Annotated in this window: 51 protein-coding genes (2 of these 51 running past the window's edge); 33 read left to right on the top strand and 18 right to left on the bottom strand. The window is 65.9% G+C overall.

Annotated elements, in window-relative coordinates:
* Nucleotides 1-205, top strand: the 3' end of a protein-coding gene (locus JOF42_RS01810; RefSeq protein WP_210096287.1) for an SIR2 family protein. It extends 1,166 nt beyond the left edge of the window; the window shows 205 of its 1,371 coding nt (coding positions 1,167-1,371); the start codon falls outside the window, past its left edge; it ends in the stop codon at nucleotides 203-205.
* A 280-nt stretch (nucleotides 206-485) separates the two neighbouring features.
* Here the strand turns inward: JOF42_RS01810 and JOF42_RS01805 are convergent, their stop codons facing one another.
* On the bottom strand, nucleotides 486-764 hold the full coding sequence (locus tag JOF42_RS01805) for a DUF3892 domain-containing protein (RefSeq protein WP_210096286.1): 279 nt from the start codon (nucleotides 762-764) through the stop codon (nucleotides 486-488).
* Nucleotides 765-1,134: 370 nt separating this feature from the next.
* Here JOF42_RS01805 and JOF42_RS01800 point away from each other — a divergent pair, with 370 nt between their 5' ends.
* Together JOF42_RS01800 and JOF42_RS01795 are read left to right on the top strand one after the other, a co-directional pair.
* The gene (locus JOF42_RS01800; protein ID WP_245340694.1) at nucleotides 1,135-1,863 is read left to right on the top strand and encodes a YfbU family protein; all 729 of its coding nucleotides are present in this window, start codon (nucleotides 1,135-1,137) and stop codon (nucleotides 1,861-1,863) included.
* A 727-nt stretch (nucleotides 1,864-2,590) separates the two neighbouring features.
* On the top strand, nucleotides 2,591-3,466 hold the full coding sequence (locus JOF42_RS01795) for a DUF2971 domain-containing protein (protein WP_210096284.1): 876 nt from the start codon (nucleotides 2,591-2,593) through the stop codon (nucleotides 3,464-3,466).
* Nucleotides 3,467-3,491: 25 nt separating this feature from the next.
* On the opposite strand, the gene JOF42_RS01790 is transcribed toward JOF42_RS01795, so the two are convergent.
* From JOF42_RS01790 to JOF42_RS01760, 7 genes are all read right to left on the bottom strand, one after another.
* On the bottom strand, nucleotides 3,492-5,900 hold the full coding sequence (locus tag JOF42_RS01790) for a hypothetical protein (RefSeq protein WP_210096283.1): 2,409 nt from the start codon (nucleotides 5,898-5,900) through the stop codon (nucleotides 3,492-3,494).
* Between the two features lie 194 nt (nucleotides 5,901-6,094).
* Nucleotides 6,095-7,192 (bottom strand): MBL fold metallo-hydrolase, encoded by a 1,098-nt coding sequence (locus JOF42_RS01785; protein ID WP_210096282.1) that lies wholly within the window; start codon nucleotides 7,190-7,192, stop codon nucleotides 6,095-6,097.
* Between the two features lie 569 nt (nucleotides 7,193-7,761).
* The gene (locus JOF42_RS01780; RefSeq protein WP_210096281.1) at nucleotides 7,762-8,847 is read right to left on the bottom strand and encodes a hypothetical protein; all 1,086 of its coding nucleotides are present in this window, start codon (nucleotides 8,845-8,847) and stop codon (nucleotides 7,762-7,764) included.
* Entirely contained in the window at nucleotides 8,844-9,485 is a 642-nt protein-coding gene (locus JOF42_RS01775) for an ATP-binding cassette domain-containing protein (protein ID WP_210096280.1), read from the bottom strand. The genes JOF42_RS01780 and JOF42_RS01775 overlap by 4 nt, the downstream gene beginning before the upstream one ends.
* Nucleotides 9,476-10,606: a hypothetical protein gene (locus tag JOF42_RS01770; RefSeq protein WP_210096279.1), complete on the bottom strand. Its 1,131-nt coding sequence runs from the start codon at nucleotides 10,604-10,606 to the stop codon at nucleotides 9,476-9,478. Before JOF42_RS01770 ends, JOF42_RS01775 begins: the two co-directional genes overlap by 10 nt.
* 64 nt (nucleotides 10,607-10,670) lie before the next feature.
* Entirely contained in the window at nucleotides 10,671-11,093 is a 423-nt protein-coding gene (locus JOF42_RS01765; RefSeq protein WP_210096278.1) for a hypothetical protein, read from the bottom strand.
* A 194-nt stretch (nucleotides 11,094-11,287) separates the two neighbouring features.
* Nucleotides 11,288-11,704, bottom strand: coding sequence for a hypothetical protein (locus JOF42_RS01760; protein WP_210096277.1), 417 nt, complete (start codon nucleotides 11,702-11,704; stop codon nucleotides 11,288-11,290).
* Nucleotides 11,705-12,376: 672 nt separating this feature from the next.
* Between JOF42_RS01760 and JOF42_RS01755 the strand changes: the two genes are divergently transcribed.
* Both JOF42_RS01755 and JOF42_RS01750 read left to right on the top strand, forming a co-directional pair.
* Nucleotides 12,377-13,036, top strand: coding sequence for a hypothetical protein (locus tag JOF42_RS01755; RefSeq protein WP_210096276.1), 660 nt, complete (start codon nucleotides 12,377-12,379; stop codon nucleotides 13,034-13,036).
* 110 nt (nucleotides 13,037-13,146) lie between these two features.
* On the top strand, nucleotides 13,147-13,719 hold the full coding sequence (locus JOF42_RS01750) for a YegP family protein (protein WP_210096275.1): 573 nt from the start codon (nucleotides 13,147-13,149) through the stop codon (nucleotides 13,717-13,719).
* A 146-nt stretch (nucleotides 13,720-13,865) separates the two neighbouring features.
* On the opposite strand, the gene JOF42_RS01745 is transcribed toward JOF42_RS01750, so the two are convergent.
* Entirely contained in the window at nucleotides 13,866-15,191 is a 1,326-nt protein-coding gene (locus tag JOF42_RS01745) for a hypothetical protein (RefSeq protein ID WP_210096274.1), read from the bottom strand.
* A 132-nt stretch (nucleotides 15,192-15,323) separates the two neighbouring features.
* On the opposite strand from JOF42_RS01745, the gene JOF42_RS01740 reads away from it, so the two are divergent.
* The 6 genes from JOF42_RS01740 to JOF42_RS01715 all read left to right on the top strand — a co-directional run bounded on the left by JOF42_RS01740 (nucleotide 15,324) and on the right by JOF42_RS01715 (nucleotide 21,692).
* Complete coding sequence (locus JOF42_RS01740) at nucleotides 15,324-16,106, top strand: hypothetical protein (RefSeq protein ID WP_210096273.1); 783 nt, start codon at nucleotides 15,324-15,326, stop codon at nucleotides 16,104-16,106.
* 215 nt (nucleotides 16,107-16,321) lie between these two features.
* A complete protein-coding gene (locus JOF42_RS01735; RefSeq protein ID WP_210096272.1) occupies nucleotides 16,322-17,149 on the top strand; it encodes a hypothetical protein in 828 nt (275 codons plus the stop codon).
* 129 nt (nucleotides 17,150-17,278) lie between these two features.
* The gene (locus JOF42_RS01730) at nucleotides 17,279-18,331 is read left to right on the top strand and encodes a hypothetical protein (protein WP_210096271.1); all 1,053 of its coding nucleotides are present in this window, start codon (nucleotides 17,279-17,281) and stop codon (nucleotides 18,329-18,331) included.
* Nucleotides 18,332-18,391: 60 nt separating this feature from the next.
* Nucleotides 18,392-19,222: an NINE protein gene (locus tag JOF42_RS01725; protein WP_210099043.1), complete on the top strand. Its 831-nt coding sequence runs from the start codon at nucleotides 18,392-18,394 to the stop codon at nucleotides 19,220-19,222.
* An 816-nt stretch (nucleotides 19,223-20,038) separates the two neighbouring features.
* Nucleotides 20,039-20,200, top strand: a complete 162-nt coding sequence (locus tag JOF42_RS01720) for a hypothetical protein (protein WP_210096270.1) — start codon at nucleotides 20,039-20,041, stop codon at nucleotides 20,198-20,200.
* A 70-nt stretch (nucleotides 20,201-20,270) separates the two neighbouring features.
* Nucleotides 20,271-21,692, top strand: a complete 1,422-nt coding sequence (locus tag JOF42_RS01715; protein WP_210096269.1) for a hypothetical protein — start codon at nucleotides 20,271-20,273, stop codon at nucleotides 21,690-21,692.
* Nucleotides 21,693-21,861: 169 nt separating this feature from the next.
* Here the strand turns inward: JOF42_RS01715 and JOF42_RS01710 are convergent, their stop codons facing one another.
* Nucleotides 21,862-23,679 (bottom strand): hypothetical protein, encoded by a 1,818-nt coding sequence (locus JOF42_RS01710; protein ID WP_210096268.1) that lies wholly within the window; start codon nucleotides 23,677-23,679, stop codon nucleotides 21,862-21,864.
* A gap of 348 nt (nucleotides 23,680-24,027) precedes the next feature.
* Here JOF42_RS01710 and JOF42_RS01705 point away from each other — a divergent pair, with 348 nt between their 5' ends.
* Nucleotides 24,028-24,468, top strand: a complete 441-nt coding sequence (locus tag JOF42_RS01705; protein WP_210096267.1) for a MarR family transcriptional regulator — start codon at nucleotides 24,028-24,030, stop codon at nucleotides 24,466-24,468.
* Nucleotides 24,469-24,494: 26 nt separating this feature from the next.
* On the opposite strand, the gene JOF42_RS01700 is transcribed toward JOF42_RS01705, so the two are convergent.
* The 4 genes from JOF42_RS01700 to JOF42_RS01685 form a co-directional block, all read right to left on the bottom strand.
* Nucleotides 24,495-25,253 carry a GDSL-type esterase/lipase family protein gene (locus tag JOF42_RS01700; protein WP_210096266.1) on the bottom strand — a complete coding sequence of 253 codons (759 nt, stop codon included), beginning with the start codon at nucleotides 25,251-25,253 and terminating at the stop codon, nucleotides 24,495-24,497.
* 133 nt (nucleotides 25,254-25,386) lie between these two features.
* Nucleotides 25,387-27,678, bottom strand: coding sequence for a beta-glucosidase BglX (gene bglX / locus JOF42_RS01695; protein ID WP_210096265.1), 2,292 nt, complete (start codon nucleotides 27,676-27,678; stop codon nucleotides 25,387-25,389).
* A 16-nt stretch (nucleotides 27,679-27,694) separates the two neighbouring features.
* Entirely contained in the window at nucleotides 27,695-28,915 is a 1,221-nt protein-coding gene (locus JOF42_RS01690) for a glycoside hydrolase family 1 protein (RefSeq protein WP_210096264.1), read from the bottom strand.
* An 11-nt stretch (nucleotides 28,916-28,926) separates the two neighbouring features.
* Nucleotides 28,927-30,312, bottom strand: coding sequence for an MFS transporter (locus tag JOF42_RS01685; protein ID WP_210096263.1), 1,386 nt, complete (start codon nucleotides 30,310-30,312; stop codon nucleotides 28,927-28,929).
* Between the two features lie 119 nt (nucleotides 30,313-30,431).
* On the opposite strand from JOF42_RS01685, the gene JOF42_RS01680 reads away from it, so the two are divergent.
* From JOF42_RS01680 to JOF42_RS01670, 3 genes are all read left to right on the top strand, one after another.
* Nucleotides 30,432-31,037, top strand: coding sequence for a TetR/AcrR family transcriptional regulator (locus tag JOF42_RS01680; protein WP_210096262.1), 606 nt, complete (start codon nucleotides 30,432-30,434; stop codon nucleotides 31,035-31,037).
* A gap of 162 nt (nucleotides 31,038-31,199) precedes the next feature.
* Nucleotides 31,200-33,038 (top strand): flavin-containing monooxygenase, encoded by a 1,839-nt coding sequence (locus JOF42_RS01675; RefSeq protein ID WP_210096261.1) that lies wholly within the window; start codon nucleotides 31,200-31,202, stop codon nucleotides 33,036-33,038.
* A complete protein-coding gene (locus tag JOF42_RS01670; protein ID WP_210096260.1) occupies nucleotides 33,035-34,033 on the top strand; it encodes an SMP-30/gluconolactonase/LRE family protein in 999 nt (332 codons plus the stop codon). Before JOF42_RS01675 ends, JOF42_RS01670 begins: the two co-directional genes overlap by 4 nt.
* Here JOF42_RS01670 and JOF42_RS01665 read toward each other — a convergent pair.
* Nucleotides 33,990-35,045, bottom strand: coding sequence for a DMT family transporter (locus tag JOF42_RS01665; RefSeq protein ID WP_210096259.1), 1,056 nt, complete (start codon nucleotides 35,043-35,045; stop codon nucleotides 33,990-33,992). The two genes, JOF42_RS01670 and JOF42_RS01665, sit on opposite strands and share 44 nt — an antisense overlap.
* Before the next feature lie 71 nt (nucleotides 35,046-35,116).
* Here JOF42_RS01665 and JOF42_RS01660 point away from each other — a divergent pair, with 71 nt between their 5' ends.
* A complete protein-coding gene (locus JOF42_RS01660; protein WP_210096258.1) occupies nucleotides 35,117-36,019 on the top strand; it encodes a LysR family transcriptional regulator in 903 nt (300 codons plus the stop codon).
* A gap of 110 nt (nucleotides 36,020-36,129) precedes the next feature.
* Here JOF42_RS01660 and JOF42_RS01655 read toward each other — a convergent pair whose 3' ends face one another.
* Both JOF42_RS01655 and JOF42_RS01650 read right to left on the bottom strand, forming a co-directional pair.
* Nucleotides 36,130-36,669, bottom strand: a complete 540-nt coding sequence (locus JOF42_RS01655) for a 2'-5' RNA ligase family protein (RefSeq protein ID WP_210096257.1) — start codon at nucleotides 36,667-36,669, stop codon at nucleotides 36,130-36,132.
* A 4-nt stretch (nucleotides 36,670-36,673) separates the two neighbouring features.
* Nucleotides 36,674-37,894, bottom strand: a complete 1,221-nt coding sequence (locus tag JOF42_RS01650; RefSeq protein WP_210096256.1) for an ROK family protein — start codon at nucleotides 37,892-37,894, stop codon at nucleotides 36,674-36,676.
* Nucleotides 37,895-37,995: 101 nt separating this feature from the next.
* Between JOF42_RS01650 and JOF42_RS01645 the strand changes: the two genes are divergently transcribed.
* The 12 genes from JOF42_RS01645 (at nucleotide 37,996) to JOF42_RS01590 (ending at nucleotide 50,627) form a co-directional block, all read left to right on the top strand.
* A complete protein-coding gene (locus JOF42_RS01645) occupies nucleotides 37,996-39,339 on the top strand; it encodes an ABC transporter substrate-binding protein (protein ID WP_210096255.1) in 1,344 nt (447 codons plus the stop codon).
* Nucleotides 39,336-40,319 carry a carbohydrate ABC transporter permease gene (locus JOF42_RS01640; RefSeq protein WP_245340693.1) on the top strand — a complete coding sequence of 328 codons (984 nt, stop codon included), beginning with the start codon at nucleotides 39,336-39,338 and terminating at the stop codon, nucleotides 40,317-40,319. The genes JOF42_RS01645 and JOF42_RS01640 overlap by 4 nt, the downstream gene beginning before the upstream one ends.
* Nucleotides 40,319-41,197 carry a carbohydrate ABC transporter permease gene (locus JOF42_RS01635; RefSeq protein WP_210096254.1) on the top strand — a complete coding sequence of 293 codons (879 nt, stop codon included), beginning with the start codon at nucleotides 40,319-40,321 and terminating at the stop codon, nucleotides 41,195-41,197. The genes JOF42_RS01640 and JOF42_RS01635 overlap by 1 nt, the downstream gene beginning before the upstream one ends.
* A 78-nt stretch (nucleotides 41,198-41,275) precedes the next feature.
* Nucleotides 41,276-42,955: a glycoside hydrolase family 13 protein gene (locus JOF42_RS01630; RefSeq protein ID WP_210096253.1), complete on the top strand. Its 1,680-nt coding sequence runs from the start codon at nucleotides 41,276-41,278 to the stop codon at nucleotides 42,953-42,955.
* Nucleotides 42,956-43,017: 62 nt separating this feature from the next.
* Nucleotides 43,018-44,004, top strand: coding sequence for a metal ABC transporter solute-binding protein, Zn/Mn family (locus tag JOF42_RS01625; protein WP_210096252.1), 987 nt, complete (start codon nucleotides 43,018-43,020; stop codon nucleotides 44,002-44,004).
* Complete coding sequence (locus JOF42_RS01620; RefSeq protein WP_307803505.1) at nucleotides 44,001-44,855, top strand: metal ABC transporter ATP-binding protein; 855 nt, start codon at nucleotides 44,001-44,003, stop codon at nucleotides 44,853-44,855. Before JOF42_RS01625 ends, JOF42_RS01620 begins: the two co-directional genes overlap by 4 nt.
* Before the next feature lie 5 nt (nucleotides 44,856-44,860).
* Nucleotides 44,861-45,730 carry a metal ABC transporter permease gene (locus JOF42_RS01615; protein WP_210099040.1) on the top strand — a complete coding sequence of 290 codons (870 nt, stop codon included), beginning with the start codon at nucleotides 44,861-44,863 and terminating at the stop codon, nucleotides 45,728-45,730.
* 121 nt (nucleotides 45,731-45,851) lie between these two features.
* Nucleotides 45,852-46,268 (top strand): Fur family transcriptional regulator, encoded by a 417-nt coding sequence (locus JOF42_RS01610; RefSeq protein ID WP_210096251.1) that lies wholly within the window; start codon nucleotides 45,852-45,854, stop codon nucleotides 46,266-46,268.
* A 20-nt stretch (nucleotides 46,269-46,288) separates the two neighbouring features.
* Nucleotides 46,289-47,299, top strand: a complete 1,011-nt coding sequence (locus JOF42_RS01605; protein ID WP_210099039.1) for a permease — start codon at nucleotides 46,289-46,291, stop codon at nucleotides 47,297-47,299.
* Nucleotides 47,292-48,104: a TIGR03943 family putative permease subunit gene (locus JOF42_RS01600; protein WP_210096250.1), complete on the top strand. Its 813-nt coding sequence runs from the start codon at nucleotides 47,292-47,294 to the stop codon at nucleotides 48,102-48,104. The genes JOF42_RS01605 and JOF42_RS01600 overlap by 8 nt, the downstream gene beginning before the upstream one ends.
* Nucleotides 48,094-49,893 carry an Ig-like domain-containing domain gene (locus tag JOF42_RS01595; protein ID WP_245340692.1) on the top strand — a complete coding sequence of 600 codons (1,800 nt, stop codon included), beginning with the start codon at nucleotides 48,094-48,096 and terminating at the stop codon, nucleotides 49,891-49,893. Before JOF42_RS01600 ends, JOF42_RS01595 begins: the two co-directional genes overlap by 11 nt.
* Before the next feature lie 5 nt (nucleotides 49,894-49,898).
* Entirely contained in the window at nucleotides 49,899-50,627 is a 729-nt protein-coding gene (locus JOF42_RS01590; RefSeq protein WP_210096249.1) for a DNA-3-methyladenine glycosylase, read from the top strand.
* On the opposite strand, the gene JOF42_RS01585 is transcribed toward JOF42_RS01590, so the two are convergent.
* Nucleotides 50,567-51,577 carry a LacI family DNA-binding transcriptional regulator gene (locus JOF42_RS01585; protein WP_210096248.1) on the bottom strand — a complete coding sequence of 337 codons (1,011 nt, stop codon included), beginning with the start codon at nucleotides 51,575-51,577 and terminating at the stop codon, nucleotides 50,567-50,569. The genes JOF42_RS01590 and JOF42_RS01585 overlap by 61 nt on opposite strands.
* Nucleotides 51,578-51,717: 140 nt before the next feature.
* Between JOF42_RS01585 and JOF42_RS01580 the strand changes: the two genes are divergently transcribed.
* From JOF42_RS01580 to JOF42_RS01560, 5 genes are all read left to right on the top strand, one after another.
* Nucleotides 51,718-53,727, top strand: a complete 2,010-nt coding sequence (locus JOF42_RS01580) for a beta-galactosidase (protein ID WP_210096247.1) — start codon at nucleotides 51,718-51,720, stop codon at nucleotides 53,725-53,727.
* Nucleotides 53,724-54,653: a carbohydrate ABC transporter permease gene (locus JOF42_RS01575; RefSeq protein ID WP_210096246.1), complete on the top strand. Its 930-nt coding sequence runs from the start codon at nucleotides 53,724-53,726 to the stop codon at nucleotides 54,651-54,653. Before JOF42_RS01580 ends, JOF42_RS01575 begins: the two co-directional genes overlap by 4 nt.
* A 5-nt stretch (nucleotides 54,654-54,658) precedes the next feature.
* On the top strand, nucleotides 54,659-55,555 hold the full coding sequence (locus JOF42_RS01570; RefSeq protein ID WP_210099037.1) for a carbohydrate ABC transporter permease: 897 nt from the start codon (nucleotides 54,659-54,661) through the stop codon (nucleotides 55,553-55,555).
* Nucleotides 55,556-55,641: 86 nt separating this feature from the next.
* Nucleotides 55,642-56,976 (top strand): ABC transporter substrate-binding protein, encoded by a 1,335-nt coding sequence (locus tag JOF42_RS01565; RefSeq protein WP_210096245.1) that lies wholly within the window; start codon nucleotides 55,642-55,644, stop codon nucleotides 56,974-56,976.
* Nucleotides 56,977-57,038: 62 nt separating this feature from the next.
* A protein-coding gene (locus tag JOF42_RS01560; RefSeq protein ID WP_210096244.1) for an alpha-galactosidase crosses the window boundary here: on the top strand, nucleotides 57,039-57,671 show its beginning. Its footprint extends 1,488 nt past the window's final position; 633 of the gene's 2,121 nt are visible here — the first part of the coding sequence; its start codon is at nucleotides 57,039-57,041; the stop codon falls past the right edge of the window.

The following is a 57,671-nucleotide window of genomic DNA, read 5'->3' as shown; positions in this document are numbered from 1 at the left end:
CCACCCCGCCGCGGTCTCACTGGACGCGAACACGCGCCGCACAAAGTCCGTTGGGGAACTTCTCGAGATGGGGCGGCCCTCACGAATCGTGGCGCAGTATGGCGACCAGTCGTGGGTTGTCGGAGGTCGCTTCGAGGATCCGACGGCTGACGACGAAGAATGGGTCGTCCTTGCACCCAGCGGACGCACCGAAAGACAACGCTGAGTTCTGCTTCGTCGATTCATTTTGGCCATTGACGCAAGCAGTGTGCGGGAGCGCGGGAGGTCGATTACCGAGTCTTCCGGGACCTGGTCGCTGGCCCCTTAAGCCTGTGCGTGAGCTGTCGGTGCGTGAGAGACAACAGCAGTCCCTGGGTCCGACGTTAGGGACCTTGGGGGCCGGTATCCACGGGGCGGTTGTTGTTCGGCGGGTGTACGACTGCGCGCGGCGCCGGGCGACCGTTGCCCGACGTCGCGCGCGGTCTCGCACTCCCGCCCGAGACCAGTTAGAAGGTCGGGAGGCTCTCGAGGTTGTTGGTGTAGTACCCGTCAGCCACAGTGCGGATGTACGCGTTGCCTCGTTCGGGATCGACGACGCGTGTGATCACCTGGTTCGCACCTTGTCCTACGTATGCGGTGCCCCCACCGCGGACGAAGGAAACCATGTTGGGCTTGTCGCTCCAGCCGACCTTCCCGCTATCCCGAGACACCCACTGGTAGGCGATGATCGCATCCGGGCCGCGACCGTTACCCTCGAAGCGCACGTGCGTGATTTCGACAACCATGATTCCCCTTACTCTTAGTGCACCCCAGTGGCGCGTTCTCAATATTGACCGGAGAGCCGCTTGCTCGTGTCGGGATACCTCCCCTGTTGTGATGTCTGTAAGGAAGTGCCTCCTCGGGCAAATAGGCGCCCGGCGGATAGCCCGAGACCTCGCTGATGCGAGCAGTGCGCACCTCGACATCACCGGATGAGACCGGCGACGCGTGCCGAACCGACGAGGCGCGTCGGACCGGAGCCCCGGCCGCTCGCACCTGATGTTCCCCATGTGATACCATGTATACAGTATTACGTTCCCGTATACATGGCAGTGGAGGTGTCGAGTGGGCGTCCTGACAGTACGGATCGAAGATCACATCCAAGAAGGCCTGCGCATGATCGCGCAGAAGGAGGGCATGTCGCTGAGCGAACTCGTCCGAGATCTTCTCCGCGAAGCGGTGATCGATGTGTCATCAGATACTCGACGGGAGACGAGGGACAGTCGAGTCCACGGAGATCAACCAGCTCCGGACAGCCTCAACCTGCGAGACAGACAGGTGCTGGCGCTCCTGCATCGGATTCTTGGTCGGGTCCTCCCTGTCGACAGCAACGGACCTGAAGGTTCGCCTGAAGATCAGCTGCTCGCCGCCGAAGTGCTGGAGGCCGGATTCACCGGCGAGTACTGGCGCGAGGTGGCAGGCTTCTCCCAGGAGCTCTCCGAACGCGACACGCGTCGAGTGATGGATATCCTCCAGCTGTTCCGTGTCATCACTTACAGCGTCAAGCGCCTCGAAGAACAAGGCGTCGACCTTGATGACATAGTCCGTCGGCGCCTCACGTTCCGCGGGTTCGACCACAACGACCCCCTCGAGAACCAGATGGCGCGATACGTCCGGTTCCAGATGCGTGACGGTGACCGGTGGACCGAGCTTCAGGAGCAGGTGACCGCCAACGACGACGGGAACTCGCACCTCCAGATGCTGGACACCTACCTGCGCATGCTTGCCCGGTACCGCCGACTCGTCGATGAGCGGACGCCGGGCGAGCATGTCGAAGACTACTTGTTGACCGCAGACGAGCTGCAGATGATCGCGGGGGAGGTGGTCCACCCGAACAACCGATGACGGCGACATGATCGACGGCGAGCTCCACGGGAGGCGCCGCCGCTTTGGCCGATAGTAAACAGTGGATGAGGCTCCTGCCTCACCGGTGGCCCCTCGCTGGGGGCCGCATACACGAACGGCCCACGAAGTGGGCCGTTCACCACCCGAGGGTGGAAGCGTCAGAGACTGACACCGTAGCAAGTAACAGTCTAAACGATCTCGAACCGCAATGGTTCGCCCGTTTCTCGCATGACGATTCTCCCTTGGGTGGCTTTAGCCCCTCAGGGGAGGTGACATGTCCGGTAAGAAGAACAAGAGGGATCGCGATACCAATGCGCGAGCCTGGGTAGTAGTCGCAATACGCATCGCCACCCTGGCGGTGCGTGTGGTCGAGTTCCTCACCGCACTCCACGGCGGGTAAATGAGCCTGGCGGGCACCCTCTCGGAGCACGCGAGACCCGAGAGTGGTGCCAAGCACCACTAAGCAACATCACGAACAGCGGGCCGGAGGGTGCTGGCTGATGTACTCGAACGTCGGCTGGCGCGGAATCCGCGCGAAGCCCCAGACTCAACGACGCGCAGAGGGCACCGGGCTCATCGCAGGCATGAGCTCGCTCTCTGCCGTCCACGATGAAGAGATCGACGTAGGAAACAGAAGCCTTGTGCGCGCACCGACTCAACGCTGCGGCAGTCGTGGTAGCGGGGGAACCTCGACAAAGCGTGCGGGGGCGTGCCGTACCGTTCAACCATGCAGTACGCGATTCTGGCACCCACCCCGCGACGATACGACGGGCCGGCCTACCACTACACCGGCGCGCGAGGGCTGCACGGCATGGTCACGAAACACTGTGTCTGGGCGACCGCGTACACGATGCTCAATGATGAGCTCGAGATCCGCCATGGCGTCAGCGAAGTCCTGAGAGCATTCGCGACCTGGAAGCCAGGGCCGAACGTGTCTCAGCAGGCGGCCCTGACTCTCAGTGCCTACCTGGAGCAGTTGGAGGAGACCTTCGAAACGCTGCCGATCTATATCGTCAGCGCCTCGAAGAAGCCCACATTGCTCAACCAGTATCAGGGTTACGCCGGCGGTGAAGGGTATGCCGTGGGGTTCGATAAGGCTCCTGTGTTGCGTCCGTTCAACACCGCGCCGGATAACAACCTGTGGGCGGCGGGCGGCTGGCTGGAGGTATTCTACGAACCAGCGGCAAAGGAAGAGTACGCGCACCACATCTTCGATCAGATGGTGCAACACGAATCGGTGCTTGCCTTGATCGCACCGTTCACGGGCACCTCGTGGATCTTGCAAGACTCGTTGGCTGCGCTGGTATCGGTCCTCAAGCACGAGGCGTTCGCCGCCGAGCAGGAGGTTCGCCACGTCGTGACGTACGCGGGTCGACCACACTTCCGAGCTGAAGATCGCGGGATAGTCCCATACCTAACTCTCGGCAATCACAGTGGTGGTCTTGATTCGAAAGTCCCAGACGGCCTGTTGCAGCTCACCGACATATATGTAGGCCCGCCATCTGCCACCGCAGCTAGACGGATCAGAACCCTGGAGCAACTGCTCGAGCAGGACTATTCGGGTGTCGGTGTGAAGGACTCGGAACTTCCGTACCTGCCTTGAGATGGGGTTGCGAGATGCGCGGTGGTTATAGTGCCGCGCGTAGCTCGTTGGCCAGATCTGTCATCGCTGAGACGTGGACCGGAAAGGGTCTCACTTTGGCGCCCTCCTGCTGCACGTGATTAAGGTCTGCAGGACTCCATGCCTCGCGCGTCGTCGCAAGGACGACGGCGTCGGCATGGAGCGCCCGCGCAACGCGCAACAGCTTCTCCGTTTGGTCACCCCGAGCATGTTTGCCGGCGAACGCGCCGGCCGCTTTCGCTTCGACGAGCACGACCCTCTCGTCCGAGCGAGCGATGACATCCACCTCTGCCACCGGTTTTCCCGAGTCCAGATCGAAGAACTCCAGCTCCGGTGCATCGGCATACGTGCGGCTGTCGCGTCGTAGTTGTGCGGCAGCGAGAACGGGGATGTCCCCTCGACCTCGCATCAGCTCTCGGAACGGGGCGTAGAGGTCGAAATGCCACAGTGGTTCACTGCCTGCGCGCCACCTCGAGGAGGTGAGTGTGTTTGATGCTGCGCACTGGGGGCACTCGTACTGTTGACCGGCGCGGTCAAGGTCCACGAACGAGGGACGTTCGCAGTCTGTACAGCCCAGAACAAGTCCGCGCCGTAGGAGACGCGCGGCAGACAACTGGTCCACGAGTTGCCGAGTTTCCGGTTCAGAACCCATCAGCGAGCTCATCTTCTCGAACGAGAGATAGGGGTCCAGGCCGATCACCACGTTGCCAGGTTCTCGCTTTTTGGGTACCGACGTGTGGGGGACGAATGCCCGCAACATGGGAAGGCGCGACGGCACGACCAGGTCGAGGAGCGCATCGCGCGAACCCAGGCGGCGGCTGACGAGTTCAGAGTGGCGACCGGGAGCTGACACGCGCACGCCGAGTCCTGCGGCGTTGGCCATCCCTTCGACCCACGCACGCATCGACAGCGAACGCAAGCGCGGCCGCCCCAACCGAGCAGGCAGAAACGAGTTCCCCGCCACGAACCCTAAGGAGGAAGGGTTGAAGGTGATGCCGTCCTTGCTAGTTCGGAGGGTGACCTCCGGATAGGGCCAGTCCGGCGCCCTGGTGATGAGGACGGCTGACGACGGGAGATCACGCGCAGGTGGTGCCATGGCACGAGCGAATGACACGTCGACGTACCAATACGGGACCTTTCCGGAGTCGAGGGGGTACATGAGTGTGCTTGGCGTGGGAGCGTCCAGTTCCGTCATTGCCTCCATCGTGCCGTCCGCGAGTGCGGCCATAGGCACGATCACGGACGTGCCGACGTACTCTTCGACGATCAGTTCGCTGTTGCCTCTGTCCAGGCGCGGTGTGCGCGTCTGCACGGTCCGCTCCTCTTCGACTTTCTCGCTCAGACGGCCGTACCGCTCGAACTCGTACCTGGGTTGTTGCAGGCTGATGGCGACCGCGGACACCGCTTCATCGTCGAGGGAGGAACTGCAGACGGTGAGAAAGCTGGCGTGCTGCCTCAATTGAGCGACCACCCACCATAGCGAGGAGCGAAGCTCGCTGAGGATCTCCGCGTCGTCGAGCATCGCAGGGGTCACCCAGTGCCCGCGGCCGAGAAGTCTGTCGTAGGCGACGGCAAGAGCAAAGTCAGTTCCTGTGTCGCCGACGACAATGGCCACCTTGTCGCGGGTGTACCCGCGTGTCACCCGGATGAGACCTGGGTCCGAGTCGAATAGTGTCGACACTTCGGTTACGGGAACTGACGACGATTCTGGGGAGTGGATCAGGGATGCTGGCGCCGCTCCATCTCGACGGACACTCCACTCGACGACGTCGGAACCGGGTTCGGCCCGCCGTTCGTCGTCGTGGTCCGCGACGACGCCGACTCGCGCGGCGGCGAAAAGCCCCAGGTCTGTTCGCCAGGAAGCTGAGGCCGCTAACACCGGAAGTGCAGGCTCAGGACTAACCGGAAGGCCTCGGTTGAATCGGTCGTCTCGTCGGACTGCACGAAGCGCATCGTGTGTCTCACGGGGTCGGAGCGGTTGATCCGGGAGCATGCGCGCGTCACGCATAGGTGAGCACCAGGAAGCCACGACGTCGCGGGCGCGGGCGCTTTCCGGCATCGAGATCTCATCGGAGATCATGCGTATGAAACTGGGTCTGTCCTCGGGGCTGACCTCCGGCGACACGGATATGGTTCCCGGGTACCACTCCTCTAACTCCGGGACTGGGAGCTCGAGAGTGACCACGTGGTCAGGGTCGTAAGCGCGAACGATCTCCGTGAAGCGGGCGGATGGTTCGCCCGTCTCGGGAGCGTACGGAACAAGGATGAATCCGCCGCCGCCCCAGTGGTCGGAAGAGATCTCCAAGGCGCGCATTACCCAGTCTCGCCAGTGATGGTCGTCGGGGAAGACGATCACGACACGAGGCGGTCGAAGAGCGAGTGCTGCGGGGAGGAAGGTCACCTCTGAGGTCGTCACCTCTGTATCTAAGCGCACCGCTTGCCATCGAGATGATGGCGGGCCGGGCTCCGGCTGCTGAGCCGTCGCAGGGTGCGGCGCGTCTGTGGCTCGTTCCCCAGTAAAGGTGGGGACGCTGTCAATGCTCGGCTTGTCGGCAGAGCAGCTCGCATGAGTGAGCGGGGCATGGACGGGGTGCCGGTGACGTTCACACCTCAGCGGACGGGGTAGTAGAAGTGACCGTGCTCGTGAATGTTGATGTGCTTGTCGAGCGTGATCATGTCCTTGAATGCGATGACGTCGACATTCGCCTGCGCTTTCGAGAGTCGCTGCGGGCCGTTCTGGCTGATGAGGCGTTCGCGGGCGCTCGGGAAGGCGTGTTGGAGCGATGGGCGAGGGATCTGCGTGCCGTGATGCGGCGCGAACACCACCTTGTATGTCGACTGCAAGTCTGAGTCCTTGCGCTGAAGCCGAAGGAGCGCGTTCAACCCTGTAAGTTCACAGTCCCCGAAGTTGATGACGAAATCAGTCGAGTGCACCACACTCAGCATGTTTGCGTACGCGGAGAGCTTCCGCGTGATCGTCTTGAGCTCGTCCTCATCCAATCCGAGTGTGCGCACCACTGACGCCGCCGACACGTCAGAGCCGCTGCTGGTCCCGTCGGGGAGCCCGGATCGACGTTCGGCGGTTAACCAGTCCTCGTACACGGAGTCGATTGCCGACGCGAAAGCAGGGCTCTTCTCGGCGAGACCGTCAATCCGGTCCGCGAGCTCATGCATGTTGTCTCGCGTGACCTTTACGAACACAGATGTGTTTGCGGGTGGCCAGTGCACATCCCAGTCTTCGCCAGCTGCCGTGAACGAATCGCCACGCTTCACCGGGCTCGCGTGGACGGTGGCTCCCGCTGTGCGCCACGCGTTGATGATGTCTGTGATGGGAGTGACTGACGCGCCGACAAGCGCCGCTTGCAACAGGAGATGCGCTGCCTGCTGCTTCCCGCCCTGTCGCTTCGGTAAGAGATGCGGGTACCGCATGGTGACGGGCCGGGCGGGAGCGGCCTTCCACTGTGTCGGGAACTTGAGGATTCCTGCCCAGTGGTCGGCGTCGAAGTGTGTGATGAGCACTGCCTCGACTTTTCTGGATGACTCGCCAAGAGCGTCGCTGAGAATTCGCGCCGATTCCACTCCTTTGCCTCGAGTGGTCGCTCCACAGTCGACAATGAAGTGCGACTGCTCCCACGGGAGGGTGAAGACGGCGCATGCACCGTCACCGACGTTCAGTACCCGCATATACGTGCGCGGACGCTTACTCATGTTGCTCCTACGGTGCGAGTCCGCTCGTGAAGAGCCTTATCCCTCGATGAGTCGGCGTCGCTGGGACGCGATGCTGGTGAGGGGGTGGACGGCATGCCATCGAGCGTAGCGAGATTCATATGCCCCCGGCCAAAGCCCGTGCTCGGACCAACCGAGGGGCGGATTGGCTTGCCAAACGGCCCGCGCCCGGCACGAGTTGGAAGGCGGCCCCTTGGCAGTGCTTGTTAGGCTGGAAAGTGGAGGGAAGATGAGCAAGCGAACTACGGTGCGTATGGTGTGGGTGGCGCTGGCCCTTGTTGCGCTTGTCGGCCTCGCAGCGATAAGTACTGCTCTATCCACGTTCCTCACATGCGGGTCAGTTGCTGAGTTCGATGTCATGGCAGCACTGTTCACGTCCACGGGGGCTGCTATCTGCGGCCCATCCCACACGGCGACCTGGGTGATCTTCATTCTCTCGGTGGTTCTCGTCACGGGGATCGTGCTGACGGTGTTGCGTCGGCGAATGAATCACCAATCACGCTGACACCTTACCAGTACCCGGGGAAGCGTGTCTGGTGTGCGGCGGACGGTCAGCGTCCGTGAAGAGCATCAGCCCTCGTTGCAGGTCTCATCAATAGCCAGCCCAGAAGCGGTGCGGGAATGAGGAGTGCCAGCATCCTCAGGGCGTCTGTTGTCGCCAGGATGACGTCGAGGCTTTCGTGCGCTTCCATCACGACCATTGCGGCGACCATGCCCACGCTCACGGGGACCATGACGGCTACCGTCATCTCGACTGTGTGCATGAGCAAGCTGCCTCGTCGGTTCAGCCCCAGCATGCGGTAGAGAGAGTACTCAGCCCGGCGTGAGAACCACGCCGCAACCATTCCGGTGACGAGGACGAGCGCTGCGATGGCGGGTACGTACTGGGTGGTGCGCACTGTCAGACGTTCATCTGGGCTGGCGCTGGATGTGACAGGCAGATAGAACGGAGACACGGTGGTGCCATCCGTGGCACCAAACCATCCGCGAAGCATGCCCTCCACGACCGTGCGTGCGCCGGGGAGCGCCTCGACGAGACACTCGCGCACCCTTCCCGTAGGCGCCGTGGCAATGAGCACACTGGTGTCCAACTGGGGCTCACGGGTAGAGGGGGCACCGGATCTGTCCACCACCGCTGTCAGCGGCGTCATGTCCCCTCGCACTTCGTAGCCGAACGTGGAGCCTGAGGTCAGGCCGTAGGTTTCCGCGGTCGCACTCCCCACGACCACTGAGGATGTCGCCAGCTGCGAGGAGAGACTTGGCCACAGCACCTGACCGAGCGTGGGAGTCCCGACAATGAGGGTTACAACATCGCTTGGCCGAGCGGCAGGGAACACGGTGGTTCGAACTGCAAGTCCGCCTGCGGCAAGGATGCCGGGGACACTGTTCAACGCCTCGCAACGTCCCGCGGGAAGTAGAGCTCCATCCTCGCCTGTCACCCGCAGCACGTTCGCCCCAGCGCGCACCTCTGATTCCGCATCCGTTCGGATGCTCGATACTTCCCACAGCGTCACGGCGGGAACAGCGAACCCTACAAAGACTCCAGACAGTGCAATGACGCCGGTGAAGAACGCGTTGGACCACAGATTCCGCACGGCTTCTGTAGCGACCGTCCAGGCGCGAAAGGTCCTTGTCATGAGGTGCCGGCTGGTTGCGGGGTGCCGGTCAGCAGTGCGCCGTCGGCGAGATTCGAAACTCGGTCACACAGGCGTGCGACCGCCATGTCGTGGGTGGAAACGATGACCATGACGCCGACATTGGCGGCGACGCGGAGAGCGGTGATTACTTCGCTCCGAGTGGCTGGATCGAGTGATGCGGTGGGTTCGTCGGCGAGGATCACGTCCGCGGAGGAAGCGACAGCGCGCGCCACGGCGAGGCGCTGTCGCTCCCCGCCGGAGAGCCGGAACACTTTCGTTGTCGCCGTGTGCCGCACGCCAAGGTGCTGCATCGCGGCCAAGGCGCGTGAGTCCGCTTCCTGCAGAGTCAGTCCTTCACTGAGCGGCCCCAACCTGACGTTCTCCAGCGCGGTGCGCCGGGGAAGGAGCGGGGTCGATTGCACGATCCAGACGATCCGCGGATTGTGCGGGCTATCGAAGGTGATGCTGCCAGCGTCCGGTTCCGCGACGCCGGCAATCATCGACAGCAGGGTGGACTTGCCGGCTCCTGACGGACCCATCAGCGCCATCATCTCGCCGGAGGAGACGCGTAGTGACAGGTTCTCGAAAAGCTGGCGCGCGCCGAAAGCGTGCGTGATCTCCGACACGGTCAGATGCACGAGTACTCCTGAGCCGGGGGCGCGAGGAGGACGGCGCTGGCATCCGTGAGCTCCCCTGTGATGACGGTCACTCCACTGCCCTGCCCTGTGACCGCTACGGAAGTTACGGCGGGCTTTCCTGCCTCTTTCGTGACGACGCATGTTGTGCCGGCTTTCCCAGACAGGATTGCCCCAGTGGGGACGACCCATTCGCCGGCCGCTGGGGGTTGCTGAAGCACGCCAGCAACGGTGGAGCTTGCTGGCTCGACCGTCGCTTCCAGCGTCGCGAACGCCGCAGAGTCCAGGCTGTCTCGTTCTGAGGAGAGCGCCAGCTCTTGTCCAGCGACCAAGAGCGTCTCATTCTCTTCTGCGACGACCGCGATTCCGCGAGGGGAGGAGCCGTCAGCCTCGGCATCACCCGCAGGATCCGGTTGCTCGGTCGCGCCGTCCACTATCCGTGCGGTGACGATCCGTTCTTCGCCGACGATGATTGCTTCACCGGCGGCAGGAGCGGGGGCGCCCGGGCGCAGCGATAGTTCCTTGACGGTGATTGTCGTTGCTGGGAGGTAGAGGACCCAGTCCGGTTCGAACCGGGTGACGTCGGCGGCGCCGGGAACGCCCAGTGCCTTCGCCAGGGCCCTGACGCCCTGCCGCGTGGAGGCGTTGAATCGATCCCCATCTCCGTGTTCGAGCTTGCGCGACGCTAGGACGGCATTCAATGCTGTGACATCTGCTCCCTGGTCCCCGGGGCCGAGAGATCTCGCGAAAGGCCGGTCAGTGTGGATGGCAAGGCGTTGGATTCCGCCCACGATGCCAACGACCTGACCGGAGTCAAGTGTCTGCCCGATGGACAGGCCGACGGTTTCAACCAGACCTGACCAGGCCGGCGCATAGACTTCTTCGCCCGAGGACCAATCGATCTGCACAGTCACGCTCCTTCTCGTAGGAGCATCGTTCGGTTCAACGGGCGCCCACACTTGTGCCGGCGCGGCGATGGTCGTCTCCCGTTGTTGTGTGGAGAGCTGCAGATACAGTGCGGCCGGGACCGCGACCCACGCAAGAACGCCGCAGATGACAAGTGTGGTGAGCAGTGGTCGGCGTCGACGCGTGTGCGGGGTGATCTTGTTCGGTTCCGGAGTCATTACATCGTTTCTTGCGTAACTGGGGTGGTGGCGTGCGCCCATGCGCACGCCACCACCCCTCTTGTCAGAATGCGACGGTGACCGAGGGAAGCCCGGGATAGACGTCTTCCACAGCGAGCATGATGCACTCCGTGACCTTGTCCGGATCCGCATCGGGCAGCGAGACGAACTCGAATGCGTTCGACTCTTCACCCGTCGGTTTCAGCCCGTCCTCCTCGAGGCAAGGCACGGTCGCATCGCGAACGCCAACGTCCATGACCGGGGTCTTCGTGAACATGTACCCCTGCGACACTGATGTCCAATGCTCGGCGGCGCACTCGTCTGAGAGCTTGGCTCCGACGTTCATGTCGAGACTTCCGACATCCATGGTGAACTCGTACCGGTCGTTCGACACGGGGCTGATCACCGGTTCGGAGACAGTGATACCCGCGTCATTCAAGCATGCGGACAAGTCGTTGAACGCCGCTTGGTATTCGTCGAACGTCACCTTCCCGTCCTCGAGGCGTTCTGCTTGACCGTCATGCCCAGCGTCTGCTTCCTGCTTGCTCAACTCGATGAGCTGGTCCGCGCTCCACGACGTCTGTTCGGGGGGCAGATCGCCGGGGAGCGGGGCCGCACACGCCGTGAGCATGAGCGCGAAGGATGCAGCGCTGGTCGCGAGAACCGGTCGCTTACGCGGGGTCACGTGTTGCGGAGGTACCCGCCGCCCACGCTGTGGTGGCCGTAGGGTACCTGGTCGAAGAAGGCCTTCTGGATCCGCGTCGTCACCGATGAGGTTGCGGAGTACGCCCAGGCGCCCATCGTGCTTCCAGCAATCGCGCGTGCGCCGGGGACGGAGCTCGCTGACGGCGCGCAGATCGGGTACTGGTACGAGGTTACGGCGTAGGCGAAGTAGGCCCCGGAGACGGTGTAGGTGTAGCTCGAGCCCTTGTAGTCTCCTTCAGTGCAACCGAACGCGGTGTGCTTGACATTGAAGTTGCCGACCGCCGACGCCGACGTCGGCGCCAACCCAATCGCAAGAGCAGTCACGGCGGCAGCCATGCCGACAGCGATCCGATTGCGGACCCTCCGGTGAGGACGCGAGGCAAGAACGGGCATGGTTTCTCCTATCGGGAAAGCGAATGTTCGGGCTCACGCTATCCGGGGCCGCAGGCTTGCTGTGTCGACCAAATGGGGGACAAGGGGTGGGCCTCTTGTCTGCTCCGCCGACTTCCTGACAGACGAATTATGAGCGGTCGATTCCTGGTCGAGGAGGGGTCTTGATTGCCGGGCGCTCGATGCCTGTCGCAAGGCGCGCGGTCGTGGGATCGCACGCGGTCGCCGCAGGGCGACTATTGGTACGGTCAGCGAAGGAGGGAACTGTGATGCCCTGGCAGACCGAGCGCCTTGAACCTTCGACGACGCAGAGCACTGAGAGTACGTTCCCCGATGGGGGTCGATGGCGATCCTGACGCTCGCCGTGCGACAGTGGCGACGCGCCCTTCCAGATCCGACCCGGACGGGCCGCGGATCGGCAGATTTGACGTGACCGTCGCGGAACGGCTGGTAGGCAAGGACCGGGTGTGGCAGGAGCTGGACGAGGCCTCACCGCGTTCGACGATCCAATTCGACGTGGTGAGCGCGCGACCGAAGAGTCTTGTCGCCGGTTCGTCCTCGAGACACTGCACCCTGAACGGATCAGGCGCGCCGTGGAAGAGCCTGAGCTCGAGATTTCGAGCGAGTAGACGGGTCCGCTCATCCTGAGAAGAGGCAGGTTGATACTCTCCGACTATGCCGACGCCAATTCCCTCACCGACCCCCGAGATGACACGCATCGTGGTCGATAGTGCCGCAACCGGTTCTGAAGCACCATGGTGGGGGATTCCCGTTGTCGCAGGCTGCTTCCTCATCATCGGGAGCGTTCTTTCGTTTCTGTTCACGCGGAGAAACGAGGATCGCAAGAGCGAGCGCGACGCGCGGTATCAGGCCAACCAGTTGCTTCTGGATGCTGGCGCCGAGCTCCTCGCAGCCGGGGACCTCGTTCACGCCCTGGGGTTGAAAGCGTTGCCAAGATCGACCGCCGAGTTTATGGACGTCCTCGCTGCGGAGTCGTACACGGTGCAGAAAGGCTTCCAGGTCGCTTCTCGTCGGTTTTCCTTCATCATGCCGAACTCATACGAGTCAGACTTTAAGAACTATGCGAGGCACACGTTCCTCCTCCTTGTCCCGCCCTTCGATGGGCCTCGCCAGAGTGTGACGCTGGATAAGCAGCAGGAAGCCAGCGTTGCCCTCGTCGGACGGATGAGAGAATTGCGCGGGCTGGACCCACTGGAGCGCGTAACCATGCCTCTCTCGGACGCAGTGTCTCTGGCGAAACAGGCGGAAGAGCAAGTGCGGTCGGACATCGCACGCGAGTCGGATCAACACGCAGACCGCGACAGCGTCGAGTGACAGCGCAGTCCAGTGTGCGGGTGAATGGTTTTGTGCAGGCGACTCGCGACACAAATCCCCAACGGATGGCGGGCGATGCGTCCGTGGTGACGCGACGCTAAGGTGTGGCTATGACTGGTGCCGAGGCGACGCTTTTCGCCGCTGAGGTCGCAGCCTTCGTCGCAACAGCCGGTCTGCTCTGGTCTGTCGTTAGCTTCTTCATTGTTCGCCGTAGCCAGCGTGCCACCGATGCGCGAGAGCAGTGGTCGAGACGATTCGAGCAGGCCCACGCTTTGGCGCTCAGTGCAGATTCGCGAGAGGCCGAGACTGGGCTCCTCCTCATCGAGAAGCTCAGCAAGGACGCCTGGGTAACCGACGAGGACCGGGCAACCGCTGTCACCGTCCTGACTTCCCTCGCGCCGACCGCTGACTCGGATACCGCGCGTGTTCGGGAGAGTCTTCTCGGTTCCATTACGGATCGCGCGGTTGCCAGAGAACTCACCGCCGCTCCCGCCGGCCCCAAGGCGAAGTTCGAGGTCTACACCGACAGGTCAGGGGAGCACCGATGGCGGCTGAAGTTCGCGAACGGTCAGGTGGCCGCGGTCAGTGAAGGCTTTGCATCTCGGCAAGCCGTCCTTCGCAATATCGGGAGCGTTCGGCAGCAGCTGCAAGGCGGCGGTGGGGAGATCAGGGAAGTGGGCTGATCGGGGAGGCGCCACACGGCGCGCTAAGTCACGGCGAATGATCTATGTCGACGTCTCGTCGACCTATATCCGGTCTAGGTCCGGGCACCGTTACCGTCAGCTCCCCGCGTTGAGATTCGTGCGCCGGAAAGGGCAGGCGCGCAGGCCTACTCGATGGTGTCTACGTGTCGTCGGCTGGAGGTGCGCCCTGCATTCGCTGGAACGTTGGCGTCACGCGTCACACCGAAGTACATGAGGGGATGACGGAGAACCTGCTTCCACTCGACGCGGTTTTCGGAGAGGACCGGTGACCGTATGGACGCGATGAGGATCGCGAGCCAGGCCGCGCCTGCGGCACTCGAGAATGGCGGCGGTGTAACCGGGAACGTCGGTACAGCACCGAACTGGACGAGGACGTTTGCCCCGAAGAAGACGGCTGGGACGAGCGCCAGAGCCAGGACTTGCGGGCGCGTCCGTGCTGAGTGCAACCCCGCCAGGACTGTAATCGCGAGCAGCGCCGCGAGCACGCCGAGAACCAGGACAGCGGGAACCCACCCCGTCACGCGCGCGAGAAAGACCAACCATCCGACGCTCAGCTCATCGAAGCTCTGGATATCCATGTCGGTCGGGCCGAACGGTCGAGCGTTCACCCACTGAGCGATGTAGGAGCGAGCTTGCCAGTGGTGGTCGTCCGCGAAGGTCGATGTATGGTCTCGCGTCCAGGAAGCGAGGCGGAGCTCGTGCGTCGAGAACTCTAGTGCCGCGACTAGCGCCGCAGTAAACCCAGAGGCGCCCCATACCCATCCACGTCGGGCGCGGGCGAAGGGCACTGCGAAGCATGCAGCTGCGATCAGGCACGCAAACACCTGCGGTGAATTCGACGTCGCGAAACACCACGCGGTCGCGACACTGAATACCGCGCCGATGCCCAACGGGTCCTCGCGTATGCGCGACGCGACTGCGATGGCGAGAAGAACGATGCAGTCAGGACCGAACGTGCTGACGATACCCATGATCACATTGCCTTCGAAGAGCGGGGCGATAGCCGCGGCGGCCACCAGATAGCCCAGAACGGGCGTCAACCAGGGAACTGGCCCTGGCTGTCTCGTTGCGAGATACACGCCGAAGAGAAGCACGAGGGCGTAGCCGAAGGTGTTGCTGACGGACAGGTTCAGCCCGATTCCTACCGCGGCCGCGCGAGAGTAGAAGAGTGCGATCATCAGCACGAAGAAGCCCGACCACAGCAGCCACATAGTCTTCTGCGGTGAACGCCGCAGCGCCGGAGGAGGCAGCGCATCCTCCGCGCCCGAGAGCGGCGACGCTATGGAAGCCGTCGGAGCCACCGCGGCTCGAACAGTGCGTGCACCTTTCGGCCCGAGCCGGCGAAACAGGCGCTTCAGAAGATGCGCCGTCTGCAGACCAGCGAGCAGCACCGCGATCACAGCGCACACAGTCTGCGTCGTGACCGCAATCGCACCCCAGTCGATCTCCACGGTTCCTCCCAGCCAGACTGTAGTGGATGCCTGACGTTGAGCGGACGGAGACGTCACGATGTTGCCCCCGTCGCAGCGTGCACACCGCTCCCGGAAACCGCGATGTACTGAGGGCGTGGCTATGGTGAGGAGATGCCAGACACCATTCGGCCCTCCGAAGCGGCACTGCAAGAGTGGATCACTTTGGTCGCGAATGCGCTCCCGCAGGACACGTACGAAGTGCCGAACGAACGATCCAGAGACTTTCAGCTGCTCTACGGACCTTGCATGCAAGCGAGCCGCTTCTCCGCAAGTTTTGTGGGACTGCACGTGTCGGACTTCTCTCATGAGGCCGGCGTTCTAGCGCGAGCCGCATTCGAACATGCCGTGACAGCGCACTGGGTGTACTTCACGTCGGGCGGGCTCGACAGGTTCGCGAGCGCACTCGTCGCGGATGCTGCCGCGTACCGCGACGACCTTGACGACTACCTCGGAAACATGCGACCCACCGACCGTGAGTTTGCGGCGATAAAAGGCAAGGGTCTCCCGCCGTTCGGCCAAATGATGTGGGATCTTGACTCCCATTCTTACCTGAGGACGACCTACCGCTCGTTGTCGTTGCGCGTGCACCCCACCCACGCGGCGGTGGCCGGCTACCTCGTGCACACGGACGAGGGAACGGAACTCCGCCACCGCCCCGAAGGCTCAGCGGAGCTCTTTCCTGCCCTGTACTCTTGCGCGATCTCATCGATGCTCGCCTACGCGCTTGTGCGGCACATCATCGATCCGATGACGGCGCCGAGCCTCGTCGAGGAAGCGTCCGTCGCCCTGAGGCTGCCACCGTTCTTGGATGACGCGCTGCCATCCGAGAAGCGACGATTCCCTGACCGGTGGTCGGTGCGAGAGCCGTCGGCGGTGTCACGTCGCGCTCAGTGATCCGGGTCCCGGGCGTCGGATGCATGTGGGTGAGTTCTTTCACCGAGAACGTACTGAAGTCCGCCGTACGGTCAGCTCACTGATGGTGGCGGAAACGATGCTGTTCGCGGCCGTTTCGTCACACGGCCCCGAGCCTGCGACCGGATGAACATGCCTGATGGCGGCATGAGCGCGCGGCGTGCGACCGCGGTGCCCGGACACGATACGGTGCGAGGATGAATCCGCTTCCGACCGCCTCAGACGCGGCGACATTCGTCGAGACGTTGAACGCGTGGAGCACGTTCGCTGCAGCCACCGCCACCACCTTGTCCGCGTTGTTCATCGCCTGGCAGATCTGGCTGACGCGGAAGAGTGTGCAGACCACTGAAGCCACGTTGGTGGTGGCGCGCGACGAGTTTGAGCACTCGCGGCGGTTGCGGATTGATGCACAGAAGGCGGCGATTGACGCGGAGATGCCAAAACTGTTCGTGACGGTGAAGATCCCGCCCACGTTCGTCTTCGCGACAGATGACCGGGAACCTGACATGCTGGCCGAGACAAAGTCGCGCCCGCGCCGGCTCGCCACGGGGGATGGCTTCGTTCTTCCGCGCGACGCGAATCTGAGACTCGAAGTCGTGGCTTCGATCCTCGTGGCTAACGATGGTCCGCGCCGAGCCTTTATCGAGCTCGGTGCACCGTACAGTCCCGACCGTCGAGTTCGGCGCCGCCTTATCGACGTGGGTGACAGCGTCACCCTGACGGCGAACCGCAGCGCCACCGTCGGCGAGTGGGTGCGGATTGCGGAGATGCGTGCACGCGGCGAGTCCGAACAGGTGACATTCGCCGACGTGGTTTACATCTTTCCTGGAGACGCCAGCGCCATCGAGCGCCACGAGATCGCGCAGGGAGGGACGGTCCTGGAGCCAGACCCCGACCAGACCGGTCGGTGGCTCGTGCGGTCGCTGGCACAGAACGATGACGTCACCGCGCAAGCGTTGGGCACAGAAGTTCAACCCTTCACCCGCGAGTACTGGGCATCCCGCCGTGACGAGCACCGCCTATAAGGATCGGCTTGTGGTCGGCCGGCCTGCTGAAAGCTGTCGTACACGGGCCTGCCGCCCAGTCGCCGCGAACCCGCACAGCCGCCTCCGAAACGCGCGACGAGTTCGCCGCTTGAACAACCAGGGGCACAGATGAGCGCCAAAGACAGCGCGCAGATCCAGATCGCTTACAGCGTCGAGCACATCGAGGAGGGGCCCAAGTTCGTCTTGACGCAACTCATCGAGCACCACAACCTCCTTGGTGCTGTCGCATCGGAGATCTATGCGCTTCTCCCTGACACGAGCGTGTGGGCGCTGGTCATCACCGGCGACCTCCCAAAATCCGTTGACGCTCGCACCGCCCACCGCGGTCTCAGTGGCTACACCACCGGTCGCGGTGCCGGGCACGCAGGGGCTATCACCCTTCCCCGGGAAGAAGGTGGTTTCGATATCGTCCTAGGGGTCGACCTCCTTGTCGACCCGCCGGGCGATGATCTGGATATTGAGGGCATTGTTGCCAGCTCCCTTGCGACCGGGCGTCACCTGGGTCGACATGAAGCCGGGCATGTCCTTCTCAGCCTCCGCGGTGAGGACAGCCGAACGTTCCGAGACGACGTCAACGGACTGCCGCTGGATGCCGTCGGATGGACAGACGTTGTCGCCGCCGATGTGGACGACTTCCGCATTGAACGTCACACACGCGAGGTCACGCCCCCTCGGTTCTCGCACGTCGCCGGTCTCGAAGATGCCCTTCACCACCTCGCAGCAGAGCTGCGAGAGTCGAAGCGGATGAGCGCGAGCGACCCCGTCGGGGCGATGAAACGCAGCGACATCGCCATCGTCGGTAGCATTCGTGTCTTCGCGTACCTCGCCGCAGAACTCGGCCTCGACGACGACGGAATACCCGTGGCACCATCCGAGCCATCGGATATCTGGGACTTCTACGTTGCGGACATGTGGTCGCGGTGGAGCGCGGCGTTTCACTCTCTGCAACCCGTGGATGCCCCGATGGGCCATCACGAACTCGTCGCGGCGAACCATAGTCTCTGTCGGCTTGCCGCGCAGTGGTCCGCGCGAGCGGGATACCGACGGGATGTCACTGCGGGGGGCGTGCACACGGCGGAATGGGCAGGTATGCAGTACGGGGATGGTCTTGGCGCGAACGACGCTACGGCACCGGGCTGCTTCGACGACAATCCGGACTGACCTAGTCGATGCATGGTAGCCGCAGACCCGGTGGCCGTGGGGTCGTGCTTGGATGATCGCATGACCGATTCGACGCTGACACCGCCGCCTGGCTGGTACCCCGACCCTGACGACGCTGCAGGGCAGCGGTACTGGGACGGGAGCTCCTGGGGCGCCGGCTCCGACGTGAAGGTGCCAGCGGCCCTTGCAGTTCAAAAGCAGAAGACACTCGGCAAGGCATACCTGTGGTGGTTCCCTCTGGGTATCTTCGGGGCGCATCACTTCTACATGGGCAGGAAGGTGTGGGGGTGGATCACTGCACTGACCCTCAACTTCCTGCTGCTCGGTTGGGCGCTGGACCTCCTGCTGATGCCGATGTGGCTGTCGCACCTGGAGAAAGACCGCCGCGCCGTCGAAGAAATGCGTGAGATCTGGGTGCAGACGTCCGCGGAGATCAAGGCGGCTGGGCGGGACATAGGCAGCGCGTCTGCGGAAGTGAGTAGGGCCCTGGGGCCGGCTGCCGCTCAAGCTGCGAGGAAGATCGGCCCGGCGACCCTAGCCGCATCATCCTGGATCACGCAGGCAGTTCGCCTGGGAGGTTTGGCGCTCAATCGTGACAAGACCGAGTTGTCTTACGGGGCGCTGGCCGTTCCTGCATCGATGGCTCAGGTGAGCGTCATGTCCGGCACTGCCACAAGCCGAATGAGCGGCAGTAACGTCCTCGGCGGCGCAGTCCTCGGCGGGATGCTCGGACACGCTGGAGCGGGAGCCGTGATCGGCGCGACCGCGCGAACGAACACCACCAAGATCTTCATTGTCGTTGACTTCCCGGGTGGGCAGTGGGTGACGGAAACCTCGCACAAGAACGAGCGGTATGCTCGTCGGTTCGCGGCGAAGCTCAACAACCTCTGAAGCCAACTGGTTCGCGTTTGACCCATTGCCGCGTGAAATCTCGTCACAGCGAATGAGTGTGAGTTGCTCCTCGGGATGCACCTGCTGTATGTCAAACCGGGCAGCCCGATGAGTTACGCGTTCGCATAACGCCACTGGCCCCTTCCGCGCTCAGTGGCGGTACTTGCCATCCATGCAGAGGAGAGGCGTTGCCGGCGCACATAGATCACGCGAGTCCGCCCCGTACGAGTAGGGAGAATGCCTGACCTGCCGTCAGGGGTCGGTCAAGCTGAGGGTGAGGAGCGAAGATCTCGCTCCACTCCACCGGAAGAATGTGCAGGATCGCAGATGGCGGACTACGGGGCAGTGTGGATGCCCGCGGACGCAGTAGGGATGCTGCAAGCAGAGATCGAGGCCATCGAATCACAAGGCTCCATCGGCTCAGGAGACCGAGACATCGTGCGTGAGATGCGCACCCTGATCCGCGCGGCGAACGGAGACCGCGGATGATGACCGGCGCTAAGCCTGCGGGGAAGTGCGGCTCGACCGCGCGAAGCACCGTAACGGGCACCATCGTGGGAGGGCTGGAAGGGGAAGGCTCGCGTCATGTTGACGGACGGCACTGTTTGGGAACAAGCGGAGTACCACCGATGAGTATCGGTATGCATATCGACCCGAGGTGCAGATATCCGGGGACGTCATGCTGGTCGCCGACATGACTCGCTGGGTTCGCGTACGCAGCGCATACTGTCAGTAAGTCGGCGCGACACGACCGCAGCGAATGTTCGACTGCAGTTGCTACTGTTGCTATACGTTTTCCGGAAGGAGGTAACCGAAATGGCAAAGAAGAAGAACCTGACCACGCAGGTGACCCTGTCCAACGAGAGCGCAGAGCGGATCAAGATCCGAGTAGCCGCGCGCAACACCAAGCGAGCAGCATCCTCGAAGGTCACCGTGTCCTACGGGAGCGTCGAGGCTCTCGTAGGCGTCCCGCGCTAGACGGGTGAGTCTTCCCCGCACGGCCGCTGACGCCGCTGCATCCCGCCGCCTCGGGCGGTTTGTGGACAGCGTGACCACCGACCATGAATGGGTTGCACGCCGCGTCGACACGATTCGGTTCGTTGACGGGGAGAGGCTTGAGCGCCGAGTTACCCTCGACCTTGACCTAGTGGAGCTAAGGCGACGGGCTAAGGCGGCTCGGCTCAGACAGGGTAACGTGCCGATTCCGTTGCTCACACTCTCGAAGGGTCCGCTCCTCGACATCGACGTGATGAATGTCAGGGGTGAATCGCTGGCCATCGCGACACGCGACCAAGACGCCCACGCTGCAAGCGCCATGCTCCTTGCCGTCCTAGCCCGCAACGGCATTTCAATAGGCAAAATACCGGACACTGTGCTCGAGCAGTTGTATTCCATCACTCGGGACACTGACCCCATCGAGCTCGAACATGTTGCCTACACGGCATCCCCATCAGCTTTCCCCTCCCCGCCGTCCGACGGACTCATTCGGTTTAGCGCGGCTGACACGGCAGCATGGGCGAGGATGTTGAGCTCCACCGAGTTCGTCGACGGGCTCTTCGACTACGCAGACAGCTTCATGCTCTTGTCGCACATCGATCTTCGGCAGCCTGGCGACGTGGCCATCGTGAAGATACGACTGCTCGAGGAACGCAACGTTGCCGAAACCCGCACGTCATGGTTCTCGCCAGACCGCCTCGGGTGGAGACCGCAGACCCAGCGCATTCCCATGTGGGGTGTAGGGCGCGCTCAACGCAACCACGTCCGCGTGCTGGCCCCTGAGGAATCGACTGTCAGAAGCACACGGTGGTTCTCGGACGACGAGACGCTCAAGCGGGTTAGAGACGGACGCGACACCGACGGTCAAGCGCCTCTTGACCGAGCGACGTTCTACGACTCCGGGCTGCCGCCTGCCGATTACCGCGTGGAGATCGACCTCGAGCCGGCAAGAGGGCCGTTTCTCGTGCCCGCCGCCCTTACGACGGGGTTGCTGCTTTTCTTGGTCGGAATGGCGACACTGTTCCAATGGATGGATGGGCGCTTCTCGTGGGCGCCCCCCACCTTCGTGTTCGTCCCAGACGACACATACGGCTGGCGGATGGAGTCAATCCAAACTGTTCAGGCCAACTTCGATGCCGCGGTGACCGTGCTCGCCATCGTCCCGTCGCTCGTTGCGATCTACATTGTGCGCGCAGGAGAACACAAACTGGTCACGCGATTGATGACGATTCCGCGGCTTCTGGTTCTAGCTAGCGCCTTCGCCGCCATTGTCTGCGGCGGGGCAACAGCAGCGTCGGTGCAGCGAGGGTCGCTACTCCTGGTCTATTCCGTGGGCCTAGGTGTCGTGTTGGTGGCTTTCATCTCCGTTCTAATACCCATCGTTCGAGTCTCATGGTTCCGACATAAACGCCGTCGTCTTTCTGTCTTGGCGGAGGAGAGCCAGGTTTCCGCTGAACGCGCTGGTTCTGAGTGATCAGCGCGTCTTGGTCGAACATGCTTGGACCCGGATCAAGCAGTCCGGCAGCCCCGACCCTCTTCGAATAACAGTGTCGGTTATTGACGCGACCAGGGCGGAGGCGCCTGGTCACCAGAACTGGGCTCGACACGTGTGGCCATCTCGCGCCGGGACAGACTCGAGTTCATCATTGCCCGGATGTACGAAGCGCTCTCAGCGCAAGCGGCTCCGGCGGCCAGCTCGCCATCTCGAGCGTGGCGGCGAGTTGGCTGTAGCTCTCCACCTTCGTGAAGAAGAGATCGGCACTTCCGAAGTGCAGGGTCTGCCGTGAATCACTTCGAGGCGTGAATATGAGTTCGGGAAGGACGATGAACCCTTCGATCTCGTAGCCGCTGAAGTCGTAGTTGTCACCGACGGGCGAGTTCCGGAACGTGGCGACGCGGTCTTTCCATTCATCGAGAGCAGCGTCCAGCCTCTGCCTTCCGCTCCTCGCGGCGCGGTACTCCCCGGCCAGGTAGTCGATGCGGATGAGGTAGTTCTTGCATGAAATGAGGAAGAGCTTCGTCTTGTCGGCGACAAGGATTGCGTCGATGTCGGTCACTGCTTTCCCGTTGAGGCGAAGAGTCTTGCCGCGGAGCTTACGCAGTTTGGGCAGAGGGGCGAGCACACTCGCGTCAATGAGACTCTGTGTCGCGGACTCGAACTGCGCGGCGGAAAGATTCGCTATCGCGCCACCGGTGTGGGGTGAGAGCTTCAGATCGTCCGTGACATGGCACGCGTATGCCCAAGCATCAACGAGGGTCTGGTCGCCGCTGGTCTGGATGACAGGTCCAGGGAGGCTGCGTCGCCCATGAACGTAGAGAGAGCGGATGCTCGCCAGTACAGCGGATGCCGATAACGCTGCTTGCCCGTTCTCCGTCAACCACACTGCGATGGCCTCGCTGTGGAGAGTGTCGTTGATGACGGCTGTCAGCACCTCGGTCTCGATTCGGAGGAGGCCACGTCGAGGAAGTGTCGCCCCAGCCGCATCGTCCACGTCTAGGACGTGGCGGAGCAAAGCGTTGCCGAAAACGATGAGAGATGCCGTTGCGGCGGGATCTTCGAACGACGCCAGCACCCCATGTCGACCGAGCACCGTGTAGGTCTCGTCCCCCGTAGTAAAAGCACGGATGGTGAAACGGACGGTGTCCTCGACTGGATCCGCGGCTCTGAACGGGCCGTCCCACGTCTGGTCGATCCCGAGGCCATCCTTGAATCGATAGGCGACGAGCATCGGAGGGTCGCCTTCGAAGTCGTCTGAGGTGATGGACTCTAGTCGCGGAGCGTCGTCGGCAGACTTCCACGAGCTTCTCAGGTCGAACTCACGGAGGGAAGCGCGAAGCGCATCGCTGTCGAACGGCCGTGGGCGGTGACGGCGCCGGACTCGGTATTTGACACCTTTGGTTGCGCTGCGTACGGCGCTCTCCAGGCTGTCGACCATGCCGGCGAGTGCGAAGAGCCTCGCGAGCCGCATGGAGACGACGGTGGGCACGGGCGCCGACTCCACGTCGAGATGTTCCCCGCGAGCAGCCCCGACTAGGTTCTCGGCAACTCTCTCCGTGGAGTCGCCCTCGTAGTCCATGGTTCCAGATTCGGCGTGACTCAGCGCCCGCGGGCTCAAGCGCCGAATCAGAATGAGCCAGGTCTCGGAATCATAAGGAGTTGCGGCCTCGGTTGCTGCATCGACCATTCTCTGGCGTAGCTCGACCATGTATTTGAAGGCGTCTTCACCCTCAAGCACCTCCCCGTCCTTCACCCGAGGCAGGGCGCCTATGACAAGGCCCATTGCTGCGCGGTGCGCGTTGGGGTAACACCGCACGAACGCTTCATCGAACTCATCGAAGTCTGCACGGACTTGGGGGCCGGCATGAGGCGGATCCACCGCGAACTCCAACGCCGATGGCGGAGCGATGAACGGTGTCCCGTCGCCTGATTTTGGTCGACGGAAGGAATCACCTGAGGTCATGGACACATAGTGCCCGAGAGAGGCACCTGGCGGGTGCGACGAGCATACTTCCATCCACATTCAAGGGCTCAAGCTCCGTAAATCCGGGGCCTGTACTGGGCTTCGATGCCTAGCGTCCAGGGGTTGCTGCACCGGATCACATAGTTTGACGATCTCGTAACCAGGGCCGTTTCCGTGTCTCCAGTGTTCACCAGGGTCAACAGCGACAGATCCGGATCAGCTTCAGCCGACGGGTCATAGTGACAAGGGCCGCGCTGACCGACACGGACACCGTCCCGCCTCATCCGGCGGGCACCACGGCAGCGATGTCTTTTGCGTTCCTCCCGCGCTGAGCCCTACGTTGATCCAATGGACCCCCGCACGCGTGCCCTCTCGGCCATCGAAGCGCTGTCCATCGGAATCACCGTTCGGTCGATCCCGCGCGTGCTCGCGCCGTTGCTGACGACGGACCTGACCATCCAGCAGCTCAAAGCCCTCTCGGTGATCGTGACGACGGAGGAGGGGGCGACCGGTGCCGGGCTCGCGCAGCGTTTCGCCGTCTCCATGGCTTCGATGTCGAAACTCGTCGATCGTCTTGTGGCGAGCGGCCTTGCAGAACGTGAAACCGATCTGAGCGACCAGCGCGTGCGTCGCATCCATGCCACCGAGTTGGGCCGTGCGGTCGTTCAGGAGCTGATGGCCGCACGTCCAGAGCTCGGCGAGGATGTGTTGTCGCGACTGTCTCTCGAGGAGCTCGAAGCCCTCGAGACCGGTCTCGGTGCGATCAGTCGCGAGCTGCGCCGAGACTAGACGGCATCCGCCCCGCCTCAGTCACGTCACCCCAGGCTGTCGATCAGGACCGGCCGGATCGCAGACGAGAACTTCTCGTATCCCTTGTCGTTGAAGTGCAGGTTGTCGGGCCCGAAGAGCGACTCGTCGATGTCGCCGTCTTCGGCGAGCAGGACAGGCGCAGTGTCGATGAAGGTCACGTAGTCGGTCGTTCGCGCGAACTCACTGATGAGCGAGTTGGCTTTCTGGATGTCATCGCGAACGCCGGCACGGATCGGTGCTTCGGTCACGGCGACGTAGAAGATCTTCGCGTCGGGAAGTTTCTGGTGGAGCGTCTCGAGGTACTGTGCGACGCGCTCTGAGACATCCTCACCGCTCTTGCTGAAGAACGGAAGGCCGGAGATGTCGTTGGAGCCTGCGTAGACCACGATCGCACGCGGGTGGAAGGGCACGACGAGTCGGTCGACATAGGCGGCATGATCGCCGATCTTGGTGCCGCCGATCCCGATGTTGACGGTGTCGAGCGGGGCCAGGTCTTCCTCAGACGTCGACCACTGTTCGATGTAGGAGCTTCCGGTGAGGAGCACTCCGTTCTGCGGTCGGCCGTCGGGGAAGCGATCCTCGACGTCCTCGACCTTCCCCGCCCAGAGCGCGGGGATGTCTGCGCCGAGGTAGACATTCACCCCGATGCCGCCGATGACCACGATGCCCACGGCCGCGCCCAGGATTCCGAAGACGACACGTCGCCATCTCCGGCGCCGTGGCTTCGCGTCTGTGAGAGGTGCGGATACGGTTCGGTCTGTCATTTCTGTCCAATCGTCGTTGACTGTACGAGGGTGCGGAGAACGTCGGCCGCCACGCCGTGCGACTGTGTGCGGCGTGGCGGCGCGTTCGAATCGAGCTAGTTCGGCGGTTCGGTGTTCGCGAGCGTGACGCGCGTCACGAGGCAGTCACCTCGAAGGTGGCGCTCAGAGACGCCTGGGAGTCTCCGCCGATCCAGACGTCGAACGTCGTCGCGTCCTGCCCGAGAGCGCGGGTGGCCGCGCTCCAGTACGAGAGGTCGGACCGACCGAGTTCGAAAGACACCTCGCGCGTCTGGCCGGGAGCCAACGTGACACGCTGGAACCCCTTCAGCTCGCGCACGGGTCGCGACGCCGAGCCGTAGTGCTGGTGCACGTAGAGCTGGACGACCTCGTCTGCCGTCGAGTCGGAGGTGTTGGTCACATCCACGGTGACCGCCACCGTGTCGCCGACAGCGATGCTGTGACGGTCGAGGCGGATGTCGCTGTACTCGAAGTTGCCGTATGACAGCCCGAAGCCGAACGGGTAGAGCGGCGTGCTCGGCTCGTCGAAGTAGCGGGTGTCCTGCTGCCCAGGCTGGAAGGTGCGGTAGTGGGAGTAGATCATGGGCACCTGGCCGACATGTCGGGGCCAGGTGAACGGGAGCTTTCCCCCCGGCGAGACGTCGCCGAGCAGCACGCGCGCGACGGCGTCGCCGCCGCGGGTGCCCGGATACCATGCCTGGAGGATTGCCGGGACGTTCTCGTCGGCCCAGCGGAGGTCGAGCGGGCGACCCGACATGACGATCACGATCACGGGCGTGCCGGTGGCGGTGACGCGCTGCAGCTGCTCGAGCTGACGGCCGGGCAGGTCGAGCGTCGCCGTCGATGCGATCTCGCCGATCTGGTTCTGGCGCTGGCCGACGACGACGACTGCGACATCGGCAGCAGAGGCGATCTTCACGGCCTCGTCGATGGCCGCGTCATCGTCGTGGTCATCGGCCGTCGCGAGCACCGTCGGGTCCATGCCGTCGAACGGCGACGGCATGAGGCGGTTCGGGATTCCGGCGCCGTCTGCGTGCAGAACGCGAACCTCGTCGCCCAGGCGGGAGCGAAGTCCGTCGACGATGGTGATCGCTTCTTCGGTGTCGTGGTCGAACACCCAGGGGCCGAGAGTGTCGCGCTTGCTGTCGGCGAGCTGCCCGATGACGGCGACCGATTTCAGGGTCTCCGCACGCAGGGGCAGGGCGTCGTTCTCGTTCTTCAGGAGCACGAAGGAGCGCTCGGCCGCGACACGCGACAGGTCACGGTGTTCGGGCGCGTCGAGCACGGCGGCGGTTCCGGATTCGTCGACGTAGGGGTTCTCGAAGAGTCCGAGGCGAAACTTGGCACGGAGCACGCGGGCTACGGCCTGATCGATCTCCTCTTCGGTCACCAGGCCGTCAGCGACGGCCTGGGGGAGGCGGTCGTAGGCGGGGTCGAACATGGTCATCTCCATGTCCAGGCCGGCGCGCACGGCGCGTGCGCCCGCATCGGTGAGGTCCTTGGCGAAGTGCTGCGTCTCGAGCGAGCGCACGCCGTTGGCGTCGGACACGACGAAACCGTCGAAGCCCAGTTCGTCGCGGAGCACATCGGTGAGCAGCCAGCGGTTGGCCGACGCAGGCACCCCGTTGAGATCCATGTACGCGCTCATGACATTCGCCGCACCGGCCTCGATGGCCGCGCGGAAGGGCGGGAAGTAGACGTTCCACAGTTCGGAGTCGGAGATCTCGGCATCGTCGTAGTCACGACCGCCGCGGGCGGCTCCGTAGCCGGCGAAGTGCTTCGGCCCGGCGAGCACGTGCTCATCATCCAGGTCTCCCTGGAAGCCTCGCACCTGTGCCGCAGCGACGGCCGCCCCGAGGTACGGATCCTCCCCGGAGCCTTCGATGATGCGGCCCCAGCGCGGGTCGCGGGCGATGTCGATCATCGGCGCGAACGTCCAGTGGATGCCCACGGCTCGCGCTTCCCGAGCAGCGACCGTCTGCGACTCGGCGATGATGTCCATATCCCAGCTCGCCGCCAGCGCGATCGGAACCGGGAACGCCGTGCGGAGCCCGTGGACGACGTCGTAGCCGAACAGCAGCGGGATGCCCAGGCGGGACTCCTCGACTGCGAGGCGCTGGAGGCGGTTCGTTGCGACAGCATCCTTGATGAACAATGCCGCGCCCGCGGCGCCCTTCGCGACTGCCGCGTCGACCATCTTCGGCTGCTCGAGGAAAGCGCGATTCTCGACGGGGATCGACTCGATGTCGAAGTCTTCCGGCAGGTTCGCGGCGACGCCCATGTAGAAGTACTGGGTGAGCTGCCCGGCCTTCTCCTCGAGGGTCATCCTCGCGATGAGGTCGGCGACTCGCTCGTCGACGGAGAGTGAGGTGTCCTGATACAGGTTTGCGGTGCTGGTGTTCGTCATGGATCTTCCGAGATATCTAGTTCGTGAGCGAATTGCGTCGAGCGACGTCGCCGAGCCATCCGAGGCTCGGCTTGGGGTGGCGGTCGAAGTTGAGGCTGGTCCGGTCGACGGAGATCAGGCCGAATGTCGGCCCCCAGTGTCCCCATTCGAAGTTGTCGAGCAGGCTCCAATGCAGGTAGCCGCGGACATCAGCGCCGGCCGCGATCGCCTCATGCAGCCCGTTCAACGCGGCGCGCGTGTAGTCGATTCGGCGCGCATCGTCGGCAGTGGCGATGCCGTTCTCGGTCACGAGCACGGGCAGCCCCGTCCGCTCCCAGGTATGGGAGACGGCCATCCCGAGCGCATCCGGTCGGTACGCGGTGCCCACCAGCGTGTTGTCGGGATGATCGGGATGCGGGACGAGCCCGTTCTCGTCGACCTGCTGCGACGAGTACGACTGGACTCCGATGAAGTCGTCGCCGGATGCCGCGTCGAGATAGAAGTCCTCCCAATCATGGCGAACCTCGATGAGCCTGCTCTCGTTGCCGGGCGTCGATGTCAACGCCTGGTTGGCGACTGTCCAGCCCACGCGTGCGCCGGTCCTCTCGCGGATGATGTCGCGCACGGCGTGATGGGCGTCGACGAGCCTCTGTCCGAACTCGGGGCTGGGCGTCGGCAGAGATGCGGCGATCTGATCACGCGACGAGTCGCCCTCGACTGTGGGGCTCTGCCACTCGTTCTGCTGTCCGGCGCGCATCTGCTCCTGCAGCATCATCATCATCGCGAGCATGTTCGGCTCGTTCATGGTGATGACCCAGTCCACGCCGTCGAGGATCTCGGTGACGGTCGTGACGTACCGGGCGAAGATCGCGGGGGCGGCAGGGTTGAGGAACCCGCCCTGCTCGGCGAACCAGCGCGGATTGGTGAAGTGGTGCAACGTGACGACGGGCGTGAGGCCGAGTCGGAGCGCTTCGTCGATCATCCGCCGGTAGTGGGCGAGCCCCGCCCGGGAGATCTGGCCCTCGCGCGGCTCGATGCGGGCCCACTCGATACCGAAGCGGTAGGTGTTCAGCCCCGACTCCGCAAGCAGACGCATGTCGTCCCGGTAATGGTGGTAGCTGTCGACGGCGTCGCCGCTGAGCTCCATGCCCGGCACGAGACCCTCTCGGGCCCACCAATCGCTGCTGAGGTTGTTGCCTTCGATCTGGTGCGGCGCCGTGGACGCACCCCAGAGAAAGCCTTCGGGGAACTTCATCATGGAGGTGTCTCTCACTTCGCGGTAACGATGCTCGTGGTGGAAAGCTGCGCGCGACGCCCGACGCTGATGGGAAGGATCGCCAGCGCTGCGAGGAACGCGAAGCCACCGGCGACGAAGTAGACCCAGCTGTAGTCGCCGCCGAAGAGTGCGAGCACCCCTGCCGCTGCGAAGGGGCCCGCCGCCTGCGGGACGGCGTTCGCGAGGCCGAAGATCGCGAGGTAGCGACCGTTCTCGTTCTCCTCGCTCGGCAGCGTGTCCAGGGCCAGCGCCTGGTCCACCGATCCGTAGATCCCGATGGCGAGGGTGCCGATCAGCGCCGCGATCGCATATTCCAGCACAGAGGTCGACAGCCCGACGGTGATGGGGCTCACGACGAGCAGCAGCGCGCTGACCACGAGGAACGGCTTGCGGCTGTGCAGCTTGTCGGAGAGCCAGCCTGCTCCGATCGCGCCGACGATCGCCGTGACGACGCCGCCGAGGCCGATCAGGGCGACGAGAGACGACACCTCGGCGACATCGAGGCCGAGTCGGCCCTGCAGGAGGTAGACGCCGTAGATGCTGGTGAAGGCCAGCGAGGCGTAGATGAAGAACTTGCTGACGATGACCCATCCGTAGTTGGAGTGGCGTCGAGGATTGAAGTAGAAGCCGCGAGCGAGCTGTCCGAGCTGCAGGGGCGGGATCTCGCCGGTGAACTGCGAGTCCTTCATCGTCACGGCGAACCAGAGCGGACCGACGAAGGCGACGATGGCCGGAAGGACGAACATCATCGTCAGATCGTTCGCGAACGATCCCGCCAGTGCGATTCCGAGGATCGGGCCGATCTGACTGATCGCACCGATCACCCCCATGACCTTTCCGCGCTGCTGCTCGGGAAGACGGTCGCCCAGGTAAGTCAGCAGCATGCCGGCGCTGAGCGTGTACCCGACGATCGCCACGGCCCAACCGGCGATCAGGACTGCCGAGACGGTGCCGAAACCGACGATGGCGGACCCGAGCAGACCGAGTACGAGTCCGAGGAGGAACCACGGCCGACGGCGACCGAATCGTGACCGCGTCCTGTCGCTCATGATCGCCAGCACGGGGTTGGTGAAGATGATCACTGTGCCGCCGACGCCCACCGCGAGAGCGAGGGAGAGATCGCGTCCGGCCGGATCGATCGCGCCGATCTTGATCGCCAACGAGAATGCGGTCGGCACGACGAGTGCCATGAACAGCGTGGTCTGTGCCAGGAACACCGCGAGGAGTTCGCGCTTGGGGAGCTTCACCTCGGCCCGGGGGTCAGCCTCGATGGCGGTGGAGATGTCTGCAGCTTCAGCTGCGAGATTTCCCGCGAGAGTGGTGCGTTGCGCGGCGTCGAGCCCACTCGCCGTCTCGTCGTGTCGCTTGTCAGATGCCACGTGATCCTCCTCGATCAGTTGCCGCACGAAAAAAGTGTTGCGGTGTTGTTTTCGCTACGGTAGCACCCAAATCCGGATTACGATACTTTTTTCAAGACGACATCTCGCCTGGAGGATGCATGAGTTCGACTGCCCCGAGCGTTCGCGGCCCGTACGCCAAGACCGCGCGTGTGCGTCGGCGGATCCTCGACGCGTGTACTGAGGTCTTCGCGGAGACCGGGTATCGCGCGACGACCATGAAGGAGATCGCCGAGAGGGCGGGGATCAGCGAGGGGGGCTTGGCTCACCACTTCGCGAGCAAGAGCGAACTGTTGACCGCAGTGCTCGAGCGTCGAGAGGAGGAGGCCGCCGGCCAACTCGCCGGTGCTCGGGGCCTCGCGGCGCTGCTCGCCATGGTCGACATCGTCAAGGATGACAGTCGCAAGCCCGGCATCGTCGAACTGCACAGCACACTCGCCGCCGAAGCCATCTCATCGGAGCATCCGGCCCATGAGCACTACAAGCACCGCTATCACTCCGTGCGACGGTATGCCGAGTTGGCGTTCGAGGCGTTGCAGCGCGAAGGTGAACTCGTCTCGTCCCTGGCGCCCTTCGAGCTCGCATCTGCGTATGTCGCACTCAGCGACGGCCTTCAGTTGCAATGGCTCTACGAACCGGACGCCATCGACGTGGATCAGACGCTGAGAAGATTCCTCGCCTCCGTCGTCGCGCGCCTTTCCGACTGACGGAGGGGCGCTCCGAAGCGATCATCCTTCCGCAGCTCATCAGTGGCCCGGCCGAGGTCGTCATGCCCTTCGGCGTCGACGCTGCCAGCCGGATCACAGAAAAATTACTTAACTTGGATCTAACCTTTTCGAATGCACATTCGTCGTCACGAGGAGATCCCCATGAAAGCCCCCGCCGCCGAGACACCTGAGAACATCGACATCGTCGCTCTTCGCGAACGATACGCACGGGAACGTGATCGCCGCCTCCGCCCCGACGGTGCGCGTCAGTACCACCGGGCCGCAGGAACGTTCGGTTACTACGCCAAAGACCCGTACACCCCGCGCGTCGAGCGTGAGCCGAAGTCCGACCGCGTCGAGGTCCTCGTCATCGGCGCAGGCTTCGGAGGGTTGCTGACCTCGGCACGTCTGCGCGATGCCGGCATCGATTCGGTGCGACTCATGGACGAAGCCGGAGACATGGGCGGCACCTGGTACTGGAATCGGTACCCCGGGGTCCGATGCGACATCGAGTCCTATGTGTACATGCCGCTGCTCGAGGAGACGGGGGCCATGCCGACCGAGCGCTATGCGGGCGGTGAGGAGATTCGCCGACACGCGATCCGGATCGCCGAGCACTACGACCTCTACCGCGACACGCTGTTCCAGACCCGCGCCACGGCTCTCACCTGGGATGAGGATCTCCATGAATGGCACGTCGAGACCGACAGGGGTGATGACTTCAGGGCCCGCTACGTCGTCACCTCGTCTGGCACGCTCACCCAGCCGAAGCTGCCCGGCATTGCGGGCATCGAGAACTTCCGCGGCCATACCTTCCACACCAGCCGATGGGACTACTCCTACACGGGCGGCTCCGGTGACGGTGTGCTCGACGGACTGGCGGACAAGCGGGTCGCCGTCGTCGGCACCGGGGCGACGGGGCTCCAGGTCGTCCCTGAAGTGGCGAAGTATGCGAAGGAACTGATCGTGTTCCAGCGCACGCCTTCGACGGTGGACGTCCGCGACAACGGCCCCACCGACTCGGACTGGGTGGCGAGCCTTCGCCCCGGGTGGCAGCGCGAGCGTATGGAGAACTTCCTCGCGGTGCTGGCCGGCGAACCAGTCGAAGAGTCGCTCGTGACAGACGGGTGGACGGCCACGACGGGGCTGCAGCGGCACATCCTCTCCGGATCCCAGGGAGACTCCGACGATCACGACGAGCTGCAGGACGAGCTCGATGACGCGATCACGATGAGCCGGCTCCGCGCGCGTGTCGATGAGATCGTCGAAGACCCCGCGACGGCGGCGGCGCTCAGGCCGTGGTACCGCTACATGTGCAAGCGCCCCGGCTTCAGCGACCTCTACCTGCAGGCGTTCAATCTGCCGAACGTGTCCCTTGTCGATACTGCGGACTCTCACGGAATCAGCGCGATGACCGAGCACGCCGTCGTCGTCGGCGACGACGCCTACGAGGTCGACTGCGTCATCTTCGCCACCGGCTTCGAGGCCGGCGTCTCGGGCGTCGTGTCGGGCACGCTGCCCGTGATCGGCCGTGGCGGACTGAGCCTGTTGGAGGCCTGGGGGCGCGGTCCGCGCACTCTGCACGGCTTCTCCACCCACGGATTCCCGAACCTCTTCCAGCTCGGCGCGATCCAGAACGCCAACTCGGTGAACTTCGCCCACATCCTTCAGGAACAGGCCGAGCACATCAGTGCGACGATCGGACGAGCCGACGCTGAGAACGCGCGGTGGGTCGAGCCGACGCCCGAGGCTGAAGCCGCATGGGTGCAGACCGTCATCGAGACGGCGCGAGACGTGTCCGCGTTCCAAGCGGAATGCACACCCGGTTACTACAATGCCGAGGGCTCGCAGGCGATCACGGGCTTCACCTACTCACCCGGCCCCGTCGCTTTCCACCGACTGCTGCGGGAATGGCGCGCCGGCGACATGAGAGATGTCCTCGTGCGCGACGAGCACGACGAGCGGATCCGTGAGGACTCGTTCGTCTCGGCGACGGCATGAGAAAGCCGGTCGCTGCCGCCCTGGCAGGATCCGCGGCCCTTCTGCTCGTGGCGTGCAGCGACACTGCGCCCTCGACCGAGCCGTCGCGGGCCCCGGAGGTGCAGGTGGCCGCGGAAGTCCTTCGTGTGACGACTCCGCACGAGATCACCGGCGGGACGCTTCTGGAAGGACCGACCTTCTCGGAGGACGGGTTCCTCTATGTCGTCGATGTCATGGCGCCTCCGGGGGAACCCAAAGTGCTGCGCATCGACACCGCCGACAAGTCGATCGAGGACGTGTACACCGATGAGGCAAGCGCCTTCACCTCTGCGCAGTTCAGCCCGCTCGACGACCGGCTCTACCTGACGGACATCCTCTCCGGCTCGATCGTGAGCATGACCGCTGAGGGTGACGATGTGCAGACCGTCTTCTCGGGCTCCGTCGACGGGACTCAGATGCTGCCGGACGACATCGCGTTCGACGAGGTCGGCAACATGTTCGTGACGGATACGCGGGGGATGGAGGGTCCCGGTTGGGAGACGCCGGGGCGGGTCGTGCGTATCGGCGTCGACGGCACTTCGAGCGTCATCGCCTCCGATCTCCCCTCCCCGAACGGCATCGTGTTCGACGAGGACGATGCAGGCCTCTGGGTGGCCCAGTACAACGCCAACCGGATCGACTACCTCGAACTCGACGAGAGTGGCACCGCGGCCATCGCTGCCCACCCGGCGATCCACGTCGATGCCGGTCGTGCCCGAGTGGATTCGACAGCGGTCGACGCTGCAGGGAACATCTACCAGGCGTTCCACGGCAGACCGGAGATCGAGGTGTACAGCTCCACCGGAGAACGCCTCACCACCATCGTCGCGACCGGAGGATCTCTCGAGTCCGCGACCAACATCGCCATCGCTCCCGGCACGACCGATGGGTACATGACCGTCAGTGGCCCGGACGGCGGCTATGTGTACACCTTCACCGCTCTCGCGGAGGGTATCCGCCAGTCGAACGGTGGATGACTGAGGATCGCCTCGTGGTGGGGCGTGTGCTGCTCTCGGGCGGCCCCGCTCCACCGGCGGGCACTGAGTCATGACGTCGCGGGTCTGACGTATCAGTGCCGGTCTGCGCTGCGAAGAACACGCGGTGCCGGTGACGGCGCTCGATCGCCTGCCCCGCGTATGACGCTGCGACGATGAGAGCGGCTCCAAGCAGGCCGACGAGGTCAACGCTCTCCCCGGCGAGCAGGACTCCGACCAGGAGTGCCCAGACCGGCTCGGTGCCCATGAGGATGCTGGCGCGCGTCGCAGAGGTGCGCCGCACCGCCCAGAGCTGAACGACGAACGCGAACACCGAGCACATCAGGCCGAGGAACAGGACGTTCGCCCACCCCGATCCGTCGATTCGCGCGACAGCCGCGGGCAGCTCCGCCCCTGCGACCAGTGATGCCGTCGCCGCACAGACGATGAGCTGCACCAGGACGACAGCGAGCGTGCTGTCTCGGCGCTCACGTGTGAGTCTGGCGCTCGCGGTCACGTGCAGCGCGCGCACGACCGCCGCCGCGATCACCAGGGCGTCGCCTGCGGTCGGCATCCGCAGTCCGCCGTCCGACACGAGAAGCGCGACCCCCACCACGGCCGCGACCGCGGCGACGAAGTATGAGCGCGGAAGCCACGATCGCGCGGCGAGACTCTCGAGCACGGGGGTGAGGATGAGCGCGAGGCTGATCAGCAGGCCGGCATTGGTCGCCGACGTGAGATGGACGCCCCAGGTCTCGAGTCCGATGATGGCGGCTTGAGAGAAGCCGAGGACGACGGCGACGGCGAGCCCGCGACCATGTGGCATCCGCTCCTTGCGCACCGCGCAGATCACGCCGAGAGCGACCGCCGCGACGAGGAACCGCAGTGCGACGGCCGAGGCGACTCCGGTTTCGAGGGCCAGGCTCTTGGCCGCGACGAAGCTCGCGCCCCACACGGCCGCCACGGCGACGAGTAGAACGTCGACGAGCAGATCGCGAGAGGGACGACGAGGCATGACTCCACACTCTCGTCTTTCTCGATGAAGACCCAGATGCAGTTCCTTGATTCTCCTTTAAGGTTGGCCTTATGGATCCGACTCACCTTCGACTGCTCCGGGAGCTTCGCGACCGCGGCAGCGTCACGGCCGTCGCGGCCGCCCTCGGGATCTCGGCGTCTGCGGTGTCGCAGCAGCTGGCGACTCTGCAGTCCTCAGTGGCTCTGCCGCTCACCGTGCGTCGGGGTCGCGTCCTGATCCTGACCGCGGCGGGGGAGGCGCTGGCCGCGGCGAGCACGCGTGTCGATGAGGCGCTGACTGCGGCCCGCGATGCGATCGGGGCGCTCCTCGACGCGGGCGACCGACCGGTGCGGGTGTCGTCGTTCACCAGCGCAGGCCTCGCCCTGTTCGGGCCTTTGGTGCGAGAACTCGGAGGCGCTCCCGCGGTCCACCTCGCAGATGAGGACGTGGCGCACCGGGACTTCCCCGGCCTGACGGCCGACTACGACCTCGTGATCGCGCACAGGCTCGCGCATGACGCTCCGTGGCCGGCCGACCGGGTCGTCGCGACCCCGCTGATCGATGAACCGCTCGACATCGCGCTGCATGCCGAGCATCCGCTCGCAGAGCGTGCTCAGATCGACCTCGACGATCTGGTCGACGAGGACTGGGTGTCCGTGCATCAGGGCTTTCCGCTCGCCGGCGTGCTCGATCATCTGGCGGCGCGGGCCGGGCGGCCCTTTCGCATCGCACACCGCATCAACGAGTTCTCGGTGACGGCGGAGGTCGTGCGGGCCGGGGCGGCGATCGCCGTCATGCCCCGCACGACCGCCTCGTCTCTGGCGGTCGACGGGCTCGTGCTGCGGCCGCTGGGCGGCATCGAACTCGTGCGTCACCTCGACGTGCTCGCGAGGCCAGACGCGCTCGCCTACACGTCGGTGCGGCGGGTGCTGAGATCGCTGCAGGTCGTCGCCGCACGCGTGCAGCAACCGTGAGGGCAGGGGGAACGGAGACAGATCGAGCGGATGCCGGCGCGCCCTTTGCCGACACCCCGGATGTGCGCGCTGATCGCCTCTGTTCTCCGACGGGCGCCGACCGGAGATGACTACGACCGCGGCAACTCAGCGAGTGTCGTGATCTCCGCGGTGGCGGGGTCCCAGTGCCGCACGCTGCGCGCGTGAGCGTGGACGTCGCCGCCGACGAGATCCAGCGCCTGCGCGAGGTCGGCGACGCGCAACCGGCGCGCGAGGGCGACATGCGGCATCCACTCGCCCGGTGCGGTGTGCGGGGCATCCTCGCCCGGCCCGACGGCGGTCAGGATCATCTCGCGGAGGCTGATCAGTTCGGAGGTGGGCACGATGCTCCGCGCCAGGACGCGCCGCTCGCCGGTTCCGAAGAGCAGGGGAGCGCTCAGCGTGATCGGGAACGACGGGATGCCGGCGAGGACGTCCGAGCCAACAGTCGGCAAGTCGACGCGCGCGACCAGCGTGATGTGAGGGCGGTTGCTCGTCGACGTGTGCCCCGCCAGGCTCGACAGGCCGCGCGCGGCGAGAGCATCCCATTCGGCCCGGACGGCTGCGTCGGCGGCGGGATCCAGCAGCAGCTCGATCGAGGAGGGAGACGGCCGCGGATCTGGCTCTCGCACGCGCTCAGCTCACTGCGCTGAGGCGCCGTTCCGCGAGCAGCGGCACCGCCACCTCGCGCGCCGCCATCCGAGCCGTGGCGACGGCACCGATCGACACGACCTCGGCGCCGAGCGTCGAGGCGAGGATCTCGGGCGCCGGCAGGTGCAGCTGGGCCGGAAGCACCTCGCGCGCGGCCGTGAGCACGGGGGCGATGCTCTCGGCGACCCCGCCGCAGACGATCACGCGCGCCGGGTCGTACATGCTGCCCAGAACGCCGACCACACGGGCGAGCGTCGCGCCGACCCGGGATGTCGCGAGCAGCGCATCGGCATCGCCCGAGGCCGCGGCGGTGAGCACGACACGCGGGTCGATGCGATCCTCACCCGCGAGCCGCCCGATCGCCGACTCGCGAGAGATCTCGCCGCTCTCGACGCCCGCGCGCACCTGGTCCTGCAGTGCATAGCGCAGGCCGAAGGCCGACCCCACGCCGACGATGTGGTCGAACACGACGCCCTCGCCGACGCCGCCGTGCGCACCGTGCAGCACATGGCCGTCGACGACGACTCCGCCGCCGAACCGTTCGCTCGCGAGCAGGGCGACGTAGTCACGGCATCCGACGGCGGCCCCTGCCGAGCCCTCGGCGATCGCGGCCAGCTGTGCGTCGTTCTTGATCTCGACCACCGGCGCCCAGTCGGCCAGCGCCTCGGCGAGCCCCGGGTTGGTGCGTTCCCAGAAGCCGTCGGGATGCGGCGGCGAGATGCCGGCCCTGTTCACGGGAGCGGCGACGCCGACGCAGATCGCGAGGATCTCGGTGCGCTCGACCCCCGCCTCATCGAGCGCGAGCTGCATCTGCCCGAGGATCGTCGCGCGCCGCTGCGCCGCAGACTGACCGGAGTCGAGGTCGGTGCGGTGATGCACGAGCGTCCGCTCGAGCGGGTCGGAGATCGTGACCGCGAGGTGGGTGTCTCCGGCATCCACCCCGACGACGACGCCGAGATCGGATGCCAGCACGAAGCGTCGAGCGGGCCGCCCCGCGCGGTAGCTTCCGGCGACCCTGGCGTTCGGGAGCTCCCGCAGCACCGCGGCGCTGACGAGGGTGTCGATCGCATCGATCGCGGTGGAGCGGGTCAGCGTGGTGGTCGCCATCGCCTCGGTCGCGGTGAACTCGCCGGCGGCCCATGCGAAGTCGAGGATGGCGCCGACGCTGGCTCGTCCGGTGCCCAGACCTGCGGATACTTCGGTCATGGGTCTTGACCTCACTCTCGTTCACATGAGACAGTACCCTTCATCGAAGTAAATTCGCTCACTAGATTTAGTCTGCGGATCTACAGGACGAAAGGACAACGGTGTCTCCGAAACCTCCACGCCCGGCGCAGATCGTCGCCGGTGCGGCCGCTCTCGCCCTGGTCGGGGCCGCCCTCACCGGCTGCTCGACGGCCGGCGGACCCGAGACGATCCGCTTCACGTTCAGCAAGCGGGAGGCGATCGAGTTCATGACCGAACTCGTCGCGCAGTACAACGCTTCTCAGGACAAGGTCCGCGTCGAGATCGACACCTCGGGTGTCGACGTCGTCTCGGCCAGCTTCGTGCGGGGAAACCCGCCCGACATCATGCTCGCCAACTACAACTACGAGATCGCCCGTTTCGTGCAGCGCTGCGCGCTCACCGACCTGTCGGGCACCGAGGCCGCCTCGACCATCCGCGACGACCTGCAGCCGCTCCTGGAGCAGTACGGGTCGTGCGAGGGGCGCACGAGCGCGCTGCCGTACTCGGTGATGGGGGCATCGGTCATCTACAACAAGGAGATCTTCGACCAGCAGGGCCTCGAGGTTCCGCAGACCTGGGACGAGCTCCTCGCCGTGTGCGACCAGCTGAAGGAGGCGGGCATCGACCCGTTCTACGCCACGTTCAAGGACGACTGGACCGTCGCGCAGGGCTGGTACGACTACACCGCCGGCGGCTCGGTCGACGTGATCGACTTCTTCGACACGCTCGCGCAGGAGGGCACCGAGGTCGGCCCCGACTCGGAGGTGTCGTTCGAAAAGGACTTCGCAGAGCCCATGGACCGCATGATGACCCTCGTGAAGGACTACACCAACGCGGATGCCGCGAGCCGCGGCTACGGCGACGGCAACCTCGCGTTCGGCAAGGGCGAGGCCGCGATGTACCTGCAGGGGCCGTGGGCGTTCAGCGAGATCGAGAAGACCGCGCCCGACCTCGACCTGGGCACCTTCCCGCTGCCCATGACCGACGACCCCGCCGACCTCGGCGTGCGTGTCAACATGGACCTCGCCGCGATGATCCCCGAGGGATCGCGCCACCAGGAGGCCGCCCGCGACTTCCTGGAGTACCTGTTCCTTCCGGAGCACATCGAGGAGTACAACGCCTCGCAGCTCGGCTTCACCCCGACGAAGGATGCTCCGGCCCCCGACGATCCTCGCATCGAGGGGATGGTCGAGTACTACGACAACGGACAGATCTACCAGGGCCCCTCGGTGCTCGTGCCCAGGACTCTCCCGGTCTTCAACTACGCGCAGGCGATGGTGCTCGGCGCGTCCCCGACCTCCACGTTGCGCACCATGGATGCCGACTGGGCCAGGATCGCGTTCCGCGCTCCTATCCCGTCGACCCAGGACAACGCCTCCGGTGAGGACTCAGCATCCGGCGAGACAGAGGAGTCCACGCCATGACGAACACGGCTCTGCCCAACCCCGCGGCGACTCCCGCCGCATCGAACATCACGAAGCCGAACACTCCCACGACAGACACGACGGCGATCGTCACGGGTGGCACCCGCAAGCTCGGTCGCCGCACGCGTCGCGTCGAGCCGATCTATTACCTGTTCCTGCTGCCGACGCTCGTGATCTTCACACTGGCGATCACGGTGCCCGGCATCATGGGCATCTTCTTCAGCTTCACCGACTCGATCGGCATCGGCGAGTGGAACTTCAACGGGCTGACGAACTACATCGCGATGTTCAGCGATCCGGCCATCCTGCAGAGCTACCTGTTCACGTTCGGCTTCTCGATCGCCACGGTGATCGTCGTCAACGTGGTCGCGTTCCTGCTGGCGGTCGGCCTGACCTCCCGCATCCGTTTCAAGACGGGGCTGCGCACGATCTTCGTGATCCCGATGGTGATCTCGGGCATCATCATCGCCTACGTCTTCAACTTCCTGTTCTCCAACTCCATCCCGGCGGCGGGCGCCGCCACCGGCATCCCGTGGCTCTCGACCAGCCTTCTCGCGAATCCCGATCTCGCCTGGGTCGCGATCGTGATCGTGACCGCGTGGCAGGCAGTGCCCGGCACGCTGCTCATCTACATCGCGGGTCTCCTCTCGGTGCCCGGCGAGGTGTACGAAGCCGCGAGCATCGACGGGGCGAACAAGACGCAGCAGCTGCTCCGCATCACGCTGCCGCTCGTGGCCGGGTATGTCGTGATCAACGTGATCCTCGGATTCAAGGGATTCCTCAACGCCTACGACATCATCGTCGGACTCACCAACGGCGGCCCCGGAACCTCCACCCGCAGCGTCGCGATGACGATCATCGCGGGCTTCAACGGCGGCGATTACGCCTACCAGATGGCCAACGCGACGATCTTCTTCATCGTCGCCGTGCTCATCTCCCTGCTGCAGCTCTCGCTGACCCGCGGAAGGAACGCGCTCTGATGTCGACGCAGACACTCACCACCATCCCCACCTCGGGCAAGAAGCCGCGCGTCCGCATGGAGCGCGTCAACTGGTCGGGCACGATCATCCTGATCCTGTGCGCCGTCACCGTGCTGCTGCCGCTGTACGTGACGATCTCGATGGCTTTCAAGACGACGGGCCAGGCGGTCGACGGCAACGCGTTCTCGTTGCCGGCACCGTTCAGCATCGACGGGTTCGTCGAGGCGTGGAATCTCACGAAGTTCCCGGTCGGCGCCGGCATCTCGCTGCTGGTCACGGCCGGAACGGTCATCGCGACCATCGTGCTCGCCGCGTTCGCGTCGTACGCGATCGTCCGCAACTGGGACCACCGCCTCTTCCGCTACTCGTTCTTCTACCTGCTGGCCGCGATGTTCATCCCGTTCCCTGTGGTCGCGCTGCCGCAGATCCAGCTGACCGGATGGGTCGGGCTCGACAACCCGTTCGGCGTGATCATCCTCGCGACCATGTTCCAGCTGAGCTTCAGTGTGCTGCTGTTCACGGCGTTCCTGCGGTCGATCCCGATCGAGCTCGAGGAGAGCGCCCGCATCGACGGCGCGACGACGTGGCAGACGTTCTGGCAGCTGATCTTCCCGCTGCTCGCTCCGATGAGCGCGACGGTCGGCATCTTCGCGTTCCTCTACGCCTGGAACGACTTCATGATGCCGTCGCTGATCATCTCCGATCCGGCACTGCAGACGCTGCCTGTGCGGCAGAACCTGTTCCAGACCCAGTTCAGCAACAACTACAACGTGTCGTTCGCCTCGTACCTGATGGCGATGGCCCCGGCGATCCTGGCGTACCTGTTCACGCAGCGCTTCGTCATGGAGGGCGTCACGCAGGGTGCCGTCAAGGGCTGACGCGCACCGGCGCGGATCGGCTGCCCGCCGGTCCGCGCCGCACACACCAGACCGCAACACGAAGGAGCACCACCCCTCATGACCGATGCGCTTCTCCTCGAGACCCGCGACGACACGACGGCAGCCTGGTGGCGACAGGCCGCCGTCTACCAGATCTACCCCCGCAGCTTCGCCGACGCGAACGGTGACGGGCTCGGCGACATCCCGGGCATCGTCTCGCGGGCCGACTACCTGCAGGAGCTCGGCATCGACGCCGTGTGGCTCAGTCCGTTCTATCCGTCCGCCCTCGCCGACGGCGGCTACGACGTGGCCGACTACCGCGACGTCGACCCACGCCTGGGCACCCTCGACGACTTCGACGACATGGTCGCTGCTCTCCATGATCGCGGCATCCGCGTGGTCGTCGACATCGTGCCGAACCACTCGTCGGATCTGCACGAGTGGTTCCAGGAGGCGCTCGCCGCAGGCCGCGGCTCGGCGGCGCGGGAGCGGTACATCTTCCGTGAGGGCTCCGGCCCCGACGGCTCCGAGCCCCCGACCGACTGGACCGCCGCGTTCGGTGGATCGGCGTGGGAGCGCGTCGAGGACGGCCAGTGGTTCCTGCACAGCTTCGCGCCCGAGCAGCCCGATCTGAACTGGGATCACCCCGAGGTGCGCGAGGACTTCCTGACCACCCTGCGCTTCTGGTCGGATCGCGGTGTCGACGGCTTCCGCATCGACGTCGCGCACATGCTGACCAAGGACCTCAGTGAGCCGCTTCCGAGCACCGCAGAGCTCGAGCTGCTGCCGCACGACGGCAACCACCCGCTGCACGACCGCGACGACGTGCATGAGGTGTACGCCGAGTGGCGTCGCGTCTTCAACGAGTACGACCCTCCTCGCACGGCTGTGGCCGAGGCGTGGGTGAGCACTCCCGAGCGCCGAGCGAAGTACGCGTCAGCCGAGGGGCTCGGCCAGGCGTTCAACTTCGACCTGCTCGTGGCCGACTTCGACGCGACGCAGTTCCGCACGATCATCTCCGACAACCTCGCGCAGGCGCGCACGACCGGTTCGTCGACGACGTGGGTGCTCTCGAACCACGATGTCACCCGGCACGCGACCCGATACGGACTCGCTCCGCTGGCGGGCCGCACGGGCGTCAAGCAGGGTGTGGAGTGGGTCGCGGCCGGGGGCCCCGGCGACCAGCTCGACCGTGAGCTCGGTCTGCGCCGGGCGCACGCCGCGACGCTGCTGCTGCTCGGCCTGCCCGGCAGCACCTACCTCTACCAGGGCGAGGAGCTCGGACTGCAGGAGGTCGCCGAGATCGGACCCGACGAGCGCCAGGATCCGGCGTTCTTCCGCGGGGCGGAGTTCGACGGACTCGGGCGGGACGGATGCCGCGTGCCGCTGCCGTGGACGGCATCCGGATCGTCCTTCGGCTTCGGAGCTGGCGACGCGCATCTTCCGCAGCCCGAGTGGTTCGCCGAGCACGCCGTCGATGTCGAGGAATCCGACCCGTCGTCGACGCTGTCGCTCTATCGCGAGGCCCTGCGCCTTCGTCGCGAGCTGCAGACCGACGAGAGCCTCGAATGGATCGAGACCGGGCGCGCCGACGTGCTGCGCTTCGCGCGTCCGAACGGCTGGCAGATCGTCACGAACTTCGGTACCGAACCCTTCGACCTCGGAACGGATGCCGCGGACGTCGTACTCGGCACAGTCGTCGACGGTGCGGTGTCCGGAGACTCGACCGTCTGGATCGCGCCGGGGCTCCTCGGGTAAGCCCACAGGGGCGGCGAACGGCTGATTTGATAATGGTTCTCATTAGCGTTTAGAGTGAGAGCATGAAGAAGCCGCTCGTCGCCCTCGCCCTCGCATCCGTCGCCGCACTCTCGCTGGCCGGATGCTCCACCACCCCCGCGGCGGGGGAGGGCGAAAGCGGCACGGTCACGGTCGCGGCGAGCACCAACGTCTACGGCTCACTCGCCGCGCAGATCGGTGGCGACCGCGTCGACGTGACCTCGATCATCACCTCGGCCACGCAGGATCCGCACTCGTACGAGGCCTCGGCCCGTGACCGCCTGACGGTGCAGAAGGCCGATCTCGTGATCGAGAACGGCGGCGGATACGACGCGTTCATCGACACGCTGCTGCAGGATGCCGCCGACCCGCACCTGGTGACCGCCGTCGAGTTCTCGCACGACTTCCCGGGCAACGAGGGCCACTCCGATGAGGACGCCGCGACCGAGGAGGAGCACGACCACGACCACGGCGAGGAGGGTCACGAGGGGCACAACCACATCGAGGGCTTCAACGAGCACGTCTGGTTCGACCCGCACACGATGATCCACGTGGTCGAGGCGATCGCCGATGAGCTGACGGCCATCGACCCGGACGGCGAGGCGGACTTCACCGCGAACGCCGAGGAGATCGTCGCCGACCTCGAGGGCTTCGAGACCGACCTCGAGACCCTCAAGACGGATGCCGCAGGAGCGAACGTGCTCATCACCGAGCCGCTCCCGGGCTACCTCGCCGCTGCGGCCGGTCTCACCGACGTCACGCCCGAAGGATTCGCCGAGGCGGTCGAGGAAGGCAGCGACGTCGCCCCCGCGACCCTGCTCGAGACCCTCAACGTCATCGACGGCGGAGACGTGCAGGCCGTGCTCACGAACGCGCAGACCGGCGGGGCCGAGACGCAGCGCGTCGAGGATGCCGCAACGGATGCCGGCATCCCGCTCGTCGCCTTCACGGAGCTGCTCCCTGACGGATCGTCGTACTCTGAGTGGATGAGTGACGCGATCCAGAGCCTCGCCGACGCGCTCCAGTCGTGAGCGCCGCCGCCGACGCGCGGGCAGGAGCCGAGAAGACGACCCCGGTGCTCGAGGTGCGCGGAGCAGCCCTCCATCGCGGCGACCGAGAACTGTGGTCGGGCCTCGATCTGACGGTCGACCCCGGCGAGTTCATCGCCGTGCTCGGGCCCTCGGGATCGGGCAAGACGACGCTGCTGCGCAGCATCCTCGGCCTCCAGCCGCTGTCGGCCGGCGAGATCACCGTCGCGGGCGGACCCGTGCGCAAGGGCAACCCGCGCATCGGCTACATCCCGCAGCAGCGCTCGCTCGCCCCCGACACGAGCATGCGTGCCCGCGATCTCGTGGCCCTCGGCGTGCAGGGAAGCCGATTCGGCTTCCCGATCCCGCACCGAGGCGACAGGGCCAAGGTCGATCAGCTGCTCGCCTCGGTCGGCGCGTCGCACTACGCCGATCGTCGGGTCGGACTGCTCTCGGGCGGTGAGCAGCAGCGGCTGCGCGTCGGGCAGGCACTGGCCGACGAGCCCAGCCTGCTGCTGTGCGACGAGCCGCTGTCGAACCTCGACCTCGCGAACCAGGTCGCCGTCACCGACATCATCGACCGGCAGCGTCGTGATCGCGGGGCGGCGGTGCTGTTCGTGACGCACGACATCAACCCGATCCTCGGCCGCGTCGACCGCATCCTCTACATCGCCGGCGGACGCTTCGTGCTCGGCACCCCCGAAGAGGTGCTGCAGACGCGGGTGCTCACCGAGCTGTACGGCACCCCGGTGTTCGTGCTGCGTGCCGGCGACCGGCTGGTCGTCGTCGGCGTTCCGGATGCCGAGCCCCACCACCTGCACGACCACGATCACGACCACGGAGGTGCCGCATGAACGTCATGACCGGCATCGTCCAGGCTGTCGACTGGAGCGACGTCTTCTCGTTCCAGGACTACGGCGAGCTCGTCGCCCTGCTCGCGAACTCGATCATCGCCGGTGCGGTGCTCGGCATCGTCGGCGGACTCATCGGCGTCTTCGTGATGCAGCGCGACCTCGCATTCGCGGTGCACGGCGTCAGCGAGCTCTCGTTCGCCGGCGCCGCCGCGGCGCTGCTGTTCGGCGGGAGTGTGGTCGTCGGTTCCCTCGGCGGCGCGCTGGTCGCGGCGATCCTGATCGGCATCCTCGGATCCAAGGCCCGTGACCGCAACTCGATCGTCGGCGTGCTCATGCCGTTCGGCCTCGGCCTCGGCATCCTGTTCCTGTCGCTCTACGACGGACGCAGCGCCAATCGCTTCAGCCTGCTCACCGGGCAGATCGTCTCGGTCTCGAGCCCCGACCTCGGCTGGCTGCTCGGCATCAGCATCGTCGTGCTGCTCGGGCTTCTGCTCATGTGGAACCCGCTGCGCTTCGACTCGCTCGACCCCGAGTCGGCTGCCGCCCGCGGCGTGCCCACCCGGGCGGTGAGCCTGCTGTTCATGGTGCTGCTCGGCCTGATCGTCGCGGTCAGCGTGCACATCATCGGGGCGCTTCTCGTGATGGCGCTGCTGGTGACGCCAGCGGCGGCGGCGATGCGCATCACCGCGGGGCCCGTGGCCGTGCCGCTGCTCGCCGCACTGTTCGGGTTCGTGTCGGCGGTCGGCGGCATCCTGCTCGCGCTCGCCGGCACCCTGCCCGTGAGCCCGTACATCACGACCCTGTCGTTCACGATCTACGTCGTGTGCTGGATCATCCAGCGTGCCCGGGGCGGTGTGCGCCGCGTGCGGGCCTGACGGGTGCTTCGAATCGCGCACTTTGCAGGAAATCGGTCCCCGGATCTGCAAAGTGCGCGATTCGAAAGCCCGAGGACAGCTCCCAGGGCCCGGCAAGGGCTGCGCACCTAGAATCGTCGGTATGGCTCAGCGGAACACCTGGCAGCGCGAACGCGTGCGCGAAGCCCTCGCCGACGCGCGCGGGTTCGTCAGTGCGCAGAACCTGCATGCCTCGCTCCGCGACGACAACACCGGCATCGGCCTGGCCACGGTCTACCGTGCGCTGGCCGGACTCGCGGCATCCGGCGACGCGGACTCGTTGCAGAGCCCCGAGGGCGAGGCGCTCTACCGCGCCTGCACGACCCAGGGCCACCACCACCACCTGATCTGCCGCAACTGCGGACTCACGGTCGAGATCGAAGCCACCGACGTCGAGCAGTGGGCGCACCGCACCGCTGCCCTGCACGGATTCACGGATGCCGCGCACGTCGTCGACATCTTCGGGCTCTGCGCCGCGTGCACCAACAAGCGCGACGCCGAAGAGGCAGCGAACGCGTGACCACCCAGGCCGCCCCGCGGATGACGCACTCGCAGCGCCCCACCCGATCGCCGCGCTCGCCGTGGATCGGGGTCGCGCTCGGCGCGGCGATCGTGGCGGCGCTGTTCCTGGTCGACCGGTTCCTCCCGACCCTCTACACCGCGACCCTGCCGAATCGGGCGCAGGACGGTCTGACGCTCGCGATGAGCGTGTTGATCGAGGCGCTGCCGTTCGTGATCCTCGGCGTGCTGCTGTCGATCGTCGTGCAGGTGTGGCTGCCTGCCGACGTCATCCACCGCTGGCTGCCGAAACGCGCCTGGGCGCGCCGAGCCGTGCTGTCGCTGCTCGGCATGCTGATCCCGGTCTGCGAGTGCGGCAACGTCCCCTTCGCGCGCGGCCTGATGATGCGGGGCCTCGCTCCCGCCGAGGCGCTGACCTTCCTGATCGCCGCACCGATCGTGAACCCGATCGTCATCCTCACGACCCACGCGGCATTCGGCTTCGACGACGGCATCCTGGTCGCGCGTCTCATCGGCGGCTACCTCATCGCGAACCTGATCGGCTGGATCTACAGCCGTCACCCCTCGCCCGACGCCCTGCTCACGCAGCGCTTCATCGACACGTGCGACCGCGTCACGCATGAGCCCGGAACGCCGGTGCGCCGCAGCCTGACGCAGTTCCTCGTCGAGCTGCGCGCCGTGATGCCGGCGCTCGTGATCGGCTCGGCGCTCGCCGGAGCCGTGCAGGTGCTGATCCCTCGCGACGTGCTGCTGGCGATCGGCTCGAACCCGGTGCTGTCGATCCTCGCGATGATGGCCCTGGCGATGACGGTCGCGATCTGCTCCAACGTCGACGCGTTCTTCGCCCTGTCTTTCGCGTCGACCTTCTCGTCGGGCGCTCTTGTCGCGTTCCTGCTCGTCGGTCCGCTGGTCGACGTGAAGATGCTCGCCCTCATGCGCACGACCTTCACCACCCGCACGCTCGTCGGCATCGTCGGCGTGGTGGTGTTCGCCGCCTTCGCGATCGGGATCGGGGTGAACGTCTTTGTCTGATCACACGCACCCGCACACAGATCACGCCCCGTCGCGGGCCCGCGCTCTCGGCTCTCGGTGGCTCGGCATCGGCCTCGCCACCGTCATCTCGGTCGTCACACTCGGGCTCGGCCTCACCGGCCGGCTGAACCTCTACATCAGCCCGGAGTCGGTGTGGTTCGCCTGCGCCGCCGCCGTCGTGACACTGGTGGGCGCGATCTGGTCGTGCACGCTGCCGCTCGGCGACGAGGGCGACCACGGGCACGATCACGGGCACGATCACGGTGACGTCTCGGAGACGGATGCCGCACCACGATCGCCCCGCCGCGCCCTCGCCGTCGCGAGCACTGTGACGGGTGGGGTCATCGCCTCGGGCGTCGTCGTCGCGGCTCTCGTGCTGCCGCCCGCATCGCTGTCTGTCGAGCTCGCGATGTCGCGGGTCGGCGAGCAGACGGCCCTCTTCGCCGGCGCCGACGACGTGACGCTCGGCGTCGCCGACACCTCGACCTTCGGTGTGGGCGACTGGGCGAGCGTGTTCGCGACGGCGACCAACACCGCCGCCTACGACGGCAAGACCGTCACGCTGACCGGTTTCGTCACTCCCACGGATGCCGACGAGGTCAACCTCACGCGCCTGGTCATCACGCACTGCGTGATCGACGCGCAGCCGGCGACCCTGCCCGTGACGATCGATGCGGGCGAGTTCGACACCGGCCAGTGGGTCGAGGTCGAGGGCACGATCAAGGCGGATGCCGACGGCTCGCTGCACGTCGAGCCGAACTCGGTCACCCCGATCGACGAGCCCCAGGACCCGTATGAGTACTGACGACGAGCGCCCCGAGGTGCCCGAGCGGCCCCGGACGCGCGCCGAGCTGCGCGCGGCCCGCGAGGCCGAGGCTGCTGCGGCGGCTCCCTCGTCGAATGACGACGGCGGAGGGGACCGAGACGACCCGCCTCCCGCGACGGAACCGGGAGCCGTCGCACAGGCGGTCCCCCCGACGGGCGAGAACTCCCCCGTGGCGCGCCCGAACGACGGTGAGCGGCCGACGCGTTCGACCTTCGTCCCGCCGGACGCCGACTCATCCACCACGTTCGCTGTTCACTCCTCGGACGAGGCCACGCCCCCGGGTCGCTTCACCACCGACGACGCGTCCCGCGCGCCGGGTACGTCGAAGCCGGCGAAGGAGCCCAAGCCCGCGAAAGCGCCGAAGCCCGCGAAAGAACCGAAGCCCGAGAAGCCGACGGCCTCTCACGACCGCCGATTCCTGCTGGCACTCGGCGCCGTGCTCGGCATCCTCGTGCTGGTCGGAGCCGGACTCGGCGCTGTCAGCCTCACCCAGGGGCCGCGCATCACCGACGTGCAGGTGAATCCCTCCGAGGCGATCGAGACGTCGGGAAGCCGCGTCATCCTCACGGCCAACCAGTCACTGGCTGCGCTCGACGAATCCCAGGTGACGGTGGAACCGGCGGTGCCGTTCACCCTCGACGCCGCGGGCAGGGGCATCGGCATCCGATTCACCGTTCCGCTCGACGACGACACCGAGTACACGGTGAAGATCGCCGACGCCGTGGGAGCGGGAGGCGGACCGACCGCGACCCTGACGACGAGCTTCTCGACTCCCGCGTCGAGCCTCTTCCTGCTGCGCCGCGACGCCGAGGGCGAAGACTCGATCTTCCGCACCGATCTGTCGGGTGAAGGGGTCGCGGTGTTCACCGCCGACAAGATCAACGACTTCCGCGCGACGTCGTCGCAGCTCGTCGTCTCGCTCGAAGAGGACGACGGCTCGAAGCTCCTCGTGATGGACCGCGACGGCAAGAACCAGAGGGAGCTCGCCCTCCCCGGAGTCGGCTACGTCGGCGCGATCCAGGTGTCCGACCGCGGCGGGCTGGTCGGGTACAGCTACTCCGACAAGAAGCTCAGCGACACCGAGGGGCGCGCGAGCGTGCTCGTCACCCAGTCGCTCAGCGGCGATGACGAGCCCGTGGTCACCGAGGTCGGTGACAAGGAGGCGAACATCTTCGTCTGGCAGTTCGTGCCCGACAGTTCCGCCGTGCTGTTCATCGACTTCGACGGGGCCCTGTCGCTGGTCGACCGCTCGACGGACGCCGGTGTGCAGTCCCTGGGCCTCGCGACCACCATCCAGGGCGTCTCCCGCGGCACCTACACGGCCATCGTCGAGCGACTCGACGGCACGGTCGTCGAGCTCAACCTCACCGACGGCACCGAAGTGCCGCTGGAGGCGTCGGACCCCGACTACGGAACCGCCACGACGATCACGCCGTTCCCCGGAGGCACGCTCCGCCACGTCGTCGCCCGCGACGCGAACGGCATGCCGAGCGGTCAGGCGGTCGTGCGCGTCGACGACGACGGAAAGGCGACACCGCTCGTCGAGGTCGATTCGACCGATTCGATCCTGCAGGCGTGCGCCTCGCCCAGCGGTCAGTACGCCGCGGTCGTGATCGCTCCCGACCTCGCCGACAACCCCTACGACCAGATGCTGCTGCCCCTGCCGCAGCAGCTCGAGACGCATCTGCTCGACCTGCGCACCGGCGATGAGATCGTGGCCCTCACCGGCTTCGACGCGTCGTGGTGCCAGACGGCTCCGCAGTTCTAGACACGATGTCGTCAGACGCTCTGCATCGCGTCACCCGCGCCGAACTCGACGGGCTGGCCGTCGATGTCGCCCCTCGGCTGCTCGGGGCCGAACTGCGCACGGTCGTCGCCGGCTCCGAGGTGCGCCTGCGGCTGACCGAGGTCGAGGCGTATCACGGGCACGGCACGGGTCCCCGGGTCGACCCGGGTTCGCACGCGCGCATGGGCCGAACGGCCCGCAACGCGACGATGTGGGGCGCGCCCGGCCATCTGTACGTGTACCTGAGTCACGGCATCCACTCGTGCGTCAACGTCGTCTGCGGGCCCGAGGGGCAGGCCGGCGGAATCCTGATGCGCGCGGGGGAGGTCGTGGCGGGAGTGGATGCGGTGGCGGTGCGCCGCGGCGCGACGCCTCCGCTCACCCGGACGGCGCTCCGCGACCTTGCGCGAGGGCCGGGGCGATTCGGGCAGGCGGTGGGCCTGCGGCATCCGATCCACGACGGCGTCGATGCGGTCACGGGCGACGAGCTCGAGGGCGCCCGCGCAGAGCTGTGGGTGCGTGACGAGCCCGTGCCGGACATCGCGACGGGACCACGCGTCGGGGTGGCCGGTATCGCCGGCACCGAGGCGTTCCCGTGGCGCTTCTGGATTGCGGGCGATCCGACGGTCTCACCGTTCCGCTGGGGGAGGGGAGCTCAGGCCGAGTCTCTCCACACGACCGGCGTCGGCAGCATGATCCCGGCACGCGGACGCTGATCGTCGCGCAGCTGCGCGAGCACGGATGCCGCGGCGGCGGCTCCGAGTCCCTCGGCCGGCTGGTCGACCGTGGAGAGCTGCGGCGTGGTGCGCGTCGCCCACGTGCTGTTGTCGAAGCCGACCACGCCCACGTCTTCCGGAACCCGGCGTCCGGCTTCGCGGAGGGCCCACATCGCTCCGGCCGCCACCGCATCGGACGCGGCGAACACGCCGTCGATGTCGGGCACGCGCGCGAGCAGACGCGCCATCGCCGCGGCGCCGTCGGCGTACGAGTACAGCGGCACCTCTTCGACGAGGTCGGGGTCGAAGGCGTCGCCGAGCGCGTCGGTGAAGCCTGCGAGACGGTCGGTGCCCGAGTCGCGGTCGAGGGCGGCGGCGATCATTCCGACCCGGGTGCGCCCCGTCGCCAGGAGGCGTGAGGTCACGGCCTTCGCGGCGCCGTGGTTGTCGACGCCGACCCACGCGGCATCCACGTCGGGCGGATGACCCACGTAGGCGACCGGAAGATCGAGCCGCATCACGGCCTTGGTGATCGGGTCCTGCGCGCGGGCCGAGACGATGACGGCGCCGTCGACGAATCCGCCGTTGAGGTAGCGCGCGACGCGTTCGGTGTCTCGCACTGAGTCCACCACCAGGCACACCATCTGGTAGTCCGCCTCGGACAGCGTCTCGTTCGTGCCGAGCATGATCGCGCCGATGTTCGGGTCCTCGAGGAACAGCGCGTGCGGCTCGTGCACGATGAACGCGATGGCCTGCGTGCGCTGGCGCACGAGGTTCTGCGCGGCGGTGTTCGGCACGTAGCCGACCTCGCGGATCGCGTCTTCGATCGCGGTGCGTGCGGAGTCCGACACGTACCCGCCGTTGATGACGCGGCTGACGGTCCCCCTCGACACCCCGGCCACGCGCGCCACGTCGTGCACGGTGCTGCGACGACGGGCGGAAGTGCTCATGATCGACAGCCTAGCGACCCGGACTTGACGGGATTCACCACGACATGCGACGATGTGTGCACGTTCACAGAAATCCCGATCGCTGTTCTCATGCCGCGAACTGTGCACGTGCACACATGAATCGCAAAGGAGCGTCACCGATGGCCGCCGCTGTGTCCGACCGCATCGCCACCCTCTCCGCAGGGCGCGGCCTCGTCTTCGGATGCGACTACAACCCCGAGCAGTGGGACCGCAGCGTCTGGCCCGAAGACGTGCGGCTCATGCAGCAGGCCGGCGTCGGACTCGTGGCGATCAACATCTTCGGCTGGTCGTCGATCAACCCGGCCAGGGCAGTGTGGGACTTCAGCGCGCTCGACGAGATCATCGCGCTCCTGCACGCCGCCGACATCCGCATCAACCTCGGCACCGGCACGGCCTCGCCCGCGCCGTGGCTCACCGCCGCGCACCCCGAGATCCTCCCGGTCGGCGAAGACGGCACGGTCTTCCAGCAGGGCGGACGCCAGGGCTACTGCCCGAGCTCGCCGGTCTTCCGCGCGTACGCCGCCGAGGTCGTCACCCGCGTGGTCGAGCGCTACGGCGACCACCCCGCCGTGTCGCTCTGGCACGTGTCGAACGAGCTGGGCTGCCACAACGCGCTCTGCTACTGCGACACGAGCGCCGAGGCGTTCCGCGGCTGGCTGCGCGACCGCTACGACCACATCGACGCGCTCAACCGCGCGTGGGGCACGACGTTCTGGAGCCAGCGCTACAGCGACTTCGACGACGTGCGTGTGCCCGCGCAGGCCCTCTCGCTGCGAAACCCCGGTCAGATCCTCGACTTCCAGCGGTTCAGCTCCGACGAGCAGCTCGCGCTCTACCGCGCCGAGGCCGAGATCCTGCGCGAGCGCAGCGACGTGCCGGTCACGACCAACTTCATGGTCACCGCGCACATCCGCAACCTCGACTACTGGTCGTGGGCGGGCGACATGGACCTGATCGCCAACGACCACTACCTCGACCGCCGCCTCGACGACGCGCGGGGAGAGCTCTCGTTCGCCGCTGACCTCACGCGCGGGCTCGCCGAGGGTGCGCCCTGGCTGCTGATGGAGACCTCGACCGGCGCCGTGAACTGGCAGCCGTACAACCTCGCCAAGGCCCCGGGCGAGATGCAGCGCAACATCGCCGCGCACGTCGCCCGCGGTGCCGACGGAATCTGCTTCTTCCAGTGGCGGGCGTCGACCCAGGGTGCCGAGAAGTACCACACGGCACTCGTGCCGCATGCGGGTGAGGATTCCGACCAGTGGCGCGAGGCCGTCGAACTCGGCGGTCTGCTCGAGCGTCTCGGCGAGGTCGCCGGCACGCGGGTCGCCGCGGACGCCGCCCTGTTCTTCTCCTGGGAGAGCTGGTGGGCCGCCGAGAACGAGGGCCGCCCGAGCGAGGCGCTCACCTACCTCGGCCAGGTGCACGCGGCGCACGCAGCTCTCTCGGATGCCGGCATCACGACCGATGTCGTGCGCCCCGGCAGCGACCTCGACGGCTACCGCCTGCTGATCGTTCCTGCACTGCACCTCATCAGCGACGCGGATGCCGCCGCCATCGTCCGCGCGGTCGAGAACGGCGCCACGGCTCTCATCACGTTCTTCAGCGGCATCGTCGATGAGCAGGACCGGGTGCGCACCGGCGGCTACCCCGGCGCATTCCGCGACCTGCTCGGCATCCGCTCGGAGGAGTTCGCGCCCCTGCGTCCCGACGAGTCCGTCACGCTGACCGACGGCTCGACGGGCACCGTCTGGAGCGAACGGCTCAAGACGACGGATGCCGAAGTCGTCGCGTCGTACGTCGACGGCCCCTCCGCCGGTCGGCCTGCCGTCACGCGACGCGCCGCCGGTGCCGGTGAGGCCTGGTTCCTCGGCACGCAGCTCGCCCGCGACGCATACGGCCGACTGGTCGCGCAGCTCGCAGCATCCGCGGGCGTCTCCCCGATGCCCGGCGCAGGCCCCGACGTCGAGATCGTGCGACGCACGGGCGAGACGGGGTCGTTCCTGTTCGTCATCAACCACGGATCCACGGATGCCGAGATCTCGGCATCCGGACACGACCTCGTCACCGACGCTCCCGCCACCGGCCTCGTGCCGGCCGGAGCGGTCCGCATCATCAAGGAGGATGTATGACCACCACGCTCACCGCTCCGGCGGTCGCCTCAGCGTCGACGGCGCCGGGTCGCCGCCGACGCATTCCGCACAAGGGAGCCATCGCGTTCCTGATCGTGCCGTTCGGCGTCCTGTTCGCCCTCTTCTACGTCGTGCCGATCGCCTACGCGTTCTGGCAGTCGCTGCTGGTCGTGAAGCGCGACGGCACGTTCGGCAAGGCCGAGCAGGTGTTCGGCGGTCTCACCCAGTACGTGCTCGTCTTCCAGAACGAGGCGTTCTGGGCGTCGATGGGGCGGATGCTCATGTTCGGCGTCGTGCAGGTGCCGGTCATGCTCGGCCTCGCGCTGCTGTTCGCGCTGCTGCTCGACTCGCCGCTCGTGCGGGGCAAGCGCTTCTTCCGCCTCGCGTTCTTCGTGCCGTACGCAGTACCCGGTGTCATCGCCGCGATCATGTGGGGTTCGCTCTTCTCGCCCAACCTGTCGCCGTTCACCGCGATCACGAAGCAGATTGACTTCCTCGGAGCCGACCTCGTGCTGTGGTCGATCGCGAACGTCGTCACCTGGGTCTACGTCGGCTACAACATGCTGATCATCTACTCGGCGCTGCTGTCGATCCCGCAGGAGCTCTACGAAGCGGCTCGCCTCGACGGCGCCAGCCAGTGGCGCATCGCCTGGTCGATCAAGATCCCGCTGGTGCGCCCGGCGATCGTGATGACCGCGATCTTCTCCATCATCGGCACTCTGCAGCTGCTCGCCGAGCCGCAGGTGTTCCGCTCGTTCAGCTCGGCGGTCACCAGCACGTTCACCCCGAACATGACCGTGTACGCCACGGCATCCATCCCGAACACCAACCTGGCGGCCGCCTTCTCGGTCGTGCTCGCCGTGACGACGTTCGTGCTGTCGTTCGGATTCATGAAGTACATGCAGCGCAAGGAGCAGAACGCATGAGCACCATGTCGATCGTCGCCCCTGGTCGGGGGTCGCGCCGGAACGCCTCGCGCCCGAAGGCCGCACGCGAATCGGGCATCTCGCGCACCGGCGCCATGCTGATCATGGCCGTGTTCACGGTCTACTTCCTGCTGCCGCTGTGGTGGCTGCTCGTCGCCTCCAGCAAGGAGACCGGCGACATCCTGACCACCGCTCCGCTGTGGTTCGCCGACTTCCACCTGTTCGACAACATCGCCGAGCTCTTCACCTACCGCGATGGGATCTACCTGCGCTGGCTGCTGAACTCGGTGCTCTACGCGGCACTCGGCGGGGCCATCGCCACTCTGCTCGCCGCCATGGCCGGCTACGCCCTGGCGAAGTACCGGTTCCCCGGTCGCGACCTGCTGTTCGACATCGTGCTCGGCGGAGTGCTCGTGCCGGCGACGGCGCTCGCGCTGCCCCTGTTCCTGATCTTCAGCCAGGCGCAGCTGACGAACACCTTCTGGTCGGTGTTCCTGCCCTCGATCGTGAGCCCGTTCGGCGTGTATCTGGCCCGCATCTTCGCGGCCTCCTCGGTGCCGGACGAACTTCTCGAGGCGAGCAGGCTCGACGGCGCGGGTGAGATCCGCACGTTCTTCACCGTCAGCATCCGCCTGATGACCCCCGCTCTGGTGACGATGTTCCTGTTCCAGTTCGTGGCCATCTGGAACAACTTCTTCCTGCCGATGATCATGCTGCGCAGCGAAGAGCTCTTCCCCGTCGTCTTCGGTCTCTACAACTGGAACAACCAGCTGAACCAGCTGCCAGAGCTCCGCGGTCTCGTCCTGATCGGCGCTCTGCTGTCGGTCATCCCGCTGATCGTCACCTTCCTCCTGCTCCAGCGCTTCTGGCGCAACGGACTGGGCGCCGGCGCCCTGAAGTGAGCAGGCGGCCGACCGGACCGACCGGGCGGCCACCCCTTCGCACCACCCACCCGCACCACCCCCATCGCATCCACGAAAGGATCGAAATGCAGCATTCGAAGATGAAGGCAGCCGCTGTCATCGCCATCTCGGCGTTCGCGCTCGCCGGTTGCTCGGCGTCCGGCGGAGACAGCTCCGGCACCGGCGGCGACGCCGCCGCCTCGTGCACCCCGGCCGACGGCGACGTCACGCTCGAGTTCACCTCCTGGATCCCCGGCATCGAAGACGTCGTGAAGATCTGGAACGACGCCAACCCCGAGATCCAGGTCGACGTGCAGACCGGCCCGAACGGCAACGGGGGCACGTACCAGAACTTCTTCAACCAGATCAAGGCGGGCGACGCCCCCGACCTCGGCCAGATCGAGTACGACGCCCTGCCGAACTTCCTCGTGCAGGACGGCATCGAAGACCTCAGCGCCTGCGAAGACGTCGTGGCCTCCGAAGACCAGTTCGTCGACTGGGCCTGGGGCCAGGTGACGCTCGGCACCGACAGCGTCTACGGCATCCCTCAGGACACCGGCCCCATGGCGCTGTTCTACCGCGCCGACCTGTTCGAGAAGAACGGCATCGAGATCCCCACCACCTGGGACGAGTACCGCGATGCCGCGGTGAAGATCCGCGCACTCGGCGGATACATCACCAACTTCTCGCAGTCCGACATCAACCAGTTCGCCGGGTTCGCCTGGCAGGACGGCGCTCAGTGGTTCTCGAGCGACGACGAGGGCTGGACGGTCTCCCTCGCCGACGACGCCACCACCACGGTCGCCGACTTCTGGCAGAGCATGCTCGACGACGACCTCGTCGCGACGGTTCCCGCCTGGACCGACGAGTGGAACAACGCCTACAACTCCGGCGAGGTCTGGACCTGGAACTCCGCCGTCTGGGGTGCCAACTCGATCTCGAGCGGTGCCCCCGACACCGCCGGCAACTGGGCCGTCGCACCTCTCCCGCAGTGGGAAGAGGGCGGATCCGCCGCCGGCAACTGGGGCGGCTCGTCGACCGCGGTCCTCAAGGGCAGCGAGCACGTCTACGAGGCGACCAAGTTCGCTCTGTGGCTCAACACGTCGGATGAGGCGCTGACCGCGCTCGCCGAGGCGGCCAACCTGTACCCGGCCACCACGGCGGGGCTGACGCTGCCGGTCTACGCCGAGGGCGTCGACTTCTACGGCGGACAGAAGATCTACGACGTCTTCGCCGACGCCGCCACCCAGGTCTCGCCCGACTTCGCGTGGGGCCCGACCATGACCCAGACCTACTCGGACGTGTCCGACGGGTTCAAGGCCGCGGTCTCGGGCAGCGGAACGCTGCTCGACGCGATCGAGAAGGGTCAGACGGCGACCGTCGACGCGCTGAAGGCCGCGTCGATCCCCGTCAAGGAGTAACACCCCTCGGAGGCCCGCCCGTATGCTCACGGGCGGGCCTCCCTTTTCGTCTGGAGCGGCAAATGAGCGAACTCGTCCACCTGACCTCGGCCGGCGTGAGCGTCGTGATCGACACCGCCGGCGCCCGCATCCTGCACTGGGGAGCGGCGCTCGACCCCGCCGATCTGACGGCGCTCGCAGGGTCGTCGACCGGCTCGGTGACGTTCAGCTCGTTCGATGCTCCCCGGGTCTTCCCGCTGCTCGCCGTCGAGGCCGACGGGTGGTCGGGCGCACCGGCGCTCGCCTGGCATCGCGGCGGTCTGCACAGCGCTCCGCTGCTGCGCTCGATCGGGTGGGCGGCGACGGAGACCACGCTGCGCGCGGAGTTCTCGGATGCCGCGGCCGGCGCCTCGGTGCTCCTCGATCTCGACCTGGATCCCTTCGGTGTGCTGAGCGCGCAGGTATCGGTCACGAGCACCGGCGACGGCACCGGGCCGCTCGATCTCCTGGCCGCCCGCATCCTGCTCCCGGTCCCCGCCCATGCCACCGAGGTGCTCGACCACACCGGCCGCTGGACCGGCGAACGGCACCCGCAGCGAGGCACCCTGCGACACGGTGCGCATCTGCGTCAGGTGCGCCGCGGTCGCGGTGGACACGACGCTCCGTATCTGACCGCCGTGGGAACAGACGGGTTCGGCTTCCGCCGGGGGGAGCTC

The sequence above is a fragment of the Microbacterium phyllosphaerae genome, from assembly GCF_017876435.1.
In the GTDB taxonomy this organism is placed as follows: Bacteria; Actinomycetota; Actinomycetes; order Actinomycetales; family Microbacteriaceae; genus Microbacterium; species Microbacterium phyllosphaerae.
The sequence above is the reverse complement of the archived record's forward strand: the minus strand, read 5'-3'. Positions and strand labels throughout refer to the sequence as shown.

Coding starts and splice junctions, on each gene's coding strand:
- JOF42_RS01805 (WP_210096286.1), bottom strand. CDS start 764: ATGGTTGTCGAAATCACGCACGTGCGCTTCGAGGGTAACGGTCGCGGC.
- JOF42_RS01800 (WP_245340694.1), top strand. CDS start 1,135: ATGATCGCGCAGAAGGAGGGCATGTCGCTGAGCGAACTCGTCCGAGAT.
- JOF42_RS01795 (WP_210096284.1), top strand. CDS start 2,591: ATGCAGTACGCGATTCTGGCACCCACCCCGCGACGATACGACGGGCCG.
- JOF42_RS01785 (WP_210096282.1), bottom strand. CDS start 7,192: ATGAGTAAGCGTCCGCGCACGTATATGCGGGTACTGAACGTCGGTGAC.
- JOF42_RS01780 (WP_210096281.1), bottom strand. CDS start 8,847: ATGACAAGGACCTTTCGCGCCTGGACGGTCGCTACAGAAGCCGTGCGG.
- JOF42_RS01770 (WP_210096279.1), bottom strand. CDS start 10,606: ATGACTCCGGAACCGAACAAGATCACCCCGCACACGCGTCGACGCCGA.
- JOF42_RS01760 (WP_210096277.1), bottom strand. CDS start 11,704: ATGCCCGTTCTTGCCTCGCGTCCTCACCGGAGGGTCCGCAATCGGATC.
- JOF42_RS01755 (WP_210096276.1), top strand. CDS start 12,377: ATGCCGACGCCAATTCCCTCACCGACCCCCGAGATGACACGCATCGTG.
- JOF42_RS01750 (WP_210096275.1), top strand. CDS start 13,147: ATGACTGGTGCCGAGGCGACGCTTTTCGCCGCTGAGGTCGCAGCCTTC.
- JOF42_RS01740 (WP_210096273.1), top strand. CDS start 15,324: ATGCCAGACACCATTCGGCCCTCCGAAGCGGCACTGCAAGAGTGGATC.
- JOF42_RS01735 (WP_210096272.1), top strand. CDS start 16,322: ATGAATCCGCTTCCGACCGCCTCAGACGCGGCGACATTCGTCGAGACG.
- JOF42_RS01730 (WP_210096271.1), top strand. CDS start 17,279: ATGAGCGCCAAAGACAGCGCGCAGATCCAGATCGCTTACAGCGTCGAG.
- JOF42_RS01725 (WP_210099043.1), top strand. CDS start 18,392: ATGACCGATTCGACGCTGACACCGCCGCCTGGCTGGTACCCCGACCCT.
- JOF42_RS01720 (WP_210096270.1), top strand. CDS start 20,039: ATGGCAAAGAAGAAGAACCTGACCACGCAGGTGACCCTGTCCAACGAG.
- JOF42_RS01710 (WP_210096268.1), bottom strand. CDS start 23,679: ATGACCTCAGGTGATTCCTTCCGTCGACCAAAATCAGGCGACGGGACA.
- JOF42_RS01705 (WP_210096267.1), top strand. CDS start 24,028: ATGGACCCCCGCACGCGTGCCCTCTCGGCCATCGAAGCGCTGTCCATC.
- JOF42_RS01700 (WP_210096266.1), bottom strand. CDS start 25,253: ATGACAGACCGAACCGTATCCGCACCTCTCACAGACGCGAAGCCACGG.
- bglX (WP_210096265.1), bottom strand. CDS start 27,678: ATGACGAACACCAGCACCGCAAACCTGTATCAGGACACCTCACTCTCC.
- JOF42_RS01690 (WP_210096264.1), bottom strand. CDS start 28,915: ATGATGAAGTTCCCCGAAGGCTTTCTCTGGGGTGCGTCCACGGCGCCG.
- JOF42_RS01680 (WP_210096262.1), top strand. CDS start 30,432: ATGAGTTCGACTGCCCCGAGCGTTCGCGGCCCGTACGCCAAGACCGCG.
- JOF42_RS01675 (WP_210096261.1), top strand. CDS start 31,200: ATGAAAGCCCCCGCCGCCGAGACACCTGAGAACATCGACATCGTCGCT.
- JOF42_RS01670 (WP_210096260.1), top strand. CDS start 33,035: ATGAGAAAGCCGGTCGCTGCCGCCCTGGCAGGATCCGCGGCCCTTCTG.
- JOF42_RS01665 (WP_210096259.1), bottom strand. CDS start 35,045: ATGCCTCGTCGTCCCTCTCGCGATCTGCTCGTCGACGTTCTACTCGTC.
- JOF42_RS01660 (WP_210096258.1), top strand. CDS start 35,117: ATGGATCCGACTCACCTTCGACTGCTCCGGGAGCTTCGCGACCGCGGC.
- JOF42_RS01650 (WP_210096256.1), bottom strand. CDS start 37,894: ATGACCGAAGTATCCGCAGGTCTGGGCACCGGACGAGCCAGCGTCGGC.
- JOF42_RS01640 (WP_245340693.1), top strand. CDS start 39,336: ATGACGAACACGGCTCTGCCCAACCCCGCGGCGACTCCCGCCGCATCG.
- JOF42_RS01635 (WP_210096254.1), top strand. CDS start 40,319: ATGTCGACGCAGACACTCACCACCATCCCCACCTCGGGCAAGAAGCCG.
- JOF42_RS01630 (WP_210096253.1), top strand. CDS start 41,276: ATGACCGATGCGCTTCTCCTCGAGACCCGCGACGACACGACGGCAGCC.
- JOF42_RS01625 (WP_210096252.1), top strand. CDS start 43,018: ATGAAGAAGCCGCTCGTCGCCCTCGCCCTCGCATCCGTCGCCGCACTC.
- JOF42_RS01615 (WP_210099040.1), top strand. CDS start 44,861: ATGACCGGCATCGTCCAGGCTGTCGACTGGAGCGACGTCTTCTCGTTC.
- JOF42_RS01610 (WP_210096251.1), top strand. CDS start 45,852: ATGGCTCAGCGGAACACCTGGCAGCGCGAACGCGTGCGCGAAGCCCTC.
- JOF42_RS01605 (WP_210099039.1), top strand. CDS start 46,289: ATGACGCACTCGCAGCGCCCCACCCGATCGCCGCGCTCGCCGTGGATC.
- JOF42_RS01595 (WP_245340692.1), top strand. CDS start 48,094: ATGAGTACTGACGACGAGCGCCCCGAGGTGCCCGAGCGGCCCCGGACG.
- JOF42_RS01590 (WP_210096249.1), top strand. CDS start 49,899: ATGTCGTCAGACGCTCTGCATCGCGTCACCCGCGCCGAACTCGACGGG.
- JOF42_RS01585 (WP_210096248.1), bottom strand. CDS start 51,577: ATGAGCACTTCCGCCCGTCGTCGCAGCACCGTGCACGACGTGGCGCGC.
- JOF42_RS01580 (WP_210096247.1), top strand. CDS start 51,718: ATGGCCGCCGCTGTGTCCGACCGCATCGCCACCCTCTCCGCAGGGCGC.
- JOF42_RS01575 (WP_210096246.1), top strand. CDS start 53,724: ATGACCACCACGCTCACCGCTCCGGCGGTCGCCTCAGCGTCGACGGCG.
- JOF42_RS01570 (WP_210099037.1), top strand. CDS start 54,659: ATGTCGATCGTCGCCCCTGGTCGGGGGTCGCGCCGGAACGCCTCGCGC.
- JOF42_RS01565 (WP_210096245.1), top strand. CDS start 55,642: ATGCAGCATTCGAAGATGAAGGCAGCCGCTGTCATCGCCATCTCGGCG.